We start from the raw sequence: 57,671 nt of genomic DNA, 5'->3' as shown, positions 1-57,671 counted from the left end.
GGCGAAGGTGAAACTGAGTTCATGCCTCAGCAGGTCAAGAGCTGGGAAGATACGCGCGCCAGTGCGAATTCGCCCTGGGGTGCCTACTTCAAGCCACCAGCCGTACCGGAAGATGGTGTCTATGAGTCATCTGTGACATTTAAAGAGCCAGGCCGTTATGTGCTTTGGGCTCGAGCTGATGACGGTGGTCTGTTCGCAGACCAGTATCTTGAGGTAAATGTTACACCGTAATCGACAATAAGTTCGGGACGAAAAACCCTGTGTTAATGCAGAGAAGTGGTCGCATTAGCGCAGGGTTTTTTTATTTGTTAATTGACTTGCTTGCCCCAAGCGGTTGAAATAAGAATCAATAATAATCATGAGATTCTGAGGTCATCAGACCCTATGCAATGGATTCACACGGCAAGTAGCTTTCTTGCCATTTCTCAGTTGGTATTTCTTGCCTGCCTGTATCTGATTAATTTTCCCAGGCAACGTCTATCCAGGCTGATTGCCGTATTTTGCGTCTGTATCGTTTCCTATATTCTGTCCAGAGGACTGTGGCCCTGGCCTGATATTGTTCGGACGCCACTGCAGGTACTGGCTACTTTTACCCCGGCTGTACTTTGGCTGATGGCTCGCAACCTGTTTGATGATCGCCGTGCCATACCGCAATGGATCTGGCTGGTGATTACCTTTTACATTTCTGCACGTTGTGTCGGGCTGTTCTTTTTTGAAGGCCGCCCGCCTGAAATCAGTCTGTTTTTCTTCACTTACTTCTATATCCCGCAGTTCATCATGTTCTTGCTGGCGTGCCATGTGATATTTATGGCCTATCGTGGCCGTGATGAAGACCTGGTGGAACCCCGGCGTCAGATTCGTGTGCCCTTTGCAATTGGTATGGGCAGTATTGTCGGTCTGATTGTCGGCTCCGGCTTTTTCTGGCTTGGCAGCCCCCAACTCGACAGTGTCTATTTTTCAGGCGTCTTTATTCTGCTGATGTTTGTGAATCTGGTGATGTTTCGTCTCAAAGCCGATGCATCGCACCTGATCCACACGGCAGCAGATCAGCCGATGCCAAAGCCCCCTGAACAGGTCAGTGAAACTGATAATGTTTCCCAGCAGGAGCAACGTTACATTGACCGCATACTCAAAGCGATGCGCGAAGAGCGACTTTATGCCGAGTCTGGGCTGACAATCGGGGATCTGGCAGCCAAGGTATCATTACAGGAATACCGGTTACGGCGCCTGATCAACCAGACACTGCACTTTCGTAATTTCAATCAGTTCCTTAATCAGTATCGTATTGAAGAGGCGGCAAGCCGATTACGTGATCCGGATGAGGCTCATATACCGATCTCCAGCATTGCGCTTGATGTCGGGTACCTCTCTTTATCGTCTTTTAACAAGGCATTTAAAGAAAAATTAGGCCAGACACCATCAGCCTGGCGACAGCAGGATGATCAGACTGGAAAGAGCTGAAACGGGTCAGCAAACCTTGTTCTGGATCAGCAGGATTCAAGGTAATCAGGTCAAGCCATGCGCCAATGGTGGTCAGCGGCGGCTGGGAGGAGTAAAATTACTGTTGCCGCAATAATGACAACTCAATATCTGGCGCATTAGTCTACTCTGCTGACCTGAACTAGAGCCTAAACTACCCATGACGCAAGAAATGCAATCTGCAGGCACATCGTCTGCGCTAGTTTCCTACCGGCGTATCGCCCTTATCACACTGATCGCTGTCTATTTTCTGATTCTGGTGGGTGCCACCGTTCGTGCCTCCGGGGCAGGGATGGGGTGTCCGGACTGGCCAACCTGTTTTGGCCGCTGGGTTCCGCCTGTAAGCGAGGCTCAGTTGCCTGCGAATTACCAGGAAATCTATGCTGATCGTGGCTATGCGGAAACCCGCTTCAACCCGGTTAAAACCTGGACAGAATATGTCAATCGGCTGGTTGGCGTCAGCATTGGGCTGTTCATACTGATTACTGCCTGGAAATCGCTGCGCCTGAGGTCATATGACCGCTGGATTCCGGTTGCATCAGTGGCAGCTTTGTTGATGGTGATCTTTCAGGGCTGGCTGGGCGCGCGCGTAGTTGCATCGAATTTGCAACCCGGCATGATTACCCTGCATATGGTCATGGCCCTGGCCATCGTGGGTGTGCTGCTTTTTGCCCTGGCGCGTTCACGCCGCGATATTGCCGGTCAGCACGCCATTTCAGGCCTGCCGTCAAAGTTTGCCCCTTTGCTGTATACAGTCATTGGAATGACTGTATTGCAGGTTACGATGGGGACTCAGGTTCGTGAAATGACCGATTTCCTGAATCATTTTCAGGGTGTAGAGCGGTCCAGCTGGATTGCCATGCAGCCCTGGTTCTTCTATGTTCACCGTTCTTTTTCGGCGGTTGTCCTGTTTGCCAATCTTTGGCTCGTATGGATGCTCTACCATTCACTGGGGCTGGGGCATTACCTGACCAGGCTGATGCTGGGTATCCTTACTGTGGTGGGACTGGCCATTCTGTCAGGTGCTACCCTGGGCCACCTGGGAATGCCCGCGATTGTCCAGCCTGTCCATTTGCTGGCGGCCACGCTGATATTCGGATTACAGTTTCTGTTGTGGATGGAATACCGTCACCTTAAGAAAATTCAGCAGACGGTTTAACCTGGATTGCAGGGTCTGGTTACAGACCCTGACCCAGCCATAGGAGGCTTAGGTTAGCGATCAGGGTGCCAAGCAGCATGCCAGCCAGCACGTCAGAAACAAAGTGCACGCGGAGCATGACACGAGACAACCCGATTAATGCCGCCCAGCTAAAAAGAACCAGTGTCAGTGCAGGAAAGCAGTGACTGGCTGCGGTGGCAAACAGGAAGGCCGCCGTGGTGTGGCCAGAAGGAAAGCTGAATTCATCGGATGGTTTCAGGAAAGGAGCCATCGCTGCTACTACGTGAAAGGGGCGACGACGCTTGCAGGTGTTTTTTAACACCCAGTACAGTGGCAGTTCAATCAGAAATGCAGCACACCCCACCAACAGCAATGTACTTCCTGCCTGCCTGTCCACCAGAATCAGGATGAAAGCGAGCAGGGCATAAAGATACCCATCTCCACTGGCTGATACCAGTCGAACCGCTGATCTCAGATTAAACCGCTGATGCGCCTGGTTAATACCCAGGAACAATCGTGCATCCAGTGCTGCAAGTTTTTGCAATGTCGGGTTGAATGATTGGCGCAAGACGAGTTTAATCATATCCGTCTACCTGTCAGTATGTCAGCTCAGCTGATCTGTATTATTAATCTGTATGTGTAACGGAACTGGCCCGAAGTTTGACCCGTTTTTGTGACAGACTGACGTAGGTAAATTGACGATTTGATGACGATTATCTGTGAGAGAGTGAGATGGCTGAGACGCGTGTTGCAAAATCTATGTCCCCATTAATTTCCGTATCTGAGTTGAAAGTTCAGTCAGGCAAACAGGTGGATGACAGAAAGATTGACGGTCAGAGTGATCGCAAGGTCATCATATTTGACTGTCGTTTTCAGCTGGGAGAACCGCATTGGGGGCGAGAGAGTTTTGTCGACTCACACATCCCGGGTGCTCAGTTCCTGGATCTGGACGAGGACCTGTCGGCGGCTGTGATACCCGGTAAGACGGGTCGACACCCCCTGCCGAACCCAGACGCTTTGGCAGAGACCCTGGCACAAAAAGGGATGAGCAATACCACTCAGGTTATTGTTTACGATGATGGTCCGGGGTTCTTTGCTGCCAGAGCCTGGTGGCTGCTGCGTTGGCTGGGACACGAAGATGTTTATGTTCTCAATGGTGGCATCGCGGCCTGGCTCGCTGAAGGTGGTGAAACTGAATCCGGAATAGAGAAGAAAGGAGTAGCGGGGGACTTTGCAGCAACGGTTGAGGACAGCATGACAGTCAGTGCGCAGGAGGTGATGGCATCTCTTAACACCGGAGAGTTCGTCATGATTGATGCCAGGGCCGAGGCCCGGTTCCGGGGAGAAGTGGAACCGATTGACCCGGTCGCCGGCCACATTCCCGGTGCTGTCTGCTTGCCCTGCAATGCAAATGTCGATCACCAGGGTAAGTTTCTGGACAGTCGTCAGTTGACCAGCCGCTTACAGTCTGCAGGTAACGATCATAATCGTGTCTGCTACTGTGGTTCCGGTGTCACTGCATGCCACAACATTCTGGCTGCAGCCGTGGCCGGTATGCCATTGCCCAGGCTGTATGCCGGCTCCTGGAGCGAGTGGATCACCCAGCCGGATCGACCGGTTGCGACCGGTGACTGAGCTGGCGTAAAACCCGGTTGACGTACAGGGAACTGGCGATAATGCTGCCTCCGATAATCAGAGGCACAATGGCCTCATCGCGTCCCCAGATAGTCAGGTTAACCACTAGGCCGGCCGGTACCAGCGCATTGTTCATGACTGCCAGGGTGCCGGCATCCACCTGGCAACCTCCCCGGTTCCACCAGTACATGCCCATGCCTGACGCGACAACGCCAAGCCAGACCAGGATTCCCCACTGCAAAGCACTGGCTGGCAGCATATCCTGATTGCCAAACAGCAGGTAAGAAGGCAGGGCGACCAGCAGAGCGCCGAAGAAGAAGTAGCCAAAACTGCGCCACGCCGGTATTTCCAACGGGTAGGCGGCCATCAGGTGTTTATAGCCAACCTGGCCTGCTGCGAATGTGATGTTGGCCACCTGCAGCATCAGAAAGCCGGTCAAGTAGTCCTGGCTCAGTCCGTCATAACGAATGATACCGGCACCCAGGGTAGCAATAGCTGCTGCGATCAGTGCACTTGCCGAGAACCTGCGGTTCAGCGCGTCATCTATCAATGTCACGTATAGCGGTGTAAATACGGTGAACAGCAGAACTTCTGGCACTGTCAAAATACTGAAAGAACGATAAAGCAGCAAGTAGGTGACACCAAACTGCAGCGCACCACAGAGCATGATGCCACTTTTCAGTGGCAGGGGAATGTTCCGCCAGACGGTGACCGGTGCAAACAGCAGAGCCGCAAGCAGAACACGAGTCAGAACAGCAAAGTCATTATCTACCTGGCCACTGAGGAACTCGCCAATCAGACTGAATGAAAACGCCCATAGAACCGTGACGAAGACCAGAAGGATCATGAAATTTCACCTGTACATACAAAAAATAAAAACTGTGCAACAGAAAAGCCGGACAACCTGGGAAGTTGTAAACCTTGTTGATGCTATTTAAGGTGACAAGGATAGCACAAATGCCCCAGACATGGCTTCAGCCCCCTTAGACGGAAAGGAGGCAGAGAGGACTGAAGCGAGGGCAGTACAATGAAGAACAGTACCGGGAAGAACTGTACGGTTATAGAAGGTTAGTGCCTTGATTTTCGTGCCAGAAAATGAACTGTACTGATATTCTGCTCGCTGAAAGCGCCTTCGCAATAGCAAAGATAGTACAGCCACAGCCGTTTGAAGTGATCATCATAGCCCTGGGTCGACAGCGCTGGCCATGCTGCCATAAACCGGTCCCGCCAATGCTGCAATGTCAACGCATAGTCCTGGCCGATGTCTGAGAGGCTTTCCGCTACCATCTTTGTGTTACTGGTCAGTTTGTCGGTGAGTAAAGACACCGAAGGCAGAAAACCGCCTGGAAAAATATAGTGTTGGATAAAATCAACATGCTTGCGATAAAACTCCATGTGCTGATCTTTCATCGTAATCGCCTGGAGCAGCATTTTGCCACCGGGTTTCAGGCGTGCATCACACTGCCGGAAGAACGTGTCCAGGTACTGGTGGCCGACAGCTTCGATCATTTCAATGGAGACGATTTTGTCGTAACGACCGCTTAGTTCCCGGTAGTCTTTTTTCAGCAGGGTGATTTTTGATGTCAGCCCTGCGTCTTCGATTTGTTGCCTGGCATATTCGTATTGAGCATCAGAGATTGTGGTGGTTGTCACCTGGCATCCATAATGCGAAGCGGCGTAGATCGCCATGCCTCCCCAACCGCTGCCAATCTCCAGCAGGTGGTCTTCCGGCTGGAGTTCCAGCTGTTCGCAGATAGTTGCCAGCTTATGTTGCTGAGCATCTTCCAGTGATTGCCGGGGATGCTGGAAAACTGCCGAAGAATACATCATTGACGTATCCAGGAACTGGGTGAAGAGGTTATTGCCAAGATCGTAATGGGACAGGATGTTCTTTTTTGAGCCATTAATACTGTTACGTTGCAGGGCATAGCGTAAACGCTGCAAGCCCCGAGAAAGCAGTCCTGATTGTTTTTGCAGGTTCTCGACTTTCTGCTTGGATCTGGCAAAAACCCGTATCACGTCAGTCAGGTTGTCACTGTCCCATTTGCGATTAATAAAGGCATCCGCAGCACCAATATCACCATGTCTGACAAAATCACTGTAGGCACTGATATCCTTGACCTGGATGCGGGCTGTGAGTGCACTGTCAGGGTCTGTAGACTGCGTGCCGAAAATAAAGGTGCCACCCGGCTCATGCAATTCAATCTGGCAGCCTGTCAGCTTGTCCAGCGTGTTGTGGACCAGACGGCGGCACTTGCGTTGTAACCAGGTTGGTTGCGTGGATTTGATTAACTCAATTCGCTCTTCCATTGCTTTTCTCTCCACTAATGCTGAGCTTCGCGCTTCGCCTTGCGCGTTTGATAGGGGACAAAACGGACTCGCTTTAACATCAAGCGTAGTGCTTCAAAGTAGATACTGCTGACAATCTTCAGTGTCATAAAGGGGTGCTGCCAGAAAGTTTGGCGAGCATTCTTCGGTGTCAGTGCAAGCTGTTTTAACATCAGTGTGGCATCAAACACTTTGCCTTTGTCCGATGCATGATTTTCGATATGGACATGGATATCATTACCCTGTTCATCCGGCGGGGTGATGCGCCAGTGGTAATTCATTGCCATTTGCATGAACGGTGAAACATGAAAGGATTTTTCAATAATGTGATTGCCATGCAAGTCCACGAGATAATAATGGCGTTCGTTCCATGGGGTATTGCTGACTTCCGCCAATAGGTAACGGCATTGCTGTTCATTATCTGTGTAGCAAAAGTAAAAATTAACCGGGCTGAAATAGAGCCCCAGGCACCGTCCCTGTGTCAGCAAACGGATATTGCTTACCGTTTCTGAGGCACCAAGCTCCAGTAACTTGGCCCGTGCCCGCTCTTCCAGCGAGCCCGGTTCACCAGGTATGTAATCGCTTTGGCGAAACTGGATCGGACTGAACCAGCGAGTGCTGATAAACGGGCTCTGGCACTGTGTTATTGCCGGATCTTTCAGGTCAATTAACAGCATGTAAAGCGCATAGCTGAAGCTATGTGTGGCCTGCTCCATGCGCCGGTGGTATACACGGCCTGTGCAAATAGCATGACTCATGAGCTGCCTGCCCCTGTCGAATCGAGCCTGATGGATGAATCAAATCGCTCGGCGATATCACAAGCACTGTGAACACCGTCCTCATGGAATCCATTGTACCAATAGGCGCCCACATAATGGGTATGATTCTGGCCACATATTTCAGCGCGACGTTGCTGTGCAGCCAGTGATGAGGTATTGAATACCGGATGGTGGTAGACAAATTTCTGAATGATTTTGGAATCGTCGATAGAATCATCCTGGTTCAGCGTCACGCAATAGGTGTGCTTGCTGTCGATGCCCTGAAGTATGTTCATGTTATAAGTGACGCTGGAAGGACGTTGCCGGTCAGACAGTAATTGATAATTCCAGGCTGCCCACGCTTTACGTTTTTTGGGTAGCAGAGATATGTCTGTATGCAGAACCACGCTGTTAGCACTGTAAGGAATAGCGCCCAGGATATCTCGTTCAGCCTCAGTTGCATTGTCGCCTAATAACATCAGTGCCTGATCCGAGTGACAGGCGAAAACCAGTTCATCAAATTGTTCCTGTTGACCATCAGTCATGGTTAATGTGACCCCATCGCTGCCGCGTTCTACTTTCTTGATACAGCTGTTGAGCTTTATGTTTTGCTTAAAGGCGGCTGTCAAAGGTTCAATATAAGCACGCGACCCACCGGGGATAACATACCACTGAGGACGGTTTTTTATGTCGAGTAAACCATGGTTTTCAAAAAAGCGAATGAAGAAGGGCAGCCCGAACTCTTCTGTCTCTGCTAAAGAGGATGACCAGATGGCGGCTCCCATTGGCAGAATATAGTGTTCACAGAAATTACGACTGAAACCTTCCTGTCGCAGAAACTGACCGAGTGTGATGTCAGCAATATTGTCACTGGCATAAAGCTGTTTACAGCGTTTGTTAAACCTGAGAATGTCCCGAATCAGTTGCCAAAAGCCTGGTGATAGCAAATTCCGGCGCTGGGCGAAGAGCGTGTTCAGGTTGTGGCCGTTGTATTCCAGCCCGGTTTGTTTGTTTTGCACAGAAAAACTCATCTCTGTCGGCTGGCGACCCATACCAATTTTATTGAGTAGTGCAAGAAAGCGGGGGTAGGTGCGATTGTTGAAAACAATGAAACCGGTATCTACAGCCAGTTGATCACCATCAAAATTGACATCCATGGTTGCCGTGTGACCCCCCAGCCGGCTGTCTTTTTCGAAAACAGTAACTTCATGATCGGTTGATAACAGGTATGCAGCACTGAGTCCTGATATGCCGCTGCCAATAATGGCAATCTTTTTCATGCTTTATCCTTGTTAAAAAATGACTGCCATAACTTTTCCGGTAGCAGTTTGAGTAACCGGATGATAAAAATAAAGCGCCGGGGAAAGGCAATCAATGATTGCCCCCGGCAAAGCCCCTCGCGGATTCTTTTGGCAGCGTCATCACTGTTGATAATCATTGGCATTTTAAAGGAGTTGCTGGCAGTCAGCGGGGTTTCCACGAAGCCTGGATGAATAAGGCTGACTCCGATATTGTGAGGTTTCAGATCAATTGCCAATGATTTTGCAAAATAGTCCAGTCCCGCCTTCGAAGCACCATAGGCTTCAGCCTGTGGAAACGGTAAATTGGTGACACTGGAACTGACAAATGCCAGTCTGCCACCGGTATTGATTTTCGGGATCAAGGCTTCTGCTAAATAGGCAGGTGCCAGTAGGTTGACTTTAATGACGCGCTCAAACAAGGCGGTGTCGAAGTTCATTACATCCTTGACATATTCACAGTCGCCCGCATTTAAAATAGCCCAGTCAATGGTCAGTTCATTGGGTATAGCTTTGGCGATAGCTGTTTTATCGGTGATGTCAAAACAGAGGGTCATCACGCCAGGTAGTTCCTTTGCCAACTGATCCAGCTTATCCTGCGAGCGTCCACAGGCAATCACCTGTTCACCTTTGGACATGCACTCGATTACGAGAGACTTGCCAATACCGGATGTGCCTCCGGTAATGAGAATGGTTTTATCGTTGTCTCTGTTGTTGTCTGACATATTGAGCCTTCAGCTACTGGTGAAGTTTCTTAACACTTAATACGCTACCGCCAAAGTTATGGATCAATCGTATAGGCTGAAAAATCACCCTGAAATGATGACTGAGTCTTGCCAGCTATATTAATAACTGTGACAACAACCATCACAAAAAAAGCGGATCAGTAATGACTGACCCGCCCGCGAGGAAGAGGCTGATGTCGCCGGGTTTAAGGAGTATTAACCGGGGTTAATAAATAAAGTATCCCAGTGGGTTTACCAGCCGGTTGAATCCTTTGGTGAAGTGCTGGGCATCGTTGGACACGGTATAGCACAGACAGCCGGTATCCGTTTGCGGATTATGGGTATGGTTGCTGTCAAGCATGAGGAAGTCACCGGGGCCATAGTCGTCAAATTCATCTTTAAAATGCCCCTCAAGAATGAGAGTCAATTCAAAGCCTTTGTGTGTATGTTCCGGAACGCCTCCATCGGCTTCCATCAGGAGCAAGCTGGCGCGAATATCACCATCATTCATGCCGAGACGGCTGCGTGAGAGCCTGCCAAGGCTACTCCATTTACCCAAAGGAATATTGACCAGTGCCCTGGGTAATTCGAACTGCTTGCCTTGAACCTGAATGGTTTTGCTTTGATTTTCTGATGCCATATCCTGCTCTTCATCTTTGGTGATCTGTTCGATCATGGCATCCATGCTGCTCATACTGCGATAGCTGCAGGCTTCTGCATTCTCAGTTCGGCTGTCAAGTGCGCTGAACCCGTCAGTCGCTGCTTGTTTTGTGTAGGATTGAACGGTCTGGGCGCAGGAGCTGCACATTTCACAGTGGATAGAAGCAGCAGCGGCCAATGAGGCCGGAAGATCGCCCGTCGCGAAGGACTGCAAAAATGCATTGTCGGGGTGATACTTAATCATGCTTTTCTCCAATGTGATGCTTCAATTTTGTCATTGCCAGCCTTAACCTGGACTTTACGGTGCCAAGGGGGATACCCAGTTTCTCTGCGATTTGTGATTGACTGAGATCCTGGTAGAACATGCTTTCAACTACCTGCTTTTGATCATCTGGCAAATTATCAATGCCATTTTGAAGCTCCCGATCAGCCAGGTGGTCACGAAAGGGCTCCAATGATGAGTCCTCTTCCGCGTTGTCAATATGCCCCCACAGGTCGTCACTGAGGTTATCTTCTTTGTTGGCGCTGATTCTGCGTAGCATGTCGAAAGACACGTTACGCATGATGGTATACACCCAGGTGGTTGCCTGGCCTTTGGCCGAGTCAAACAAGTGGGCTTTACGCCAGATGTTGGTCATGGTTTCCTGAACCACATCATTGGCAAGGGTCTCGCTGCCAAATTTACTCAGTGAAATGTGGTAGATGCGAGGTGCGAAGTAGCGAAACAGGTCAGTGAACGCTGATTTATCGCGTTCAATGCCGACCAGCTCGAGCCAGGAAGCAAGTTCCGTTTTGCAGGGATCATCACTCATCCTGTTGAATTTAATGGGATGACCCGCTTTTGGCAATCGAATTGCGCGTTCAGCGTGCATTTTTCATAGTCCCGCCTACCTGTTAACTGACATCTGCGTTCTGATTTGTAGGGTAATACGCACAAGTGCGGTAGATGGATCATTTTTGGACGATGAAATTCTTTGTACTCGCTTTAGATCACTAATTATAACAGGCACAATGTATGACATGTGGCGGAGTGCGTCAGCTAGTGTGATTTAAAAATAATAAATACAATGAGATAGGGTGTTTTAGTAGGATTTTATGAGCTGGTCAGGAGTTCATCAAAGCCATACGCGTGAACTGCAAATTGCAGCCGTTACTGCTGCTGTTGCAATAGCTCTTGCCTTTCTGATGTATCGCCTTGAGCCTGGGATAGGCAGATTCATTACCGAAAGTACTTACCTGGTGCTTCATACCGTATTTGAACTGATCACCATCAGTATTGCGTTCATGATCTTCACAGTGTCATGGCAGGCCCAGCGCAGTCATGGCAGTAAAGCTGTGAAATGGGTCGGGGCCATGTTCCTGGCAGTGGCTACCCTGGATCTGGCTCACCTGGTTTCATTCCCGGGCTTGCCATTCATGCAGGGAGCTGAGCAAGCCAATATTAGTCAAGACTTCCGAACTGCTGCCAGGTTATTTGCTGCTGCCGGTTTGCTGGGACTGGCAGTACTGCCGGCTTCGCAAAAAAGAGGGGCGCCGTGGTTTTATTACCTGGCCCCAACCCTGGCTCTGGTATTTATTACTTTTGCCCTTGTTATTGTTCGCCCCTCCCGCGAAGCTTCTGTCCTGGCCGCTGATCAACGTCAATCTCTTCTGACGCTAGCCGAATTCATCATGTTAACCGTTTATCTGGTGGCGGCTGCCTATTTTATTCGTGGTACACGGTCCGCTCGCAGGTATAACTACTCCGCCCTGGCACTGGCTGTAGTTCTGACCACAGTCAGCGAAGTTTTTTTCATGATTTACAACCAGATGGATAGCTACTTTGCGCTAACCGCACATGTGTATAAAGTACTGGCTTACCTGGTGCTGTATCGGGTGCTTTTCGTTGAAACGATTCAGAAGCCCTGGGCATTATTACGCCGATCCGAGCAGCGCCTGGAGGCGACATTAAATGCCCTGCCCGATGTCTTGTTTGAACTGAATCACGAAGGATACGTTCTGGACGTGCGTGCCGAGAGGCAGACTGGACTCGTTGACGCCTTGGCGCGTTTTCTCAATAAAAGCCTTGCTGAGGCGCTGCCTGAACAGGCCGCTAAAGTCTGTGCGCAGGCCATGCAAGCCGCTATGGAATCAGGCTATGCCAGAGGATACATGATTCAATTGAACACATGGCAGGGCGAACGGTACTTCTCTCTTTCTGTCTCCTATCTTCAGGCCGGGCAACTTGATGAAGGCCGGTATTTGATACTCGCTCGTGACATTAATGAGTCGATTAGTCACCAGCGACAATTACAGCACGAAGCCCGGCTTAATGAGGGGTTGCTGCAACTGGCGCGTAAAGTATCTACTCAGACTGAGCTCGATATACTGAGTTTCGCTGTTGAGCATGCACGTTATCTCACAGAGAGCCAACAGGCATGTCTCTTCGTACTGGGCGAAAACAGCGGTTTCAGGGATGTTGTGTTTAGTGGGGGCAGCATTGATGTGCCCGAATCTTTTTTGGAGAGCGCTCTATCTGCAGTTGACCCCTTGATTCTCAATGAGCCGGGTACGGAGCTGTCAGATAGCCATGCGAGTGGTATTGACCGTGTGATTTGCCTGACGGCAAGGGAAGACGGGATAGCCAGATTATTATTTTGTGTTGTTAACAAGCCTGATCAGTATGGAAAAAGAGATTTGGAGACGCTTGAAATTCTTGCTGAGGCTGTTTGGCAGTCCATACGTCGTAAACGTCAGGACTCTGCCCTGGGGAACTTATCACTGGCTTTGGAGCAGAGTCCAAACTCGGTGATGATCACGGGACTTAACGGCGCCATAGAATATGTCAATGATGCTTTTCTGCGTAACACCGGGTTTGCCAAAGACGAAGTGATTGGTGCCCAGCCCAACATCGTCAAATCAAACAGGAATCCTCCTGAAGTCTATCATCAGATGTGGGACCTGCTGATGCAAGGCAAGCCCTGGCAGGGAGACCTCATTAACCGGCGCAAGGATGGCAGTGAAATACCTGAGCGGGTCCTGATTTACCCGGTTAGGGATAATGATGGCAATATTATTAATTACATCTCTCACAAGGAAGATTTAAGTGCGCTGCGAGCCGCTGACGAGAAGATAGAACAACTGGCAAATTATGATCACCTGACTCAGTTACCCAACCGGGACATCCTCGATCAACAATACAGGCACGCTCTGAATATTGCTCGCGAGTACCAGGAATCGATCGCTGTCTTCTGCCTGAACCTGGATAATTTCAGGGCGATTAATGATGCGCTGGGTCAAAGTGCTGGCGATGAAGTACTACGACTGGTTGCCAGCCGGTTGCAGCTGGCACTGGCGGTGCGTGATATTGTCACCAGACAGTCCGCAGATACCTTTGTTGCGATGTTGCCCGGTGTCGGTCGCGAGCGAGCGGCTACTATTGCCTCCGGGTTGCTGAATGTCATTGAGTCGCCGCTCTGGGTTCATGACAGGGAGCTTAATCTGACGGCCTCCGTTGGCGTTGCGCTTTATCCGGGAGATGGTGAAGCGCTGGAAATACTGTTGATGAGAGCTGAAGCGGCCATGTTTGAGGTTAAAGCATCGGGGCGTAACAGTATCAGGTTTTTTGAGCCGAAAATGCGATCGCAAACGAGCCGCTTTCTGGAGATAAGTAATCACCTCAAGCACGCGATTGATAACAATGAACTCGAGCTGGTTTATCAACCCCAGTACAGTTTTGCGGAGCAACGGGTTGTGGCGGCAGAGGCCCTGTTGAGGTGGAATGATGCCGAGCTCGGCCGGATTTCGCCCGCTGATTTTATCCCGGTTGCAGAAAGTAATGGGTTTATTATTCCGATTAGTGACTGGGTGGTGAATACAGCCAGTCGACAGTTGGCTGAGTGGCGTTCGCAAGGCTTAAGTGATCTGGTATTGGCTATCAACCTGTCAGCAGTGCAGTTCCGTCAATCCGAGTTGTCCAAGCACCTGGCAGCTATCGTCTCTCGTCACGGGGTTGACCCTGGCTCGATCGAGTTTGAATTGACGGAAGCCGTTGCACTTCAGGATCCCGTATTGGCCAGTTTGACGATGCAGAGGCTTAAGAAACAGGGGTTTCATCTTTCCATTGATGACTTTGGCACCGGTTATTCATCAATGAGCTACCTGAAGCGCTTTTCCGTCGAGAAACTGAAAATTGACCAATCCTTTGTAAAAGACCTGAAGGATAGTGAGAGTGACAGGGCTATCGTAAAAGCCATTATTGAGATGGCACACAGCCTGGGCATGAAAACCATCGCAGAAGGGGTGGAAACACAGCAGCAACTCGTGATTCTTGAGGGCTACGGTTGTGATGAAATCCAGGGGTATCTATACAGCAAGCCTTTGTCAGCTAAAGATTTTCTTGAGTTTTTAGCAACTAACAGCAAAATAAGCCTGGATGGTTTAAGGCATTGATGCATAGCCGGTTTTTAGTCCTGGCCCAGCAGATCGCGTCGAATCCTTGGTGCACTGGTATCGGGTGAAAGCCAGATATCGGTAAACAGCTTGCCGAACCTGGCATCTTCAATGGCACCAATGACCGTTTCGTTGTGATAGAACTGACTGCTGTCAGGTGAAACCTTAATGGTCAGACTGTCACCCTTTTCTATATCCGGCCACATATCCTGCAGTACAGGCGCATATTGCGTTATCGTGGATTCGGGCACTTCCAGGTGCTGCCACTGATCCTGGGTCAGATCAAGCAGGCGTGTTGCGCTGACATTGCGGTGATACTCGATAGTCAGCGCGTACTGTTCGGTGCCCTGGTGATAGGTCCCTGTGTCGCTGTACAGAGCAATGTCGTAGATATCGAGAAACATGACCGAAAATTCGGCTTCTCCCACTTTATTCAGATTGTTTAATGGACTCGCAAGGGCAAAAAAGACAATTAACGGCAACATAATGACCTCAGCTTATGATTCTGGACAGAGTTCAGGGGGTGTTGCATTCTGGATAGGGATACGTGAAAAAATTTCCAGCAAAATGAACCAGGTAACTGCAAAGACAGCGAAAGTCGCAGGTAAGCCGAGCCCTAGCTCCACATTACCGAGCTGGCTGCCCAGCAGATAGCTTGATGGCGCCCCCGTGAAGGCAACCAGGGTTCTCAGCAACCGTGAGCGGCGCAGGATAGCCAGGCTGTGATTCAGGGTAGTTGAAAAACTGAACCAGAGCGTGATCATCCACAGTGGCAGCCAAAATGCGGCTCCCTCAAACGTCAGCACGCCACTGGCGATCAGTAATGAGTCGGAAGCCGCACCGACGGCAACAACGCTGGCCATATAGCGCAACTCCTGCAGGGACTCTCTTTGCAGAGCAATATGTATCACTACCCAGGCCAGGGCAAAGGGTACGGCGGTATTGCCCAGCAATACCAGCCCGAACCAGCAGGCATTAAAGGCCATTGCATTTACGATGAGTTTTACCATTATGTTTGATATCCATGCCGGGCGTTGATAACGGGTTATAGGCTTTACGTTGTTAAGCCTCATCTGGATTGTTTATCGGCGCCAGATCAGCGAAAATAGTGCCCTTTCCTGTTTCATCCGATTTTCTGCCTACAAGACGAAAAGACATGTCCAACGCAATCAGCCAAGAGGTGGCCACGCGCCGCACTTTTGCCATTATTTCTCACCCGGACGCCGGTAAGACCACGATTACTGAAAAGCTGTTGCTATTCGGGCGCCTGATTCAGACGGCGGGGTCGGTGAAGGGCAAGCGCAATGACAAGCATGCCACATCAGACTGGATGGCCATGGAGCAGCAGCGTGGCATCTCGGTCACGTCTTCTGTGATGCAGTTTCCTTACCGTGATGCCGTGGTGAACCTGCTGGATACACCGGGACACGAAGATTTCTCCGAAGATACCTACCGGGTACTGACTGCAGTTGACTCGGCACTGATGGTGGTAGATGGCGCCAAAGGTGTTGAGGAGCGGACCATCAAACTGATGGAAGTCTGCCGCTTGCGGGATACACCCATTTTTACCTTCGTCAACAAGCTGGACCGGGATACGCGAGACCCGATTGAGGTGCTCGACGAGATTGAAACCGTGCTGAATATTCGCTGTGCACCGATTTACTGGCCGCTGGGTAACGGAAAAGGTTTTCAGGGCGTTTATAACCTGTACACGGATACCATCCATGTCTATGAGCATGGTCAGGGCAGCAAGATTCCGGAAGATAAGCGTATCCAGGGGTTGCGTAGCGATGAAGCCAAAGCACTGCTCGGGGCTTATGCAGACGACTATGCGGATGAGATTGAACTGGTTAAAGGGGCCAGTAACGAATTTGACCTGGAGGCCTACCAGGCCGGTGAGCTGACGCCGGTCTTTTTTGGTACTGCACTGGGTAATTTTGGTGTGCGTGAGTTGCTGGATGACTTTGTCCAGTGGGCGCCAGCGCCACGGGCACGAGCGACTGAGACGCGGGTTGTCCAGCCGGAAGAAGCACCATTCTCAGCCTTCGTTTTTAAAATTCAGGCGAACATGGACCCTAAACACCGCGACCGTATTGCTTTCCTGCGCGTGTGTTCGGGGCGTTACAGCAAGGGCATGAAGCTGCATCACAGTCGCCTGGGCAAAGATATCCGCATCAGTGATGCTGTGACATTCAAGGCCGGCGAACGTGAGCAGGCTGATATTGTGGTCTCTGGTGATATTGTTGGCTTCCACAACCACGGCACAATCCAGATTGGCGACACCTTTACTGAAGGTGAAGATCTGCAGTTCACCGGCATTCCGCACTTTGCGCCGGAACTGTTTCAGCGCATCCGCCTGAAAGATCCGATGAAGACCAAGCAACTGCAAAAAGGCCTGCGACAATTGTCTGAAGAAGGCTCTGTGCAGGTCTTTATGCCAATGCGCAACAATGATCTGATCGTTGGGGCCGTCGGTGTGCTGCAGTTTGAAGTGGTGGCCTATCGACTGAAAGATGAGTACAAAGTCGACTGTATCTATGAGCCGGTCAACATATTTTCCGCTCGCTGGGTGACAGCGGATGATCCGGCAAAGCTGGAAGAGTTCAAGAAAAAGGCATACGACAACCTGTCAGTTGATGGTGGGGACCACCTGACCTATCTGCCGCCAACGCGCGTTAACCTCAGCCTGATGGAAGAGCGCTGGCCCGATATTAAATTCCGTGCGACGCGAGAACACTAATGAAGTTCAAGGTTCATCAGACTGAAGGCAAGGCGCGCCGAGCGACTCTGTCATTTCCACGCGGTGATGTACAAACACCTGCTTTCATGCCGGTTGGCACCTATGGCACAGTCAAAGGTGTGACGCCTCAACAGGTGCTCGATACTGGCGCCGAGATTATTCTGGGTAACACCTTTCACCTGATGCTGCGCCCCGGCACGGATATTATTCGTGAGCATGGCGATCTGCATGACTTTACCGGCTGGGAAAAGCCTATCCTGACCGATTCCGGCGGATTCCAGGTATTCAGTCTGGGAGAGATGCGCAAAATCAGCGAAGAGGGCGTAGAGTTCCGTTCTCCGGTAGATGGCGCCAAGGTATTCCTGGGGCCGGAGTCCGCAATTGCCGTTCAGCATGCTCTGGGTTCGGACATCATTATGATATTTGATGAGTGCACCCCGTACCCGGCGAGTGAACAGCAGGCCGAGGAATCCATGCAGCTCTCGTTGCGTTGGGCCAAGCGCTGTAAAGCGGCGCATGGAGATCACGCTGGCGCGCTGTTTGGCATCGTGCAGGGAGGGATGTATGAAAACCTGCGGCTGCAGTCGCTGGATGCCCTGAAACAAATGGACTTTGACGGCTATGCCATTGGCGGACTCTCTGTCGGTGAGCCCAAGGAAGACATGATCCGGGTGCTGGATACGGTCGCCTGGAAAATGCCGGAAGACAAACCCCGTTACCTGATGGGCGTGGGGACGCCGTCCGATATTGTGGCAGCAGTCAGTCGCGGTATCGATATGTTTGATTGTGTCATGCCGACCCGCAACGCTCGCAATGGCTACCTGTTTACCAGTCAGGGGCTGCTGAAACTTCGCAATGCCCGCTACAAACGTGATACACGACCGCTGGATCCGGCCTGCGACTGTTACACCTGTCAGAACTTCAGCCGCGCCTATTTACATCACCTGGACAAGTGCAAGGAAATGCTGGGTGCTCAGCTAAATACCATTCATAATCTGCACTACTACCAGGCGCTTATGCTGGGTTTGCGTCAGGCCCTGGAACAGGGTAGATTTACGGCCTTCACTGAAGCGTTTTATCGGCAGCAACGCGTGCTTGCCGAGTCACCGGACGCCTGATAGAAGGCGATAACTCGGTAAAAAGGCAAAATAGCGACAGGAATCAGTTACGAGCCATTGAAATCAGCAATCAGTGGCCATACTTAATAAACAAGAACGCAATCGAGCCAGACCATCAAGAACAGTAAATATAAGAGATAAACAGAGAGAGTATTATGGATTTTTTAATCAGCACAGCACATGCACAGCAAGCCGGGGGCGGTGCCCAGGGTAGTGCCATTTTTAATCTGCTATTTATCGGCGGCATGTTCGTGCTGTTTTATCTGATGTTGTGGCGTCCGCAGTCCAAGCGCGCTAAAGAGCATCGTGAACTGGTTGCCGGCCTTGGCAAAGGTGATGAGGTGCTCACCAGTGGCGGGATCCTGGGTAAAGTGACTAATGTGACTGAAGAGTATGTCACCGTTGAAGTGGCTGAGGGTGTTCAGCTGAACATGCAAAAGTCAGCGGTTGCCGCCGCTCTGCCCAAAGGAACGATCAAGTCGATCTGACGAAGTCGGCAGGCTGTTAGGTCTGCTGTTGTTGAAAACGACCGGCTCAGCCTGCCTGGCAGTGACCGGTCGTGAGCTACAGGTTTAAAGTCAAATGCTGAATAAGTTCCCGCTCTGGAAGAATATCCTGGTAGTCACCGTGCTGCTGCTCGGATTGCTATATGCACTTCCCAACCTTTATCCCGATGACCCGGCCATTCAGATTTCCCACGAAAATGACCCTGTCACCCAGATCGATGTAGGCATGGCCACTGATGCACTGCGTGCGCAGGGCATCGATTATTTTGGTGATGAACTCAATGACCTGGGCGGCCTGATTCGTTTTTCCTCACTGGAGGATCAGCTCAGTGCCAAAGCGGTCATCGAAGACACGCTGGGTGAAGGCTACATTGTCGCTCTGAACCTGGCGCCAACCACACCTGATTTTCTGCAAGGTATTGGTGCCAGCAGGATGAACCTGGGGCTGGACCTGCAGGGCGGTGTGCACTTTCTGATGGAAGTGGACATGGACACGGCGCAGCGCCGCCGAATGGAGAATATCCTCAGTAATATTCGCCAGGAACTGCGTAATGAGCGCATTCGTGCCCGGAACATGGAAGTGCTCGAAGACTACAGCATTGAATTAAGTTTTGCGGATGAAGAAAGCCGTAGCCAGGCGCGCAGCATTGTTCGAGAGGGTTTTGCTGACCTGCAGGTGATCGGCCGTGAAAGTGGTGGTGAATACCTGCTGGATCTGGCGATGACACCTGAAAGCGTCGAACAGATGCGCAGCGATACCATTACCGCTAACCAGACCAGTATCCGTAACCGGGTGGACTCACTGGGTGTATCCGAGCCTGTCATTCAGCAGCAAGGGCCAAACCGCATTGTGGTCGAATTGCCAGGTGTACAGGACACGGCCCAGGCAAAACGTATTCTGCAACGTATTGCCACATTGCAATTTCACCTCTCTGCTGAAGTGGGTGCTCCCTCGGCAAGTTATGAAACCTATGAATATCAGGGAACGCCGGTCAATGTGAATAACGACGTTATTCTGCAGGGTGACCGGGTCTCAAATGTACGCTCCTCACTAGACCAATATGGTCAGCCACAGGTTGTCATCAATCTGGATGCACAGGGTGGGCAGCAGTTTAACCGGGTCACGCGAGAGAATATCGGTCAGCCGATGGATATTCTGCTGATTGAAACCCGCACTCGCACGGTTATGACAACGGATGAGAACGGCAATCAGGTGGAGGAGCAGGAGAGCTATGAAGAGCGTAGCCTGATCAGCCATGCCGTGATTCGTGCCGCCCTGGGACGTGAGTTTGTGATTACCGGTCTGAGTTCACGTGAAGCTAACGATCTGTCGTTATTGATACGATCCGGTGCCCTGGCTGCTCCAATGTATTTCGTGGAAGAGCGCACGGTTGGTCCGAGCCTGGGTCAGGAAAATATTATTCAAGGCGCTGAAGCTGTTGCGCTGGGTTACTTCCTGGTGCTGTCCTTCATGCTGTATTACTACCGCCTGTTTGGCCTGGCTGCCAACATAGCATTGATCAGTAACGTCATGTTGCTGGTGGCGATCATGTCGATTATCCAGGCGACACTGACCTTGCCAGGTATTTTCGGTATTGTATTGACCATCGGTATGGCGGTAGATGCCAACGTACTGATCTTTACCCGGATACGTGAAGAGATTGTCGCCGGGATGTCGCCACAGAACGCTATCTCTGCTGGTTTTGATCGGGCATTCAGTACGATTCTGGATGCCAATATCACTACCTTCCTGGTGGCAATGGTGCTGTTCACGGTTGGTACCGGACCGGTAAAAGGATTCTCGGTTACGCTGATGGTGGGCATTATCACGTCGATGTTCTCGGCGATCATGGTGACGCGCGCAGTCGTTAACCTCATGTACGGTGGGCGGCGGGTGACATCCCTGTCCATTGGACCTTTTATTAAATCCTGAAAACGGCTAGTCGTCACCGAGTAAGGTTAGAGTAACGTTATGGCATTATTAAAATCAGATTTAGACTTCATGAGCGCCAAACGTCGGCGTATCACCAGCATGATTTCAGGTACTATGCTGATCATCGCGCTGCTGTCTTTGGCGATTAACCGCTTTGAGTTCGGCCTGGATTTCACCAGCGGTACGCTGATTGAAGTGGGATACGAACAGGCAGTTGATCCAGCCGACGTTCGCCAGCAACTGGTAAATTCCGGTTATGAAGAAGCTGTCGTGGTGACCTTCGGGTCAGATCGCGACCTGCTGGTTCGCCTGCCGGTGGAAGCCGGTGAGGATGATCTGGCTGCAGCCAGTGCCGCCTCCACGCTGGGGGTGGAAGTGCTGGAGGCACTGCGCTCTGCCAGTGATCAGAATATTGAGATGCGCCGCTCTGAGTATGTTGGACCTAAAGTTGGTGCTGAACTTGCTGAGAAAGGGGCATTGGCGCTGCTGGTGGCACTGGGTATTGTCATGATGTACGTGGCGATGCGCTTCCAGTACAAGTTTGGTGTGGCGGCTGTGCTGGCATTGATGCATGACGTGATTGTCGTGCTGGGCGTGATATCCCTGTTCCACCTGACCTTTGATCTGACGGTGATGGCAGCCCTGCTGGCGGTCATCGGCTACTCGTTGAATGATACGATTGTGGTATTTGACCGAGCCCGTGAAAATTTCCGCACCATGCGTACCAATGATCCTGAAGTCGTTCTGAATACAACGTTGAATCAGGTCATCAGCCGAACCTTTGTGACGTCATTAACCACCATGCTGGCCTTGTTCTCAATGCTGATCATTGGTGGTGAGTCGATACGAGGTTTTGCGATTGCACTGATTGTCGGTGTTGGTGTCGGTACTTACACATCATTGAATATCAGTTGTAATTTCCTGATGCGCCTGAAAATCCAGAAGGAAGACCTGGCGGTACCCGTCAAGGAAGGCGAAGAAGTCGACTCGATGCCTTAATGCCTGGCAAGAGTCAGGGAGAGCCGGTCTGGCGCAAAGCCTGGCTTTGTGCCAGACCAGGACCGCGACACAGGTCACGTGTATAGATTGTATAGGTGGCATTGCTGGTAGCGGTTAACAGGACCGAAAACAGGCTCTTGCCAGCCCCAGTATTGTTTTAACATCATCACGGGTCGCCGCAATCTGGCGCTGCTCTTCCAGCAGGTCGCTGAGAATTTCTGTATTGGTTAGCGGGTTGGCTAGCACGGCCCGGAAGACAATAATGTCGTCCCCATCATAAAGCGCCGGATTCAGGCGGGTGCGGGACACAAAGGATTTACCCAGGCCTCGCTGGATTTTCTGGATGCGCTTGGTGGCCTTGTTCAGTTCTTCATTTACTGCTCTTTGCAGGCTCTCTGGAGCCTGTGCCAACGCTTGTGCGATATCGGCCGGGACATACCGGTAGGTCAGGATATTGAGTTCAGGCTCACTGACTAGCTCAAAGTCATCACTTTCCCTGATCATTTGCGCGAAGGCACGGGCCTTCTCTATGCCCTGATCAATTAGCAGCTCATATCCCTGACGGCCAATAATATGCAACCCGGAGTGAACCAGGATCGCCATGCCGGGCCTGGAGCCTTCTACTGTATGACTCCCCAGATCTTTGGAACCCTTACGGATAATATACTCCGCGTGGTGTTCCACACTGGTCAGGGTTTTGGGATCACGGAATACCGCGATACCCGCGCCCATTGGGACATATAGCTGTTTATGAGCATCCAGGGTGACTGAGTCCGCCCTTTCAATTCCTTTGAGCAAGTGGCGGTGGGTCGAAGAGAAGAGTGTGGGACCACCCCAGGCAGAGTCGACATGAAAATGTATACCCCGTTCCGCAGCAATGTCGGCCATGGTGTCCAGCGGGTCGACACTGCCCGTTTCAGAGGCGCCGGCAATACCGACAATGGCCATGACACGAATATTCTGGCGTTTCAGCTCGTCGCACTTGCTGGCCAGGAGGTCAGTACGTACCTTATTTCTGTTATCTGTGGGTATGGCAATCAGAGATCGTCTGCCAATACCTAAAATGTCAGCGGCTTTCCCCAGCGAATAATGTCCACGTTCCGAGACCAGGATTGCCAGGCCCTGGTAGCCATGATGTTGCATGCCTGCTAACAGACCATCCTGACCCAGGCCGCGAAAATCACCACCGGGAGGCAGGGCATTGTTGCGAGCCGCCCACAGAGCGGTCAGGTTAGCGATGGTTCCACCGGAACAAAAGCTGCCCAGCGCATGTGCCCGGTCATGCATCCAGTGCTCATAGAAAGCTTCGTCGTTGTCATAGACCAGTTTGTGAATCATGCCTACAACCTGGCGCTCCATGGGAGTAAAAGCCTTTGAGGTTTCGACTTTTACCAGATTCTGGTTGAGCGCCATCATGATACGAGACAGTGGCAGCATGAAATAGGGCAGGGCCGAGGCCATGTGTCCAACAAAGCTGGGTGCAGAAATATGCACAGACTGGGCAACCAGTTTGTCCATGACGAACTGTATTTGTTCAGAAACAAAAGTCGGGTGCTCTGGGATTGCAGCAGAATCAAAGTCACTTTCAATATCTGCCAGGTCGCGTTCTGAAGCGACAATATGCTGCTGGAGAAACCCCGCCAGGTCCTGCGATAACGACTGGTCAATGCGCCCTAACGTGGAGTCAGGTGCTTCCGGTACAGTAAAAATACGGTATAAGGAATCCAGGCTAGCCCTGGCCAGTTTTTTGTCATCACTCATTCTGGGGCCTGCTAACTCTCATGCAATTATTACAGTTGGAGGTCATTTTTGGGGTCAGCAATGCCGCAGGACCTCACTGTCCAACAGGGTGCGCAGTATAGAGTAAATGTTCGGATAGTAAAATGCTCACAGGACGGGCAGTGTTAGCAGCAGGTTGACAGGTGAGGCTCTCAAGGGCAACATCAGCGAATTAATGGTGAATCGTTCATACGCATATGAGTGAATATCAAGGCTTAGGCTGTCTTTGCAATACAACTCGACGCAGTATTCGCAGCCATGTGATTAAAGCAGGTCACTTAAACCTTCTGGTTTTACTGGCTATGCTGCTGTGGCTGACTGCCTCTCCGGTTCATGCCCAAAACGCCGGTTTTAGCGGCACCGATCAATTACCCAGGCCTGCAGCCCTGGAACCTGCCATTCGTTTCTGGACACGGGTTTATACCGAAGCTGATACCAACAGCGGCTTTTTGCATGACGCGGTCAACCTGGCTGTTATATATCGCAAAGTCGACTATAACCGAAGGGAAATTGAAGCGTACCGCAACCAGATTCGCCAGGATCTTCAGGTATTGGCCAGCGGCAAGCGCGATGGCCTGACGCTGAATCAGCAACAGGTGCTCGATGCCTGGCCGGACGGGGTCGACAATGCGACCCTGGCGGAAGCGGCCGGCAATGTTCGTTTCCAGCTAGGACAGTCTGACCGGTTTATTGCCGGATTGATCCGCTCTGGCGCTTACCGTGAGCATATTGAAGAGGTCGCTGCTGAGCGTGGCCTGCCGATAGAGCTGGCAGCATTGCCTCATGTTGAATCCTCTTTTCATCCCGGCGCTTGGTCGCATGCTGCGGCCGCTGGTATGTGGCAATTTATCCGAACAACCGGTCAGCGCTTTATGCGCATCGACAATGTGGTTGATGAACGCATGGACCCTTATACTGCCACTTATGCGGCAATGAGCCTGTTAGAGTACAACTATAACCTGCTGGGTAGCTGGCCTTTGGCTCTGACTGCCTACAATCATGGTGCCGGAGGGTTGGCTCGCGCAGTGCGGGCAACAGGGACTGATGATATCGCAACCATTATTTCGCAGTACAAAGGCCCATCATTCGGTTTTGCTTCGCGTAACTTCTATCCGCAGTTTCTGGCGGTGCTGGATGTAGAGCGGCGTGCCCGGGCTCTGTTCGGGGTGCTGCATCTGGATGTGGCACCAGAGTATCTTTCGTTTGAACTGGATACCTACGTTGAAGCCAATGTGCTGGCCGATGCGCTTGGCGTCAGCATGGATCAGCTCAAATTTGACAACCCGGCATTGCTGGCTGTGGTCTGGGAGGGCGGAAAACGGATCCCCAAAGGGTACTCCGTTAAAATTCAACGCAACTCGGTACGTGGCAACTTGCAGGCTAGACTGAGCGAAATCCCTGATTCGCAGCGTTACACATTCCAGACGCCGGATATAAATTACGTCGTCCGCAGTGGGGATAGCCTGTCACTCATCGCCAGCCGTTTTGATACCTCCGTAGATCAACTGGTGTCACTTAACCGGTTACGGGACCGGCACACCATCCGCGTCGGACAAACGCTGTTGCTCCCGCATGATACAGATATGCTCACGCATACACTGGCCAGTAATGATGAAGCGGTTATCGGTGATGAACAGGTTGCTGCCAATGTCAGTAATTCATCAACGGCATCACTGTCTGGCGAAAATGAATACATAGTCCGTTCCGGTGATACTGTTTCTGGCATTGCCCGTCGATATGGCATAGATTCAGCGGCGATCATTGCTCATAATGGACTCGACAGCCGGGGCCGGATTGCTGTCGGACAGGCCTTGCAGTTACCGCTGAACCGACCTGATACTCCTGAGCCTCAGTTCTCTAGCGTCTTTCCGGATGAAGAAGCCCGTCAGCCGTTATTGATGCCAGCCAGTTATCGCCAGCAAAGCGATACAGTACCGGCCGCCGAAAACGAAGTGCTGGCAATAGAGTCGGATACGGTGAACGTAGAGGAGAGCAATGAGTTGGCTGAGGTTGCGCTGACGGCGGACCCCAGTGATTATTCTATTGCTGGCGATGGCAGTATCGAGGTGCAGGCATCTGAGACACTGGGACACTACGCTGAATGGCTCAATGTCAGCGCTCAGGAACTGCGACAGCTCAACGGCATGCGCTTTACTGACCCGGTCATCATTGGTCAGCGACTCAACGTAGATGTGGCCAGTCTGGACCAGGATGCGTTTGAGCTGCGACGTCGTGAATATCATTTGCAGCAACAGCAAACATTTTTCAAACAGTATCGTATTCGCGACATCAGTCGCCATGAACTGTCGGCGAATGAATCCATTTCCCGGCTGGCTCGCCAGCGTTACTCGGTGCCTCTCTGGTTATTACGACAATACAACCCTGACCTTGATTTCAGTCGTGTCAGGGTTGGTCAGACCATCGTGTTCCCCGTTGTTGACCGTATTGATGGTGCTTGATTAATTATTGATACCCGCAATGGCATCGGATAACAGCCCCACTGTCAGCGCATAACGAAACGCAGGGTTGTATCGCATAATGGAGCAGAAGTTGCGATAGACCAGATACCCTTGATCATCCCCTTCGTCCGCTATTAATAATGCAGCGGGAAGATTGCGTGCGGGCAATGGTGAACCATCGGAACGGCGGACGCCCAGTTGCTGCCAGTCTTCAAGTGGGCGCCAGGCCCCCATCGTACGATAGGAACGGCAAGTGCTCTCTGGTGTCATGCCCGCACTTTGCGGTGCCGGCAATGATTGCTCTCCTCCTGATGGCAGGCTGACCGGTCGCCCCCAGGTCTGATCATCACGCCACCCCGTGGACTTGAGGTAGTTGGCTACCGTTGCAATAACATCCGGGCCCATGCTCCAGAGGTCAATTTTACCGTCTTCATCATGATCGACTGCGAGATTCAGATAACTGCTGGGCATGAATTGAGCGATACCAAGCGCTCCGGCCCAGGAGCTTTTCATCATTTCCGGTGTGGCAAAACCCTTGTCGACAATTTCCAGTGCAGCCAGCAGTTCACGTCGGAACATGTCGCCGCGCCGGCCATCAAAGGCCAGTGTTGCGATAACACTGAACAGTGGTTCCGTAATGGGGAAGGTGCCGTAGTTACTCTCCAGGCCCAGTATGGCGACAATAAAGCGCGGCTGGACGCCATACTCAGCAGCGACCTCCCGGATCATGCTGCCCTGGGTCTGCATTAAGTGCCTGCCAGCTTCTATCCGGTTGGTATTAACCCGCTGCAGGTAGCGATCGTAGCTGTTATCGAATTCTGCCTGGCTACGGTCCGCAGCTACGACCCGGCGTTGCTGTTGAATGGTGGGTATTACCTGTTCCAGCGTGTTCTCGCTAATACCCGCAGAGAGGGCTTCTTCCCGAAACTCTGTCAACCATGCCTGGAAAGCAGCTTCTTGCTCAGCACTGTCAGGTTCTGCCCCTGTGTCCTGAGCAAGGACAGCAAGCGGGGCAGTGAAGGTGGCCATGATCAGGCAGAATGAGCAGGTAAAAGTAAGCAGAATGGAAAGTGGACGGGGCGTTTGCGATGAGAACATGAAGTTTTCTGGTCCTTGATTCGGGTGATAGGGGCTGATTATAGCAGTTTGTTCAGGTGATCCAGCCAATCAGCTCGGCAGTGACTTGCCCGAACAGCAGTCAGGTCAACAGCGGGCAGGGCTGATGATGATGCCTGCCGGGCTGCCACAATGCCAAGAATCCGCTCAGTGGCCGATGCCGCCTGTTGTTCAATAACTCCGCTATTATCATAACGGTAGTCGGGGGGGATAAATTCCGGGTAGGCCAACGCATCAGGCACAACAGGCAGGCAGCCCATGATGCAAGCCTCTTGAACTGAAAGTCCCTGGAAGTCATGCAATGCGGTGGAGAGCACAATGTCCGCTTCGCTGAGCTGCTGCAGATAATCATTCCGGTTTTCCAGCCAGCGGTTAATGCCTGGCGTTATCTGTTGCGACTGGTAGTGACTTTCCAGCAAGGAGTCGAGCTCGGCAAACTCATCAGGGCGCTGCCTGAAGCGCTGGCCCAGCAGGTGCAAACGAAAAGGCAGATTACTTTGTACCAAACGTTGCACGATGGCCAGCAGCAGGGCAGGACCTTTGTCGAATTCATGGCGATGATTCCAGACAATTTCCAGCGGACTGGTATCAGTCGGGTGGGAACTCTGTACATGAGGGGTAAGGGTGGTAGGGGGCATCAGGGGTGAGCTCTGGGCGTCCGGTGCGCGAGCAGATAAAGCGGCTTCAAACAATGAGTCGGGTAGCGGCACTGGCTGGACTTCCGACTTGCGAGCCATTAATTGACAGATACCCGCTGGCACATGGTCCGGTAATTTCCGTAACAACTGTTCGCAACCACTGAGGAAACTTTGGAAGTTCCATTGGCTGTTAAACAGCACCTGGTCTGCACATAACGCGCTGTAAATGCTCAGCATGGCAGCCTCAACGGATTCGGACGGAATGCCTTGCGCGGATGTTGGCTCGCCTCGCTTGCCTTTCCTGCTCGGTTTGTCGTTCGGTCCGGTTTTCATGCCGTTTGCGGGATAGGCAAACTGGTTCTCATGAAAGTACACTAGAGCAGGGACGGCCGTGAGTGCAGGGACGAGTCCGCGTAAGCCACTCAAATCAGTCAGTGATGTACAGACCAGCAAATCAAAGTGACGGCTGAGTATATCCTGTTGCTCAAAGGCCCAGCTAAGGCTGTTGCCCCGCACTCGCCATGAAAAATAACGGGGTGGCAAAGTCAACACTGTCCAGTCAAACTCTGGAAACATGGCGACAAGGGTCAACCGCCACTGCTGGTGGCTATAGGCATCGTAAGGGCTGAGGAGCAGTATCTGGCGCCGGACCGTGCGTGCGCGCGCAGCGGGTTTTTTGGCAGGATGGGGGATAGTCATGCGATTTTCACAAGTAATGAATCAGGGAATGATGTAATGCAATCTAATGATGAACAGTATCTGGGTCAATCGGTAGAGCAGATTCTGCAAACACTGCCGGCAAAAGTGAGCTCAGCGGTGAGTTACTGGGCTGAACATGCGCCAGATGCACCGGCAATCAGCGATCACCTGGGGCGTGACTTTAGCTATCGGGAGCTGGCCGGAGAAATCAGTGAAAGTAAGGCTTTTCTTGCTCAACAAGGTATTGAGGCCGGTCATCGTGTCATGCTGGTAAATGAAAATTGCGTACCATTGCTGGTGGCGATTCTGGCACTTAGCGAACTGGGTGCCTGGCCCGTCATCGTCAATGCCCGTATGGCCGAGGATGAAATTGCGCGAATCGCTGGACATTGTCAGCCTGTGGCTGAGCTGTTTTTTCTCGATTCCGAAGCTGCCAGTCGTCACTGGAAACGACTGGATACCTCAGGCGTGACCGATACGATTTCCCTGGGTGGCGGCCAGGCAGGCATGGTGATGCATGACGCCAGTGACTCCGGTATTGAGCCAGAGCCAGGGATGGAAGACGTGTTTTGTCTTATCTACACCACAGGCACTACGGGGGCGCCAAAAGGGGTGATGCTCACGCATCGCAATATCATGTTTATTGCCGCGATCAGCGGTGCGTTGCGTGGTCTGAGTCAACAGGATCGTATTTATCTGGTGTTGCCGGTCTCGCATGTCTTTGGCCTGTCTGCCGTCTTTCTCTCGGCACTGCATTATGGGGCTCACTTTGTGGTGGCGGATCGTTTTGATCCTGAGATTATGACCCGGACGATTCGTGAACAGTCGGTGACCGGCATCTTCGGCGTCCCGGCCATGTATGCCAAGCTGACGGATTATATTGCCAGTGCCGGTCTGTCAAAACCGGTCGCTCCCGACCTGCGCTTTATGTATAGCGGAGGCGCACCTCTGGACCCGGCCATAAAGCAAAATGCGGAGTCGACTTTCGGTCTGCCGTTACTCAATGGTTACGGCATGACTGAAAGTGGCCCTACCATCTGTCAGGTGCGTCGCTTTGACAGGCTGGCTTCCAGCAGTGTGGGGCAGCCCTTGCCCGGGCTGGTAACGCGAGTGCTGGGAGCCGACGGCAAGGAGGTCAGGCGAGGCGAAATTGGTGAATTGCATGTGCGCGGCCCCAGTATCATGCCCGGTTATTTCCGTAATCCCGAGGCAACCCGGGCGACACTGGATGAAGCGGGTTTTCTCAATACCGGTGATATGGTCTGGGAGGATGAGGCAGGCAATCTCACTATAGCTGGCCGCAGCAAGGAACTGATTATTCATTCCGGGTTCAATGTATACCCGCCTGAAGTGGAGGCTGCGATCCTGGATCATCCTGATGTGCTGCTGTGTGCGGTTGTGGGTGAGACCGTGCCAGGGAATGAAGACGTGGTTGCCTGGGTACAACCCCGGCCGGGTTGCCAACTGAGTGAGGCGGGCCTGCTTGCTTTTTTAAAGCCCAGGTTAACGGCTTATAAACGACCGTCACGCGTTCATCTGGTATCGCAATTACCAACAGCCCCTTCGGGTAAAGTTCTTAAGCATAAACTGGGTAAAGCAGATTAATGTCATGGGGAATTTGGTTACTGAGTGAGTTTTTCTGAAAATTGTAAAGATTCGTCAAGAATCGTTTACTGCCGTTGCTTGCTTCATCGTGTGTAATTGTTTAGAAACAGGTAGGCAGATATAACAATAATGAGATTCGGGCACTATGAATCGAGCTCCGGCGAATCCAGCTTCGACGAACCCGGCACCGGCAAGCACGGTGATATTGGTCAGGCAATCACCCGCAGGCTCTGGTCATCTGGAAACCTTGCTTCTTCTGCGTAACAAGCAGATTGCGTTTGGGGGGACCTGGGTGTTTCCGGGCGGTTGTGTTGAGCCTGATGATTATCCGCAGACCCGTGATAGCCAGGAGCTTGTTGATACTGACAGGGCGTTCCTGGCCGCTATCCACGCAGCAACCCGGGAAACGTACGAGGAAGCCGGGTTAACCCTGTCACCAGACGCGTTATTCAGTATTGCGCACTGGACCACTCCCGCTGGATTCGCCAGACGATTTGCGACCTGGTTCTTTTTGTGTCCCGTTCATGAGCAGACTGAGGTTCGCGTCGATCAACAAGAGATACTGGATCATAAATGGGTAAGACCAACCCTGGCCCTGGCTGAACATGACGCCGGGAAACTGGCTCTAACACAACCCACTCGTCACACCCTGGAAACACTGCAGCACTACTGGAGCCTGGATACATTATGTACAGACCTGCAAGCGCGTAAAATCCATGTCTATCCGGAAAATTGTGATCACTATCGCGCGGTGAAACTCCGCAGACTTTAATTGGCCTGCTTCGCTCAAATGAGTCCGGCTGCCGTCAGATTCCCTTGCGTCACAGTGCCTGATGATGGGATAGTTGAAGAGTCGGCATTACAATAACGATGAGCTGCCTATGGGAATTTCCACTGACACAGACGTTGAAAGCGGACATCAGGTTGGCCAGATGCGGGTGACCCTGGCCGGGTTGCGTCGTCGTCAATGGTTATTGGCTCTGTTCGTTCATATTGCGGTGGCTGCCGGCGTTCTGTTGCTGGGGTTGACGGCACTCGCCGTGCTTGCTTCGGCATTACCTTCCGGCCCGCTCTGGACCGCATTGCTTATCTCCCTGTGGATTATTCTGCTGCTCGGCACGGTGACGATTGTCACTGCCAGACTGATACGCACGCGTGCTGATGACCAGGCAATCGTGCGCCAGATTGAGAAAGAATTGCCGGATTTCGAGCAACGCATTCTGACTTCCATGGAGTTTTCCAGTACGGATGACCTTGCCTCACGTGGTGTTTCGCGCCGCTTTGTGGAAAAGCTCTGGGAAGATGCAGAAGATCATCTCAAACAGCGTCATGAATTGATTCAACGCCAGGTCAGTGACAGTAGAGCACCACTATTGATTGTGGGCCTGGCCGCAGCCGGGTCTTTAACACTGGTGATGTCTTTGCTTAGTGTTGAATTCCTCCGTCTGGGGGCGGGGCGTATCGTGTGGCCTTTTGCCGGGCCAGCAACGCCTGACCTGGTCACAGATGCCACTCCGGCCCTGCCGGTTAATCTGGCAGTAGAGCCAGGGGCCATGCGGTTACAGCGTGGAGACCCTGCCAATATTTCGGTTCGTATCGAGAATGCCATCCCCACGCAAGTGACCCTCTGGGTGCAGGGCGACCAGGTTAACTGGCGCGAATTACCCATGCAGGAGCAGGGAGCCGGCAGTGATAGCGCTGTTTATGGCTATGAGCTGGCGTCAGTCGAAGATGATATGCGCTATTACGTGACCGCCAGCTTCAGTGCCGGTGTCGCGGATCCGGCGCAAAGCCAGGAGTTCGATATCAGCGTGTTTGATTTGCCGCGCGCTGAACAGATTGACCTGGCGTTCGACTACCCTGATTACACCGGACAAGAGGATGACAGCAGCGAGGATACCGGTGATGCGTTGGTACCGGAAGGCACGGAAGTGGCCATGCAGTTGCAGTTCAATAAACCGGTCGCCAGTGCATTTTTACGCCTCGAAGATGGTAGTGAACTCCCTGTTAATGTGGATGGCGACACCGGCGAGGTTACGCTGACAGCCGAGACAGATATGTCTTACCAGGTGTTTGCCAGCGATTTCGAGCAATTGCAAAGCGAAGATCCGGAGCCCTGGTATATCCGGGTGATTCCGGATATGCCGCCCGAGCTGGCCTTGATCAGTCCCGGTCGAGACCAGGATGTGATGCCCTTGGAAGAAGTGGTTCTGGCGATAGATGCCAGTGATGATTACGGATTGACGGCTTTCGACCTGCACTACAGTGTAATAGGCAGCGAAGAGCAACGGGTAAACTTCCTTCCCGAACCAGGGTTGCAGAATGTCAGCGGCAATCAATTGGTCTATCTGGAAGATCTACAGGTTCAGCCAGGCGATTTTGTCAGCTATTACCTGACACTCTCTGACAATAATGGCCTTGATGGCCCACAGGAAGTGGTGTCGGACATCTACTTCCTGCAGGTCATTCCAACAGACCAGGTGTTTCGAGAGTCGGCTGGTGGTCAACAGGGCGGCGGAGGCATGGGCGGGAACGACAGCTCGAGCGCTCTCGTGACGCTGCAGAAAGACATCATTGCGGCGACATGGAGGCTCAGGCAGCAGCAGGCCGAGTTGAGTGCTGAGCAGTTCAGTGATGATGTGGCGGTAGTGGCAACATCCCAGCGAGAGGCGATGGAACGGGCATCGATGTCGATTGATCGCCTGTCTGAGCGATTGAACTTTGCTGATGACAGTTATGGTAACGCGGTGACCTATTTGCAGCAGGCGATCGAGCAGATGGAGCTGGCGGCAACAGACCTCGATGGCGAAGCCCTGACCAGCGCCATGGCACCTGAGCAGCAGGCCTTGCAATATGTATTGCGTGCCGAAGCAGAAATTAATGAAACGGATGTTAATTTTCAGCGCACTGCTGGCGGGGGCGGTGGTGGCGGACAGCAACAGGAACGCGAAGATTTGCGTGAGTTGTTCGATATGGAAATGGGGCAGAACGAGAATCGTTACGAAAACCCGCGCCAGGCAGGTCAATCCCAGCAAGCCAGCGAAGAAGCGAGTCGCCTGGAGCAACTGGCTCGTCGCCAGGAAGGCTTGAGTCAGGCACAGCGAAACCTGTCGCGCCGCCTCGACCAGATGTCTGAAGAAGAACAGCGACGCGAACTGGAGCGGTTGCGTCGGGAGCAGGAGCAGCTGACTCAGGAGCTGGCGCAACTGGAACAGCAAATGAGCCGGCGACGCCAGGCGCAAGGTAATCAGTCCGGGCAGCAGCCATCTTCGCCAGCCAACAGCCAGGGTGGTCAACAGGGCGGTCAGAATGATGGTCTGGCTCAGGTCAGGCAGGCATTGCAGCAAATGCAGGATGCCTCAGAAGCAGCAACACCTTCACAGGCGGCGGCACGCAGTCAGCGTGCTGCGGAAAGTCTGCGACAACAACAACAGCAGTTGGCCAGTGAGGGGGAACAAGCGGGTAATCAACTGGTCCAGTCTCTGGCGCAACGTGCTGAAGCATTACGACAGCAGCAACAAAGCCTGCAAAGTGAGTTGCAGGATCTGAACCGCCAACAGGGTGTGGGGCAGTCTCGTCAGTCCAGTATGAATAACGAAGATGTGCAACGGTTGCTTAGTGAACGCCAACGCCAGCAACAGGAACTGGAATCCCTGGAAGAAATGTTACGTGCGGTGATTGCCCGTGCCGGTAATGATGAACAGGCATTGATTCGCCAGGCTCAGGAAGCCAATCGTGCCATTCGCTCGCTGGAGGAGAGAATGGAAGCCAGTGGTCGGGTGTTGCGCAACGGCATGGTTAATCTGGCTGTTGATATTGAGGAAGAAGTGGATGAGTCCATGCAGTCCCTGAGTCAGCAGTTACAGGCCTTGCAGCCAGGTGCGCCGGGTGCAGGGCAGCAGGGTCAGTCAGCCCTGCAACAGGTAGCCGGTGATGCCAGTGAGTTGCGCAACCAGCTTGAAGCATTGCGCGAAGCGTTACAGAACAACGGCCAGCAGGGCCAGCAAGGGCAACCCGGTACACAGAATGGAGAGTCTGTCGCAGACATGCGTGAGCGTCTGGCCCGGTCTCAGCAACTGGCCCAGCAGGTACGTGAGCAACTCGATCCGCAGGCACAGCAGCAAGGTGCTGGCACGCAACGGGGGCAGCGTGCCAGTCAGTCGCGTCAGCCTGGCTCTCAAACAGGTGAGCAGCCAGGTGGTCAGCGAGGTGAGGCAGCTGCACAGGCAGGCACACAGGCTGATAGTGGGAATGCCGGACAAACAGCTCGCGGAGGCCAGCAAGGTGAAGGTATGCCGCAACAGCCCTGGCAGGGCCCTCAGTTTGGTGACGCGGCGTTATGGGGTAATGCCCGGTCGGTCAGTGACGAAATCAGCCAGCAAAGTATTGAGGATTTTCTCAGCCAGCCAGAGCTGCTGGAGTCGATTCTGACCCCACTGGTGGAACTGGAGTCACAACTGAGAGCGGCCGCGGAGCTCTCGGCAGTCAGCCAGCGTTTGTTTAACGTCTCCGAGGAAGATATACCAGAGCGGTACCGGGATCAGATAGAGGATTACTATCGGGCCCTGTCAGAAAACGGAGGCAGTGCGCAGTAAAACATGAACGGGGTTAGTGGTATTCAAGGGTTTTGGCAGGCAATAGCAGAAGGGCGGCTGGTCTTCGCCAGTGGTGTACCCGTTTTCATGGTGTTATTACTTGTTGTACTTGTTCCCCTGCTGGTCTGGTATCTGTATGGGCGGACCACCCGGCCACTGACACAGAATGACCGGATTGCCCTGACCGCCATGCGCTCAATGGCGCTGGTGATGTTACTGCTGATGCTGTTGCGACCGATTATTCAGGAATGGGAAACCAATCCCCAGGAAACCTATCTCGCGATTCTGGTTGATGACTCTCAGAGCATGCAGATCAATGATGGTTCCACTTCACAACAAAGCCGTATTCAGGCGGTTCAGAACGCCTTGTCACCCTCCGTTTTATCCGCTTTGCGCGAGCAGTATCAGCTCCGGACATTTGCTTTCGGCCGGGATGTCAGGCGACTGAATTCGCCGAATGATCTGACGGCTGCAGATAACCGCTCAGATATTTCCACGGCTATCAGCCATGTTGGCGAACAGTTAGGCAGTTTGCCCCTGAATGCGGTGGTCGTCATCAGTGATGGTGGCGACAACAGCAACCTGGACCCGGCAACAACTGCTGAAGTACTGGGCGGCAGGGAGGTGCCGGTGTTCACGGTTGGTGTCGGGCAGCCGGAAGTGACCCCGGATATTGCCATCAGAAATGTACGCTCGGATGCCACACTGCTGGATAGTGAACAGGTGGATGTTGAATTGTCGGTTTCACAAACCGGTTTTGCGGCCGATGCGGTTCAGATTTCTATCTGGGATGGTGATACTCAGGTAGCATCCCGACAGGTTGCATTGGGTAATGATGGGGAGACGCGGCGTTATACCCTCCCGGTAGTGCCCGACAGAAATGCCGCGATTCGTTATGAGGCCCGCATCGAAACGTTAACCGGTGAGCGCCTGGTTGAGAACAACCGTTACCAGTTCCTGGTTGATAATAGCCTGCCGGAAACCAGAAACATTCTTTACGTCGACGGACACCCCAGAAATGAATTCAAGTTTATTCGCCGTGCACTTGATGCGGATGATGATCTGCGGCTGGCCTCTTACCTGCAGACCGGGCCAGGTCGATTCTATCGTCAGGGTATTGAAAATGCGCTGGAATTGAGCACAGGTTTTCCCGAAGACAAGGAAGCGCTCTACGCTTATGAAGGCTTGCTGATCGGTGATGTAGAGCTGGATTTTTTCTCTGAAGGTCAGTTGGGATTGATTCGGGATTTTGTGGCCGAACGCGGTGGCGGGCTGCTGGTCAGCGGCATGGTGGATGATGCCTTTATCGATACCCCGTTGTCTGATGTGCTGCCGCTTGAACTGGTGCGCAGCAACAGCCTGCCAGGACAGCTCCAGGGAGGGATTCGCCGGGGTGCCCATGCGACCGGTACTATGTTTACGCCGGTACTGACCACGGAAGGTGAATTTGCTAACGCGCTGAGGCTGGGCAGTAGTGACAGTGAGAATCGAACGCGCTGGCAGGATCTGCCAGAGCTGCAGGGCATTTATGTCACAGGCCAGGCCAAAGCCGGTGCTACCGTATTATTGGAGCACCCCGATCTACAGTATCAGCGCCAGCCTTTACCGGTGCTGGCAACTCAGCGTTATGGCAGTGGTCGCAGTGTTGCGTTGACAACGGCCAGTACCTGGCGCTGGCAAATGCTGATGCCCTCAGAAGATGACAGCCATGAACGTCTCTGGCGACAAATGGCCAGATGGCTGACAGATGAAGCACTGGCCCGGGTTGAAATTGAACTGAACCAGGAAAGCTACCATGCCGGTGATGAGGTGGATGTTTCAGTCCGTGTGCGCGACAACGTGTTCGAACTGGATAATAACGCTTCTGTCTGGTTACAGGTCACAATGCCCAATGGCGAGATTGCCGAGCAGGCCATGAGCTGGGACATTAATGACGATGGTACCTATCGCGCCACTTTGCCAGCGACAGATGAGGGAGTCTATCAGTTGCTGGTGGACGTCACATCCACTTCCGGTGATGGGGCGACACTCGAGCAACAAGGCTCATTTGCAGTCACCCCGTCCCTGCGCGAATACAACGATGCCGGGTTGGACAGACGACTGTTGCAACGCGTGGCCGGTTCGTCAGGGGGACGATATTACGAACTGTCAGAGCTGGATAGCATGTTAACGGATCTGGCCTCTGCGCCAACGCCTTATGCCCGCCAGGTTGACAGAGATATCTGGCATCATGCTTTCTGGCTGGGGTTGCTGCTGTTGATGTTGTTTGCTGAGTGGGCTTATCGACGTTATCGGGGGCTGTCATGAGCATATCAGCAGAATTCATAAGCCAGTGCCGAGTGCTCGGGATGCACAGTAAAGCATCTGTTTTCAGTGTTGTGCTGTTTCTTGCCGCCATTGCATTGCCTGCTCAAGCACAGAATGAGTTGCAAACCAGTACAAATTCACCTGACTCTTTTTCTGTCTCCGGCAGCGAACGGTTTTTACAAACTGCAGACACGGGCAAGTTTGCCCTGATCATTACCGGTGCTGCCGCCTCGCCGGAAATTCGTCAACGCTTTCGGGGCTGGACCTCGCAGTTAGATGAAATTTTACAGCGCGATTACGACTACAGTGCCGATCACGTACGCATACTGCTGGATGATGGCGATAATGTCGGGGGGCTGGGAGCCCGTGTCGCTGGCGCATCGACTGCGGATGCGATAGAAGAACATCTTCGGGACTGGCAGTCTGATATGACAGCTGGTGATTTGCTAAGTGTGTTCATGATAGGTCACGGTGCGGCTACTTTTGGTGATGCCAAATTTAATAATGTTGGCCCGGACATGACTGGCGATGAACTGGCACTGTGGCTTGAACCTTATCAGGAGCAGGACATTGTCCTGTTCAACATGACCAATGCCGGGTTTGAATTTGCCCGGGCATTGTCTGCGCCGGGGAGGATTGTTATTTCTGCCACCCGCTCTTCTGCCGAGCGATTTGATCCGATTTTTCCCCGTTATCTACTGGCCGGGCTGGAAGGGAGGCAGGCAGACCTGGATCGCAATGAGCAGGTCTCCATACTGGAGTTGTTCAATTTCGCAAGCTCACAGGTTGCTGCCTGGTATGACGAACAGGGGCGACTGCCAACCGAGCATGCCGTTCTGGATGACACGGGAGACGGCTTGTTTAGTTTGAATCCTGGGATTGAAGAATCCGATGGCCTGCTGGCCGAGGTGGCGTACCTGAATATTCTCACGCCAGATCCGGACAAACAGTCCCCGCAAGCGCCAGCAATGCTGGCTGAAGTGCAGGCGCTTGAGCGCCAGGTCATCCTGCTGAGAAATCAGAAAGCGAATTATCTTGAAGCTGAATACTGGCGCCAGATGGAAGATTTACTGATTGCACTGGCCAGAACAACGGAAGCCTATCATGACTTACCCTGATAACGCTCACAGCACCGGCTCCAGCCGCAACTGGCAGGGCTTGAAAGTCCGGCATAGCTCGCGTTCGCTGATAACCGGCATCGTGTTCGCCTGCGCTGCTGCCAATCCGTTTGCTACCTCTCTGGCACAGCCAGGCGGCAGTGACCTGGATTCACTGGAGCGGGGTCAGCAATTACTGGAAAGCGGATCGTACCTGGCTGCTGTGGAGGCGCTGGGCTCCGTGAGATCTGACCCCTGGCTACAAGATGCCACCCTGGGTCTGGCGCGTGCGCACCGTGAAGTGGGACAGTACGAGCGGGCTGAACGAGTTCTCAGTATAGCAATTGAGGAGTCAGGCGGCGCAACACTGGCTGCTCCGATAGCCACGCGCCTGGCAGAACTTTATATAGAGACTGGACGTTCCGCAGAAGCGCTGGAATTGCTTCAGGAACTGAATGATAACAGCATGCCTTCTGTCCGCGCACTGGTACGTCTGGGTGAAGTGCTGGCACTGAGGGGTAACCCGGTTGCAGCCAGGGAGCAATTTCAGCAGGCGCTGGGTCGCTATGATGCTGGGTCTGTCTATACCTCGGACGAGGTTGCCATGGTGGCACTGGCTGCCTGGGAGCTGGGGCTGTTTCATGATGCCAATGCCCTGTTTGATGAAGCAGTACGGCTGGATGATCAAAACCTGGAAGCGCTGGTACTCTGGGGTGAACTCTTCCAGCAGAAGTTCAATGATGAGGATGCGCAGCGTAACTTCAATGAAGCGCTTGAGGTTAATCGACGTTATGGGCCTGCTTTGCGCGGTCTGGCCGAGATTTCCGCGGGCGAACGCTACCTGACGCGTGCACTGGATATCAATCCGCAGGATACCATGGCGCTGACCCGCTTCGGGGCACTTCTGATTCGAAACGAGCAAGAAGCCGAAGGTCGGCGTATGCTGGAACGCGCCTTGGAGATCAACCCAGAACTGATACCTGCTTTGGCGACGCAGGCCGTGCTGGCGGTTCTGCAGGATGATGGTCAGGCTTTTCAGCAAGCTGAGCAGCAAGTTACATCTTTCAGTCCAAATAACAGCGAATTCTATACTTTGGTCGCCGAACAATTGGGTAACCGTTACCGCTTTACCGAAGCTGTGTCGCTGGCTAGACAGGCTCTCGATAACGATCCGCGCAACTGGCATGCGCACACGGTCCTGGGTGGTAACCTGATCCGCTTGGGAGAGGAAGAAGAAGGTCGGCAGCACCTTGAACTGGCTTTTGAAAATGATCCTTTCAATGTGCTGACTTCCAACATGCTGCAAGTCTTCGATGTCATGGATGAATATGCCACGCTGGAAACAGAACATTTCCGTGTTCGCATGAGTCAGCATGATGCCACGGTCTTGTGGCCCTTGATGAGCACGATGCTGGAGGACAGCTGGGATCGCCTGGTAGACAAATACGGGTTTGAACCTGAGGTTCCCGTTACCATTCAAGTGTTTGAGCGAACAGAAGATTTTGCTGTGCGTTCGGTGGGCTTGCCGGATATCGGTCCGCTGGTCGGTATCTGCTTTGGCAAGGTGATTACGCTGATCTCCCCCGATACCCTGTCCGCCAACTGGCAGGAAATTTTGTGGCACGAACTGGTCCATGTCTGGACCTTGCAAATGACCGACAACCGGATGCCACGCTGGTTGTCGGAAGGCATTTCCACCTGGGAGGAAGGCCAGGGGCAACCCGAATGGGGACGACGCCAGGGGCTGGACCTGGTTCGTGCCTATGAACAGGGACAACTGCTACCTGTCGGCGATCTGGATGCCGGATTCCTGGGTGCCAACAGTAATGCGGACCTGAGTTTTGCCTATTTTGAATCCTATATGGTGGTTGACTACATCGTTGAACGGTTCGGGTTTGAAACGTTACGCGAGCTTATTCTGGCTTATCAGGATGAACATGATGAGAACCGGATTTTCTCTTCGGTATTTGACCAGGACCTGGAAGCATTCGACGCTGACTTTCAGCAGTGGGTGACAGGTCGGGTAGAGTCAATCAATGTTTATGTGCATATGGAAGACAGTCCGGATGAAGGTACCGGGCACGGTCATGGTGTACGTGAGAACAGCAGTGCAGTCCTGGCTGAGCTCTACAATAATGAAGCGCTTCGTGATTATATGCAGTCCCGGGTCGAGGAGCAGCCGCGCGACTTTCAGGCGCATTTGCAGCTTGGTATTGTGCTGTTCCGTGAGCAGCAGTATGAACAGGCACTGGAGCACTTGCAGCAGGCACAGTCCATTCTGCCAACCTATTCTGGTTATCCCAGTCCGTCGCTGGTGATGGCGCAGGTTTATGAGGCGATGGGCAACGAAGAAGCCAGGCTGGCTCAGTTGCGTATCATGCTGGAAAACCAGCAGCACGATGCCAATACACCATTGATTCTCGCCAACCATGCTTTGGAAACCAATCAGTTGGACCAAGCGAAATATTATATTGATCGTGCACTCGCCGTGGACCCTTATCAGCCTGAAGTCCAGCGGCGACTGGCAGATTTTGCCAGTGCATCGGATGACAGCGCACTGGCTGTGCAGGCGTTTGAAGTACTGATGGCCCTGGAAGTGAGCGACCCGGTCGGCGCCAGAACAGATCTGGCGGCAGCCTATCTGGCCAATTCGCAGCGAGACGATGCAAAAAACACCGTGTTACGCGCATTGGAACAGGCGCCGAGCTATGAACGTGCCCAGCAGATTCTGTTGCAGTCAGTTGAAGCAACACCGACAGAAACAATGGGGGATGCTCAGGAGGAAACACCCTGATGAGCCGGGTAGAGCGACAGCAGGTATGGCAGGCAGGCGTGCTGACAGCACTGATCTGTTGCAGCCCGATGTTGCACGCGCAGTCCCAGGATCCCTTACAGTCCTCTCGTGAAGCGCTGAGTTTTCCACGGGATTTTGATATCACCCGTATTATGTCTGATGAGGAAGAGAGTGTGAGTCGCCGTCCCGGGCTCGGGGAACAGCCGGAATTTGTCTGGCAGCGTGGCCGGTACGAGAATTATCCGGCCGGGCGTGGCCGGCGTGGGGGGTGGTGGGATACTGATTACCCCGATGCAGAACAAAACTTTCTCAGAGGCGTGCAGCGTTACAGTCTGGTAGATACTGCCACTGACGCGACGCGAGCCATTGATCTGACAGATCCGGCTTTGTTCGAGCAGATTTTTCTGTACATGACGATGAAACGTGTACCCATTGGCAGTATTCGCAGCGGCCCGAATTTTACTGAAGCTGAGCTGCAGGCACTCAGGGAGTTTATGCTCAGAGGCGGCTTTGTGCTGTTGGACGATTTTTGGGGCGAGGCTCATCTGCAGGACTTTCAGATGGAAATGGCAAGATTATTCCCCGAACGGGAAGTTGTCGAATTGGGCGTGGATCATGAGATTTTTCATACCTTCTATGATATCACTGCCTTTCCGCAAGTCCCGGGCCGGGCGGTCACCTGGAACTACGGTCAGTTCAATCTGGACGACCCTCAGTTTCCACCGGCAGTTTATGCCATTCTCGATGATGAAGGTCGCGTAATGCTGGTTGCCAACCTGAACTCCGATATGGGTGACGGCTGGGAGCATACGTTCCATGAATACTATCCGACCTTTTACAGTAATGAAGCCTACCGGCTGGGAATTAATTATCTGATTTATGCCTTTACACATTAAAAAAGCCATCAAGAAATATTGGCCGACAGACAAGGAAACCACTATGAGCGAAAGCGACGTACAGGAAATTGATCAGGAGCAGGATCTGGCAGGTCTTGAAAATGAGGATGATCTGGCGCTGGTTGCAAGAATGCGTGAAGGACGCGAACAGCTCGTTGAGGAAATCCGTAAAGTCATTGTTGGCCAGGACAGTGTGGTCGAAGAGTTGCTGATTGCCCTGTTCAGTGGTGGCCACTGCCTGGTCACTGGTGTGCCCGGGCTGGCCAAAACACTCCTGATCAAAACAGTTGCTGATATTCTGCAACTGAATTTCAGCCGCATTCAGTTCACGCCGGACCTGATGCCATCAGATGTAGTGGGTGCGGAAATTGTCGAGGAGGATGCCGGTCACCGTAGACTGGTTTTTGTCAAAGGCCCGATCTTTACCAATATTCTGTTGGCCGATGAGATTAACCGGACGCCTCCGAAGACACAATCATCCTTGCTCGAAGCCATGGAAGAGAGGCAGGTGACAGCAGCAGGTGTTACTCACCAGATGTCGGATCCGTTCTTTGTGCTGGCAACACAAAACCCGATTGAGCAGGATGGTACTTATCCGCTGCCGGAAGCCCAGCTTGACCGCTTTATGTTCAAGATTGAGCTGGGTTATCTCAGTGAAGCGGAAGAAGTGGAGGTGGTATCGAGCACCACGCGTGTTATCGACAGAACGGTAGCGCATCCTTTGAGCGGTGAGGATATCCTGGCGTTCCAGCGAGTCGCCCGGCAGGTGCCGGCGGCCAAATCCGTTGTCGAGTACGCAGTCAGGCTGGTACATGCGACACGCCCACAAAGTGACAGAGCGCCCGAGTATGTTAATGACTGGGTTTCCTGGGGGGCAGGTATCCGGGCCTCACAGAACCTGATTCTGGCTGGTAAGGTCAGGGCACTGCTGCACGGCCGTTTTAATGTCGCCTACAGTGACATAAAGGCACTTGCGCCGTCGGTGCTGAGACACCGGATTATTCTGAATTTCCATGCCGAAGCGGAACGTATCACTCCGGACGAACTGGTGCGACGGTTGTTGAATGACGTGCCCCAGGAAATAGCCAGTTAACTGATTCTGATTCCGGGGTCCGCGGAACACCGAAACGCAAAGTAGACCGTTGCTGACTGAGAAACTTATGAAAACAGAACGCGCCGATCGTAACACTGACCGTAGCAGTAGCTCCAATACTGGTCGCAGCACTTTTATCGATCCGGCTATCCTGGCATCTCTGGACAATCTGGAGCTGCGTGCCAGGGTTGTTGTGGAGGGCTTCCTGGCTGGTTTGCACAAAAGCCCCAAGCGGGGTTTCAGTGTCGAATTTACTGACTACCGCCATTATGTGCGCGGCGATGATTTGCGGCATGTGGACTGGAAGCTCTATGGCCGTACGGACAAGCTCTATATTCGCCAGTATGAAGACGAAACCAACGTCCGCAGTTTCGTGGTGATAGACAGTTCGGCATCCATGGCCTGTGGTGAGCAGGCGATGACGAAAATGGACTATGCCAAAACCCTGGCCTCCGCACTGGCTTACTTTATGATTCAGCAACGCGATGCGGTAGGGCTGATCGCCTATGATGAAGTGGTCAACGATTATGTGCCAGCCAAAGCCCGCAAGCAGCATTTGCTGACATTGCTGCGCTCCATTCACCGCTTACAGGCGGCACGCCATACCAATAGTGTAAAACCGCTTCAGGAACTGGCTGCGTCATTGCGGCAACGCAGCCAGATTGTTTTGATCAGTGACATGCTCAGTGATGAGGTTGAAACCATCCGCACACTTAGACAGTTGCGAGCCATGGGTAATGAAGTCATTGTCTTTCATGTACTTGATGAACAGGAGCTTGGTTTTGCGTTTAATGAGTCGTCAGCCTTTGTGGACCTGGAAACGGGAGAGCGTTACCTGACAACACCGGGTGCTATCCGCGATTCCTATCTGGAGAACCTGCAGCTTTACCTGGATTATTGCCGCTCACAATGTCAACGTGGCGGCGTGGATTATTGTTTGTTGAATACGGCGCAGCCACTTGACCGGGCTTTGGCTGCCTATCTGAGCAGTCGCTCACGGTTGAGTTAGAACCTTGCCACTAGGAGTCGAGTCACGATGAGTTTTCTGGCACCACTGTTTCTACTGGGTTTGCTCGCAGCAGCCATACCGGTGGCCATCCACTTTATTCGCCGTGATAACCCGCCAACGGTCATGTTCGGTACATTACGCTTTATCAAACAGACGCGCCGACGATTACTGATGTTCCAGAAAGTGCAACAGTGGCTACTGCTGCTGTTGCGTACTTTGCTGGTGGTACTGCTGGTGCTGGTATTTGCCCGGCCACTGATTTATCAAAGTGGTGTCTCCCAATTGCTGGCTGGTAATCCGGAGTCGCTGGTCATCATTGCTGATCGTTCAGTTACCATGCAGTTTTCGGATCGTGACGAGCGCCTTATAGAAGCCGTTGAGGATCGCATCAACAGGCTGTCAGAAGGGGACGAAGCCGCGCTGATTACCTTTGGTCAGGAAGCCCGTCTGGCGGCGCCACTGTCTCAGGATATTAATGCCCTGCGCAACCAGGCTGCCACAATGGCGCCGCCAGGTTACCATCAGGCCAGTCTGACGGGTGCCTTGCAACTGGCTGATGATTTGCTGGCCAGTTCGCTGCATGAAAACCGGCGCATCGTGGTGTTTTCTGCCTTTCCGGCCCAGACATTGCCGAACGAAAACTCACAGTTACAACTGGCACCGGGAACGGCCCTTGAACTGGTTAGCCTGGGTGGAGAACAAAGCGAAAACCTGACATTGACCGATGTGCGTGTCCCGGAACTTCGTCCCGGCGGTGAAGATTTGCCAGAAATTCTGGCGCGCGTGCGAAGTACCGGCACCATGGGCCTGCAGTCGGGTGAGATTGAACTGCTGACAGAACAAGGTGCTTCTGCCGCGCTGCCAGTCGATCTGGCGACACAATCAGAGCGGGTCGTGAGTATGGACCTGCCCGCCTCAGTGGCAGAATTGCTATCCAGCGACACACCGGTTAACCGTGTGGCAGGGCGTATTGAATTGAGCGATGACGATTTCAATATTGATAACACCTGGTATTTTGCTGCCCAGGTCAATCAGCCGATGCAGGTTCTGGTTGTCAACGGATCGCCCGCGGAGCAATGGTTTGATGATGAAGCTCACTGGTTTAATCTGGCTGTCAGAGGTGTCGATACTTCGCCCTTTGAGCTGCTTTCGGTATCCGAGGCAGACTTTAGCGCCGGCGATTTGCAGAGCCAGGATGTATTGGTGCTACTGAATGCTGGTGGGCTGAACAGTGCCCAGATGACAGCAGTCAGGAACTTTGTTAATGGGGGGGGCGCTTTGTGGCTGGTACCTGGCGATCGCGTCGAAGCATCATGGTTTAATACAGCGTTTGGTTCGATGACAGGAGTACAGCTTCAACGACGAACCAGAATGCCAGGCAATGATTATCGCCTGATGGCCGATATTAACTGGCGGCACCCGGCATTGCAGTACCTGGATGTGGATTGGGGAACACAATTCAATGAGTATTGGCAGATTGCACCGGGTGGCGGTAACGATGTACTGATGCGACTGGATTCTGGTGAGCCATTATTAATTGAGGCAACCCGAGCATCGCAAGCAGAGCAGCCTGGTGAGAGTTTCAGCAGCGCGCCAGATGGCGGCCGGGTGATGTTATTTGCGTCTTCACTGGACCAGGGCTGGAATAATTTTCCGCTGCAGGCACTTTACGTACCTTTCGTTCACGAGATACTGACCTACCTGAGCAATCCTGCTGATGTTCCGTCCTACCATTATGTCGGTGACAGCGTTGACCTTGCTTCCTGGTTTGATATGTCTGCTGCCGAGCGAATGACACTGCGATGGTCTGATGGGGAAGAGCTGGTTGTAAATCGCGAGGCTTCGCGTCTGGCGCTGGATCGGCCAGGGTTATTGTCGGGGCCGGCTCAGTTACAGCTGGCGGTAAATTTACGGCCGGGTTCGACCGATCTGAGCTCCGTCGCAACAGACCGCATTTATGATCGTTATATAAACCCGGAAACCGATCCGGTCATCAGCGAAGATGTGCGGGTCGCCAGTCTTCAATCTGCTTTGGAATCTCCCCAGCGTCTCTGGTGGTGGATAGCACTGCTGGCGTTTTTCCTCTTGCTGGCTGAATCCTTTATTGCCAATCGTACTTATCGATAACAGACAGCTGCGGCTGTTGAGTCGCGCAAACCGGTGTGTGCTTGAGTTAATCAGATTGTGTAACAGAGATTGCTTAGGCAGGCGTGGCGGTAAAGCAGCAGGACCGATCCTGAGTTGACTAAGGGGGGAACAGAGAATGCCGTCCCACCGCCTGACCAGCCACAACCCTGATACTAGCATAGGGGTTATGACTGGATAGGGTGGGTGACAAATTGTTGCAATGCGCTTGCAGAACTGTCACGAAATCATGCAATTGCTACATTTTATAACGCCAGATTCAATATATCCGGCGTTACAAAGGCGGTTACATGACAAATGCTCTGACATGAAAAACACAGTTACATGGAAGGTTGGGGCGTTTTCCTTCCTGGCAACATGCGGCGAATCCGGTCACGGTGCCTACGCATTTGTTCGGGCAATGCCAGCATGGCTGGCGTGACAATCAACGTCAGAATCGTTGCAAATGTCAGTCCGAATACAATCGCATTAGCCAACTGTACCCACTGTGACGTAATCGGCCCACCGACTTCAACTTCAGCGCCAATCAGGTCAACGGATACGTGCATCGCCAATGGCAAGAGGCCGCAACCGGTAGTAAAGGTCGTCAGGAACACGGGGCGTAAGCGCTGCACGCCGGTCTGTATAATGACATCCCGGATATCCCAGTCACGATGCCTGTTTCGCAGGTAGTTAAAGGTATCGATCAGAACAATGTTGTTGTTCACGATAATACCGGCCAACGAAACGATACCGACCCCAGTGAGAATGACACTGAAGGTCTGGTTGGTCAGCAACAGTCCCAGCAGCACGCCGGCTGTAGAGAGCAGCACGGAGGACAGAATCAGAATGGTCTGATAGTAGCTGTTGAACTGTGTAACCAGCAAAATAGCCATCAATGACATTGACAGTCCGAAAGCAACCAGCAGGAAGGCAAATGACTCTTCCTGTTCTTCATTGGCGCCGCGGAAACGGTATTCAACACCAGGAGGCATCGGGTTCTGATCTAACCACTGTTGCAGCTCTGCAACCTTATTGCTGGTCACTTCGCCTGGCGCCGGATTAGCCCGGACATATACCACACGGCTGCCATCAACGCGTTGGATGGAGCTGACACTGGGTCGTGGCTCACGTTGGATGAAGCTGCTGATAGGCACCAGGCCACCACCCTGAGTGTTGATGCGAATGTTGTCGATTTGCTCGATACCGCGGTATTCCCGAGGGTAGCGCGCACGAATTTCAACTTCCTCTTCGCTGTCATCAGGACGGTAATCTCCCATGAAGACACCTGTCGTCAGCAATTGCACAGCCGTACCGATCTCATTCATGTTAGCGCCTGACATGGCAGCTCTGGCCCGATCTACCGTGATTTCCCACTCGATACCGGGTACCGGTGTGGTGTCATCGATATCAATCAGACCGGTCATTTCATTCTCGATATGGTCCCGTATCTCACGGGCCGTACTGATCAGGCCGTCCAGGTTTTCCCCATACAGCTCTAACTGCAGTTCCTTACCGACGGGAGGACCCTGTTCCGGCGTCGCAATCTCGGCTCTGACACCAGGGATATCGCTGATGGCTTCCCGGTAGGCGTCTTCGACTTCAAAGCCATTCAGGTCCCGGGTGCGCCGATCCGTGAACTCCAGGAATATGGTACCCACCAGGTCTGGCGCCGCACCCTGGCCACCGCCAATACTTCGGCCGGCACCGGATTGCGTCACGATACTTTTGTAGTATCCGACTTCAGCAATACGATCCTGGACATCGAGCATGATGTCGCGGATTTCCTCTGGAGAATAGTTGCCGCGAGTGAAGATCTGTACTTGCGTCTGCGCAGGCTCAACGGCTGTGAAGAATTCAACACCACGACCAAACGTACCGTAAGCAGCTACGATAACGACCAGTGACAGTACACTGCCTAATGTCACCAGCGCTGGAGAATGCACCGCCGCTTTAAGAACGCGTGCATAAATGCCCACGATACCGCGTGCTTCTTCCGGGCGCTCATCTGAGCTGTCACTGGCAGCAGATTTGCTTTGGATGCGAGAGGTCGGTTTGCCCAGCATTGAGCCAATAGTGGGGGCAAATAGCAGGGCATATAACAATGAACCAACCAGCACCGCAAAGACGGTTGCTGGCAAGTAGCCCATGAACTCACCTGAAACTCCCGGCCAGAAGAGCATCGGCAGGAAAGCGGCCAGCGTTGTGCCGGTTGATGCCAGAATCGGCCAGAACATGCGGGAAACGGATTCCTGAAAGGCATCAACACGGGAGAAACCCTCTGCCATTTTCCGGTCGGCAAATTCCACCATCACGATGGCACCGTCAATCAGCATACCCAGCCCGAGCAGCAGACCGAAAATCACCATAAAGTTATAGGTAAAGCCCAGCAAAGAAATGATGATGAAGGCAAAGAAGAAGGAGAACGGCACTGCCATTGCCACCAGAATGCCTGATCGCATGCCAACAGCTGCGACAACCACCACCATGACCAGTGCCATTGCCGTGGCCATATTGCCCTGCAGGCCAGAGTTTTGTTCAATCACCAGCGGAATGGTGTTATTCAGGTAACTGATGGTAACGGCAGGGGGGATGCGCTGTCGCAGCTCCTGAACGATCACATCAATCTGATCCATGGCATCGATCAGATTGGCACCTTTGCGTTTTTGTACGTTCAGCGAGATGGCTGCCTGCTCATTGGCATAGGCGTAGCGCTCAGCGTCTTTGAACGTGCGCCTGACTTCTGCCAGGTCGCTTAGCACCAGGGTACCCTGGGCGGTTGCGGCAATCGGCAATTCATACAGATCATCGGCTGTTTCGATCAGGCCGGGGACTTTGACTGAGAAACTGCCTGAGCCGGTGTTCAGCGTACCCGCAGGGATCAACCGGTTATTATTGGTAACCGCCTGGATGACCTGCTGGTTGGAAACACCATAGGTTTCCAGCTTGGCAGGATCAACGATGATTTCCAGCAACTCTTCGCGCGCGCCGATCATGTCGGCAGAAAGTATCTCCGTGAGGTTTTCAATTTCCCGTTGTAACTCCTGGGCAATCTGTAAACGCACGCGTTCGGACACACCTTCGCCACCAATGGCAATCTGAACCACTGGCATGGTGGCCGCAGAGACCTCCTGCATGATGGGTTCTTCAGTATTAGCTGGATAGCGCGCCTGGGCTCGATCCACCGCCGTGCGTATGTCCTGCATGGCGATATCCGGGTCCATTTCGACATCAAACTCGGTGATTACCGTTGCCGCGCCTTCGTTGGCGAAAGCACGAGTTTGCGTGATGCCTTCAACATCTTTCAGTTCGATCTCTGTGGGACGAACCAGCAGCCGCTCAGCATCCTCCGGGGAAATACCGGGGTGGATGATGGTGGTGATAATCACAGGAACCGTCACATCAGGGTTCAGCTCCACAGGGATGGCCCGGTAGGAGGCGAATCCCACCAGTATGATCACCACAAAAATACTGAGCGTGGTTCTGGCACGTGATACAGCTGCCTTTAGATATGTCATAGCGTTGCCCAGTCAAAATTGACATTTACCTGCTGGCCAGCCACAACCAGCTCCTGCCCCAGTGTGATCACCACTGCCTCGTTATTCAGGCCAGTGACCCAGAATCCAGGGTTCGTCATATCAGTACTCTCACCCACGATAGTGACTCTGTTAAAGGACACCACATCTTCTTCCGAGAGTGTTTTAACACCAACCAGACCCTCATCATCCAGAGAAAGTGAAGAGGGCGGTACCAGGTAAGCTTCGATCTGGTTGGCATCGATACTGATGTCAGCACTGATACCCTGGCGTACTTCTGTATCTGAGGTGATTTCAGCCTCAATACGGTAGCTGCGAGTCACCGGGTCGGAGGCGCGCGCCACATAAGTCAGTGAGGCATCGACAACCGTGCCGGTGGTCAGGCTGGCCTGAACAGCGCTTCCCAGGGAAATGTTACCCACATCTTCTTCCGGGACCTCGGCAATCAGGATCATGGGGTCGTCGTCCAGCAGGGTGGCGCATTCACCGCCGACATTCATGTAATCGCCAACTTCAACCATGCGATCTTCCATGATGCCGCTGAAAGGAGCTCTGATTCGTGTTCGTTCCAGCGCCAGCTCGGCCCGGCTGACGGCCGCTGTTGCGGCGTCAAAACTGGCTTTAACCTGAGCGAGATCACCACGTGAGGCGAGGTTGCGATTTTGCAGATCAACAGCGCCCTTATACTCCAGGCGAGCCTGTTCCTGTCGGCTAACGGCTTCCTGAAGGTCGACTTCACGGTTATCAACGGCAAGTTCACAAAGCAGGTCACCCGCTTCAACACGACCGCCTCGTGGCACAGGGGTGCCAACAATCCTGCCCGCTGTCTCGGCCCGAATGCTGACCAGGCGGTCAGCTCGCGTCCTGCCCCGGACATCAACAGTCTGGGTATACAGGGCTGGTGTGATGCGCTTTGCTCTGACAGTAAAACCTGTCACATCCGCCATTTGCTCACCTTCGGCGATAACATTGACGGATGCGGGTTCACTGGTGTTAGCGTAGGTATCGACACTTTCCCGTTCCCCCCGGGGGATGATCATCCAGACAATGATCAAGGCCAGAATACTAACTGCTATCAAGTACTGTTTCTTCACGTCTGACTCCGTGTGATGCCCGTCTGTACAGGCATGATTGATGCCCTCAAGCGCGGGTTAGAAAGTAAACCTGTCGTGTATTTACTCGTTATATATGCAAAAAGATCAGTTGGCGGATACTGCCGGTTCACCAGATCGATTCACCAGGCTGGCCGCTAGGCCGAATTGATATTATTATTTTGAAGACGCTATAGTAAGGTGAGGCACGCGTTGGCGTGCCTTTACGATCTGGCGGTGAGCGTTATAGCATTTATAGGCCTGGTGAATGAGTGCCGAAAGTCATTATCCCCCGCGCGAAGGAATGCTACAAACGGCCAGGGGGTAGTGTACCTGATTTCATTCAGCCTGAAACCGGCTTTTTTTGCAGTTTCCGTTGCAGTGTCCGGCGGTGCATTTTCAACTGTCGGGCAGTCTCGGAAATATTACCGTGGTTTTCTTTCAGTACTTTCTGGATATGCTCCCATTCCAGGCGGCGGACTGACATCGGTTCCTGAATGGAGTTAGGTCTGTGTTCTGAATCTGCAAGCTCGGTACTGGTCTCTCTTGTTACACCTAACGCAGATAATATCTCACTGACATCAGCGGGTTTTGCCAGATAATTGTCAGCTCCCAGTTTGATGGCTTCAACAGCTGTGGCAATACTGGCGTAACCAGTCAGCATCAGGATGGATGCTTCCGGGTTGAGCTTGCGTAACGCGGGTATAAGCTCAAGCGAGGACTCTCCTGACAGGTTCAGGTCGACGATGGCGTTATCAAAGCGCTGTGACTCAATAATCATTCTGGCCTGGTCAAGTGAGCTGGCGTGATCTACCGCAAATTCACGGCGGGTCAGCGCCCTGGACAGTACGGAAGCAAATACCTCGTCGTCTTCCACCAAGAGCAGACTTCCTAATGGTTTGCTGGGCGTCATCGTCTGATTGTCCACGGTTTAATCCTCTTGATAGGAATCCGGAGAGGTAGCCGAACTGTCCGAGGTTGCTAGCGGCACCCTGATCAGGGTTCGCGCGCCACCGCCGGGTTTGTTATACATTTCAATAGTACCGTTGTGTCGCTGGATTGAGGCATTGGCCAGAAAAATCCCTAATCCCATGTTGCCCTGCTTGGTGGAGATGAAGGGGTCTCCCATGTTTTCCATGACCTGGGTTGGAATACCGGGGCCATCATCCTCAATGTCTATGAGTAGCATCTCTGGTTGTCGTTCATCGCGGGCAAAAGACACGCTGACTTCTTTCAAGGCGGCGCGAATCGCATTTTCAATGATATTGATAATGGCATGGCGAATTGTCAGGTCATGATTGACCGTTGCTTCCAGACAGTCGTTACTGATGTTGAACTCAACAGGAGCCTTGGGGTGGATGTTGGTAATATAGTCAGCAATTTCCGATTGCATCCGGGCAATCGTTTCCTGCTGATTCTGCTCACCGGATTTATGATAATAGCCGGTGAGCTGGTCAAGGGAGCGTCGGCAGCGTTTGACTTGCTCGCGCAGCAGTTGCGTATCTTCTGTTGATAAATCCTCTGCGTCGGAAAGCAAAACAGACATCGTTGACAGGGGTGTCCCCAGCGCATGAGCCGTCCCTGCAGCCAGCGTGCCTATTGCTACCAGTTGCTCGTTGCGCATCTCATTTTCCCGAAATGATGCCAGCGTCATTTCACGGGTTCTGATCGCGGAGGCCATCCGGCCGACAAACAGTGTAATCAGCAGCGCGCTGACCATAAATGTCACCCACATGCCGACCAGGTGGGTCTGGAAGCTTTGCATCATGTGGCTGCTGTGCACATCAGTGGTCATGCCGATAACCAGAAAAGTGGTGTAAACGGCCATGGCTATCAAGGCAAACAGGCTCGCCCAGACTGTGCTCAGCAGCGTAGCAGCGACGGCCAGTGTGACCAGCAAATAGGAAATAAGCGGGTTGGATGCGCCGCCGGTAAAGATCAGCAAGAAAACGATCAGTGCGACATCCAGGAACAGGTTGAGTATCAGCTCGTTCTGGGTGATCAGGCTGGCGTGACGCACTCGCCAGGCGCCAATCGCCAGAGAGATGGTAATAACCAGCAACAGCACTGCTACTGCCGGGAACGGTAATGCCAGAGGTGAGAAAGCATGAAAGACAAATGTGCCGATCAGACCTGCCAGTGTCACCAGGCCGCGTAATAGCAGCAGGCGCTGCAGGCCGACGCGTGTGGACCCTCGACGCTCCCCGGTTCTAAGCGCGAACAGACTGCGCTGATTGTAATCCTGTACTTTAGTCATTGTCTGAATTCTATCGTATAATTCCTGCCATGGAGACAGGTCTGCAACAATTGCTTTACCCGTTAAATATATATGCTACAGGCATGCTGCGGGATCAAGGAAGAATATCTTATCTTTCCTATGGTTGGGTAGGCGGCGAATTGTCGCAGGCAGTCACGCCACTGGAAGCGCAACAGGCACTGGCAGATCAGATTCTGGCGCTGGTCAATAAACCAGCCGGCTCCCGGGTGCTGGATATTGGCTGTGGTACCGGACAACTCATGCTGGCGTTATCGGGCAGCGGTTTTGAAGTCCATGGTATCGATAATAATGCGCAGGCTGTGGCTTTGGCCCGCGATACAGTTCGGTCATCTGGTCTTTCAGCAAACGTCATACACGATGATTTTTCGCGAGCCTGGCAATCGATGGAGGCCGGTGGCTTCGATGTTGTCATTTTGCAGAACAGTTTTCGATATTTCCCTTCCTCATTGATCTTTTCCGCGGCGCTTCATTTGTTAGCGCCAGGTGGGCGGCTGATTATCTCGGAAGAGTTTGACGTGGAGCACGCTGAACACCGGAAACAACGAGAATTACCCGCTCTGGATTACACATTGGCAGAAGCTGAACGCAACGGTTTGCAGCTCTCCCGACGCATGGATTTAAGTGCAGGTGTTATCGGTTTTATGCAAGATTTCAGTGCTCGCCTGGAACGTCAGGCCGCTGGCATGATTGCAGATCACCTGATGAGTGAGTCGACCTGGCAGCAAGTACAGCAGGGCATCGAGCATGACCTCACCGAGATGCAGCAGGGGAACAGGTCGCATCAGTTATTGCAGCTTGATATGTCGTCCTACGATCCGGACCGAGTCACGGAACGCCCTCTGATTATTCCTGCTGAACTTAAATCATCAACAGATTATGCCGCCTTGTTTGAAGCGTGCTTCGACAGCCCGTTTTCGGCAGACTTATGGCAATGGAAGTACGGTGAGGGGCGGGGTGCTTCGGTTGCAGCCCTAAAAGAAGGGCGGTTAGTTGCTCATTATGGCGGCATCGTCAGAGCAATAGTGTATTTTGGAACCCCCGAAAGCGCTGTTCAGATCGGTGATGTGATGGTGCTGCCCAAAGAACGCGGGTTTTTTAGTCGCAGTGGTTTGTTTTTCAGAACCGCTACCGCAATGCTGGAGCAGCATGCGGGGTATGCCGCCAGACATTTACTGGGGTTCGGTTTTCCCAATATCAAGGCCATGCATGTGGCACTGCGATTAAAACTTTATCAGAAGACTGATGACCTGGTTTCCCTGACCCTGAAACCGGAAATTGCCCGGGAGGCCACAGAAAGCGCTTTGCCAGTGCAGGCCAAAGACTGGTCAACGATTGAAGATAACTGTATTAACCATGTCTGGGAGCGAATGAAATCAAGCCTGACAGATGGCATCGTGGGGGTCAGGGATGCTGACTATGTGCGTTTTCGCTATCAGCAACGTCCTGGTCAGGATTATCAGTTATTGGTGGTCGATGAAGAAGGAAAGACACCTGGCTTGGTAGTGTATCGTCGCCATGGTGAGCAGGAAATGGTGATGGATGTGATAGCCGCGGCAGATGATGTCCAGGCTGTATTGCAGGCAGCGATGCGGTATGTGGAGGGTCAGGGTCGGGAGATGTTCTGCTGGATAACCCGAGGGCAGTTGCAACGGTTTGGCACAGAAAACTTCCTGGTCGCAGATACGGCCATTCAGATTCCCTGTAATGCCTGGAGTCGCGGACCGGACGTAGAATCTTTACAAGGGGCTTGGTGGCTGACGGCAGGCGATACTGATTTTCTGTAAAGGTTTGCTACCGGCTACAGCAAAGATCACCGGTGCAAGGGCAGGACGTTTTGTGGCGTCACTGTGCGACACACGGTTGTGCCGCACAGCGTTGGCCAAACTATCAGATATTATCCGGTAATGCTCTGGCAGATCAGAATTTGAGTTCCAGACTCAGTCTGACATTACGTGGTTCAGCCGGATGGAAATGGATATCTTCAACTTCTCCGGCTTCACCCGGCAGGCGCGAAGCGTAGTAGTAGCTGATATCGTAATCATCACTGTCGAGTATGTTTAAGACTTCCAGGCTGGCACTGATGTTCTCGCTGAAAGCATAACTGACCTGTCCATTGGTCAGGAACGTACCATCGGTTCGCACCGAATTATCTTCGTTCAATGGCGCCTCTCCCAGATATCGTAAACGCAGCCCGGCAGTCCAGGGGCCGAGATTTTCCAGCGTCAGTCCCATCGACGCGGTTTTCTCGACAGCATTTGGGATCCGGTCGTCACTGCCAACATCACGCATGTGAGCATTGGTATAAGTGAAATCAGCATCCATCAGCAACCAGTCGGTTGGTGTATAGAGTACGCTGACTTCCGCACCTTCACGGTCGCTGCCTGTCAGCGCTTCAGTACTGCCTGCATCGCCGACGTATATCAATTCGGAAGACATGCGCATTTTGAACGCAGTGACTGAGAGCTGGGTTTTAGGTATCAGCGCAGTTCGGAAACCTGCCTCTATGCTTCTGGCTTCGGCCAGCGGGTCAACCGGATCGACTGGCGTGCCGTCTGGTGCAAAACGGGCAGTAGCGCCGCGTGCATCATTACTGTGAAAGCCCTGGCCAGCGCTGATGAAAGTCTCAACACCGTCCATGGGTGCATAGATCAGGCTGAGTTTAGGGCTCACTAATGTGTCGTCGCCTTTGCCCGAATTACTCCCCAGCAGGTCATCAACTTCGTAGCGGTAGTGATCTGCGCGAACAGCCGCTACTGTCCGGATGGTATCGGACCAGCGACTCTCCAGGCTCAGATAGGCACTGCTGATGGACTGTTCAACTTCATCATCACGAACACTGGCGTAACGTTCGCGAGCTTCAGTCTGATGCAAGCCAACACGGATGTCATCATAACGATGTTGGACCCCTGCCGTCAGTGTGGAAGGGATGGCTGCATCGGCCAGCGCGAGTCGGTAAGCACTATCGAAACCGGCAACCTTGCGACTGTCTTTCTGCTGGAACTGATCGCCACGAACCGGATCAGCCGCGAAATAAGTGAAATTGGAATACAGGTCCAGTCCATAATCCATCAGGTAGCTGTTGAATTCCCAGCTACGGTTGCTATCCAGTTGCTGATCAAAATTCAGTGACAGGCTGTAGCGGTTGGATTTGCCTGCGTCACTGGGGTCGATGTTGCCCCATTCACTGATCTGTCCGGATTGCACGGCACGCATGGGAATCTGGTCACTGGCCTGCCACTCATTGTTGTAGGTCATCAGGGAAACACCCAGGTTATAGGTTTCATCGCCTTCGTGGTATTTCAGCAACAGATTCTGTTTATCCAGATCCTGGTCAAGGTCCCAGGGTCCGTTGTACCGGGTGACTGCACCGGCAATGGTAATAGCACCTGCACCAGCATCGACGCTTTGCCCGGCGAACAGACGCTGGTAATCATACTCACCCAGCGTCAGGTGAGCGCGTCCCTGGTTAAGACGGTCAGCGTATGCAATGTCGGCGCTGCCAGCAGTGGCGAAATCACCTTTATTACCGTAATAAGGCCCCTTGCGATAACGCATCGAGTTGACCAGCTCCGGAATAATGAAATTCATGTCGGCATACCCATGGCCATGTGCATGGGTCGACATGTTCACAGGCATGCTATCCAGTGAGATGGCAAAGTCAGTGCCGTGATCCAGATTAAAACCGCGTACAAAATACTGATTGGCTTTGCCTTCACCGCTATGCTGGGTGGCGATCATGCCAGGAACAAATTCGAGCAATTCAGCTGTACGGGAAATCGGGCGCTGCTCAAGCTGCTGGCTGAACACCATGCCTTCAGTCGCAGTTTGTGTATCTCCGGAAAGGCGGAAGTCATTGCCCAGTACCAGGACTTCCTGGATGTCATTTTCGCTGGCTGATGATTGCGCCAGTACATGAGCAGAGCTCAGCAGCAGTAATGCTGCTGGCAGTTGGTAAGTCAACTTCATTGTTGTTGTTCCCCTTGAGTAGGTTCGGGTATATTGTTGTTTTTAGAACCCGCTTGTATGGTGTACGTGAATTATACTGGCCGAGGGGCAGGGTTTTTTGTAAGATTCTGAAATATAATATAATTATATAAGTTTTGGTGGCCGATACTGAGTCGGTTTTTAACGCAATTGACGGAGTCGGCGCGGCCGGGTAGCTACAACTCATGATCAAAACACGCTCATCTTCCAACATCATGCCTACTAACCTGGGTGAGCTGGAATTGCAGGTTATGCAGGTTCTGTGGCAACAATCACACCTGGATGCCAAAAAATTCCGAGAAGGTTTGCAGGGCGTCAGAGTGCCGTCTTTAAGTACCGTGCAATCTGCATTGGAGCGTTTACACCGGAAAGATTATGTCGCCCGTCTCAAACAAGGCCATGCCTTTACCTACCACGCTACTGTGAGTCGTGGGAATCTACTGGGCAGGATGATGGGCGAGGTGATTCAACTTCTCCATGATGGGAAAATGGAAACCATACTCAGCAGTTTTGTCCAGGTAGCCTCCGATATGGATGAGGTCTCGCTGGATCGGCTTGAGCAACTCATTCAGCGCCATAAAAACCAGGATGGAGAGTAATGTCATGCTGAGCCTGGCGGGCAGCTTTTCCCTGGTTTGGCTACTTATCTGGCTGGTGCTGTCCTGCCTGTTTGGTCTGATTTATCCCTTATTACGTAATGGTTTTCGTCGCATTCATCCAGGTCAGGGGAGTGTGCTGTTACTTTATTTCTGGTCTGGCCCGGTCATTTTGAGTCTGGTGACAACCCTGTTGTTGTTTATAG

General features: G+C 52.6%; 42 protein-coding genes (2 of these 42 only partly in view). 24 read left to right on the top strand and 18 right to left on the bottom strand.

What is annotated here, in order from left to right:
- From PSCS_RS11435 to PSCS_RS11425, 3 genes are all read left to right on the top strand, one after another.
- Positions 1–231, top strand: partial view of a hypothetical protein gene (locus PSCS_RS11435; protein WP_157885702.1) — the final stretch only. It extends 732 nt beyond the left edge of the window; 231 of the gene's 963 nt are visible here — the last part of the coding sequence; its start codon lies beyond the left edge, outside the window; its stop codon occupies positions 229–231.
- A gap of 153 nt (positions 232–384) precedes the next feature.
- Complete coding sequence (locus tag PSCS_RS11430) at positions 385–1,461, top strand: helix-turn-helix domain-containing protein (protein ID WP_068812219.1); 1,077 nt, start codon at positions 385–387, stop codon at positions 1,459–1,461.
- A 178-nt stretch (positions 1,462–1,639) separates the two neighbouring features.
- Complete coding sequence (locus PSCS_RS11425; RefSeq protein ID WP_229694606.1) at positions 1,640–2,638, top strand: COX15/CtaA family protein; 999 nt, start codon at positions 1,640–1,642, stop codon at positions 2,636–2,638.
- Between the two features lie 19 nt (positions 2,639–2,657).
- Here PSCS_RS11425 and PSCS_RS11420 read toward each other — a convergent pair whose 3' ends face one another.
- Positions 2,658–3,221, bottom strand: coding sequence for a phosphatase PAP2 family protein (locus tag PSCS_RS11420; RefSeq protein ID WP_068812218.1), 564 nt, complete (start codon positions 3,219–3,221; stop codon positions 2,658–2,660).
- Positions 3,222–3,370: 149 nt separating this feature from the next.
- Here PSCS_RS11420 and PSCS_RS11415 point away from each other — a divergent pair, with 149 nt between their 5' ends.
- Complete coding sequence (locus tag PSCS_RS11415; RefSeq protein WP_082866324.1) at positions 3,371–4,273, top strand: sulfurtransferase; 903 nt, start codon at positions 3,371–3,373, stop codon at positions 4,271–4,273.
- Here the strand turns inward: PSCS_RS11415 and PSCS_RS11410 are convergent.
- From PSCS_RS11410 to PSCS_RS11380, 7 genes are all read right to left on the bottom strand, one after another.
- Positions 4,236–5,120: a DMT family transporter gene (locus tag PSCS_RS11410; protein ID WP_068812217.1), complete on the bottom strand. Its 885-nt coding sequence runs from the start codon at positions 5,118–5,120 to the stop codon at positions 4,236–4,238. The genes PSCS_RS11415 and PSCS_RS11410 overlap by 38 nt on opposite strands.
- Positions 5,121–5,341: 221 nt before the next feature.
- Complete coding sequence (locus PSCS_RS11405; RefSeq protein ID WP_068812216.1) at positions 5,342–6,583, bottom strand: SAM-dependent methyltransferase; 1,242 nt, start codon at positions 6,581–6,583, stop codon at positions 5,342–5,344.
- Positions 6,584–6,597: 14 nt separating this feature from the next.
- Complete coding sequence (locus PSCS_RS11400; protein ID WP_068812215.1) at positions 6,598–7,359, bottom strand: DUF1365 domain-containing protein; 762 nt, start codon at positions 7,357–7,359, stop codon at positions 6,598–6,600.
- The gene (locus PSCS_RS11395; RefSeq protein WP_068812214.1) at positions 7,356–8,639 is read right to left on the bottom strand and encodes an NAD(P)/FAD-dependent oxidoreductase; all 1,284 of its coding nucleotides are present in this window, start codon (positions 8,637–8,639) and stop codon (positions 7,356–7,358) included. Before PSCS_RS11395 ends, PSCS_RS11400 begins: the two co-directional genes overlap by 4 nt.
- A complete protein-coding gene (locus PSCS_RS11390; RefSeq protein ID WP_068812213.1) occupies positions 8,636–9,382 on the bottom strand; it encodes an SDR family NAD(P)-dependent oxidoreductase in 747 nt (248 codons plus the stop codon). Before PSCS_RS11390 ends, PSCS_RS11395 begins: the two co-directional genes overlap by 4 nt.
- A gap of 226 nt (positions 9,383–9,608) precedes the next feature.
- Positions 9,609–10,286 (bottom strand): ChrR family anti-sigma-E factor, encoded by a 678-nt coding sequence (locus PSCS_RS11385; protein ID WP_068812212.1) that lies wholly within the window; start codon positions 10,284–10,286, stop codon positions 9,609–9,611.
- Positions 10,279–10,914, bottom strand: coding sequence for a sigma-70 family RNA polymerase sigma factor (locus PSCS_RS11380; protein WP_229694607.1), 636 nt, complete (start codon positions 10,912–10,914; stop codon positions 10,279–10,281). Before PSCS_RS11380 ends, PSCS_RS11385 begins: the two co-directional genes overlap by 8 nt.
- Positions 10,915–11,137: 223 nt before the next feature.
- Between PSCS_RS11380 and PSCS_RS11375 the strand changes: the two genes are divergently transcribed.
- Positions 11,138–14,473, top strand: a complete 3,336-nt coding sequence (locus PSCS_RS11375) for a bifunctional diguanylate cyclase/phosphodiesterase (RefSeq protein ID WP_068812211.1) — start codon at positions 11,138–11,140, stop codon at positions 14,471–14,473.
- 14 nt (positions 14,474–14,487) lie between these two features.
- Here PSCS_RS11375 and PSCS_RS11370 read toward each other — a convergent pair whose 3' ends face one another.
- Together PSCS_RS11370 and PSCS_RS11365 are read right to left on the bottom strand one after the other, a co-directional pair.
- On the bottom strand, positions 14,488–14,958 hold the full coding sequence (locus PSCS_RS11370) for a chalcone isomerase family protein (RefSeq protein WP_068812210.1): 471 nt from the start codon (positions 14,956–14,958) through the stop codon (positions 14,488–14,490).
- A gap of 12 nt (positions 14,959–14,970) precedes the next feature.
- A complete protein-coding gene (locus PSCS_RS11365) occupies positions 14,971–15,483 on the bottom strand; it encodes a DUF2878 domain-containing protein (RefSeq protein WP_068812209.1) in 513 nt (170 codons plus the stop codon).
- Positions 15,484–15,629: 146 nt separating this feature from the next.
- Here PSCS_RS11365 and PSCS_RS11360 point away from each other — a divergent pair, with 146 nt between their 5' ends.
- From PSCS_RS11360 to secF, 5 genes are all read left to right on the top strand, one after another.
- Positions 15,630–17,213, top strand: coding sequence for a peptide chain release factor 3 (locus PSCS_RS11360; RefSeq protein WP_068812208.1), 1,584 nt, complete (start codon positions 15,630–15,632; stop codon positions 17,211–17,213).
- The gene (gene tgt / locus PSCS_RS11355; RefSeq protein WP_068812207.1) at positions 17,213–18,331 is read left to right on the top strand and encodes a tRNA guanosine(34) transglycosylase Tgt; all 1,119 of its coding nucleotides are present in this window, start codon (positions 17,213–17,215) and stop codon (positions 18,329–18,331) included. The genes PSCS_RS11360 and tgt overlap by 1 nt, the downstream gene beginning before the upstream one ends.
- Positions 18,332–18,486: 155 nt before the next feature.
- On the top strand, positions 18,487–18,819 hold the full coding sequence (yajC, locus tag PSCS_RS11350; RefSeq protein WP_068812206.1) for a preprotein translocase subunit YajC: 333 nt from the start codon (positions 18,487–18,489) through the stop codon (positions 18,817–18,819).
- A gap of 94 nt (positions 18,820–18,913) precedes the next feature.
- Positions 18,914–20,770, top strand: coding sequence for a protein translocase subunit SecD (gene secD / locus PSCS_RS11345; RefSeq protein WP_068812205.1), 1,857 nt, complete (start codon positions 18,914–18,916; stop codon positions 20,768–20,770).
- 69 nt (positions 20,771–20,839) lie between these two features.
- The gene (gene secF / locus PSCS_RS11340; protein WP_229694608.1) at positions 20,840–21,769 is read left to right on the top strand and encodes a protein translocase subunit SecF; all 930 of its coding nucleotides are present in this window, start codon (positions 20,840–20,842) and stop codon (positions 21,767–21,769) included.
- Positions 21,770–21,883: 114 nt separating this feature from the next.
- Here secF and panP read toward each other — a convergent pair whose 3' ends face one another.
- The gene (gene panP, locus PSCS_RS11335; protein ID WP_068812203.1) at positions 21,884–23,530 is read right to left on the bottom strand and encodes a pyridoxal-dependent aspartate 1-decarboxylase PanP; all 1,647 of its coding nucleotides are present in this window, start codon (positions 23,528–23,530) and stop codon (positions 21,884–21,886) included.
- Between the two features lie 320 nt (positions 23,531–23,850).
- Between panP and PSCS_RS11330 the strand changes: the two genes are divergently transcribed.
- Positions 23,851–26,007 (top strand): lytic transglycosylase domain-containing protein, encoded by a 2,157-nt coding sequence (locus PSCS_RS11330; protein ID WP_158662856.1) that lies wholly within the window; start codon positions 23,851–23,853, stop codon positions 26,005–26,007.
- Here the strand turns inward: PSCS_RS11330 and PSCS_RS11325 are convergent, their stop codons facing one another.
- On the bottom strand, positions 26,008–27,105 hold the full coding sequence (locus tag PSCS_RS11325) for a lytic murein transglycosylase (RefSeq protein ID WP_106387111.1): 1,098 nt from the start codon (positions 27,103–27,105) through the stop codon (positions 26,008–26,010). It lies immediately after the preceding gene.
- A gap of 38 nt (positions 27,106–27,143) precedes the next feature.
- Positions 27,144–28,460, bottom strand: a complete 1,317-nt coding sequence (locus tag PSCS_RS11320) for a tRNA-queuosine alpha-mannosyltransferase domain-containing protein (protein WP_068812201.1) — start codon at positions 28,458–28,460, stop codon at positions 27,144–27,146.
- Positions 28,461–28,496: 36 nt separating this feature from the next.
- On the opposite strand from PSCS_RS11320, the gene PSCS_RS11315 reads away from it, so the two are divergent.
- The 10 genes from PSCS_RS11315 to PSCS_RS11270 all read left to right on the top strand — a co-directional run bounded on the left by PSCS_RS11315 (position 28,497) and on the right by PSCS_RS11270 (position 45,983).
- Positions 28,497–30,065: a class I adenylate-forming enzyme family protein gene (locus PSCS_RS11315; protein ID WP_068812200.1), complete on the top strand. Its 1,569-nt coding sequence runs from the start codon at positions 28,497–28,499 to the stop codon at positions 30,063–30,065.
- Between the two features lie 145 nt (positions 30,066–30,210).
- A complete protein-coding gene (locus PSCS_RS11310; RefSeq protein ID WP_068812199.1) occupies positions 30,211–30,837 on the top strand; it encodes an NUDIX hydrolase in 627 nt (208 codons plus the stop codon).
- Positions 30,838–30,946: 109 nt separating this feature from the next.
- Positions 30,947–34,660, top strand: a complete 3,714-nt coding sequence (locus tag PSCS_RS11305) for a DUF4175 family protein (protein ID WP_157885701.1) — start codon at positions 30,947–30,949, stop codon at positions 34,658–34,660.
- 3 nt (positions 34,661–34,663) lie between these two features.
- Entirely contained in the window at positions 34,664–36,967 is a 2,304-nt protein-coding gene (locus PSCS_RS11300) for a hypothetical protein (protein ID WP_068812197.1), read from the top strand.
- Entirely contained in the window at positions 36,964–38,085 is a 1,122-nt protein-coding gene (locus tag PSCS_RS11295) for a hypothetical protein (RefSeq protein ID WP_157885700.1), read from the top strand. The genes PSCS_RS11300 and PSCS_RS11295 overlap by 4 nt, the downstream gene beginning before the upstream one ends.
- Positions 38,072–40,858, top strand: coding sequence for a tetratricopeptide repeat protein (locus tag PSCS_RS11290; protein WP_068812195.1), 2,787 nt, complete (start codon positions 38,072–38,074; stop codon positions 40,856–40,858). Before PSCS_RS11295 ends, PSCS_RS11290 begins: the two co-directional genes overlap by 14 nt.
- The gene (locus PSCS_RS11285; protein ID WP_068812194.1) at positions 40,858–41,754 is read left to right on the top strand and encodes a DUF4159 domain-containing protein; all 897 of its coding nucleotides are present in this window, start codon (positions 40,858–40,860) and stop codon (positions 41,752–41,754) included. Before PSCS_RS11290 ends, PSCS_RS11285 begins: the two co-directional genes overlap by 1 nt.
- 43 nt (positions 41,755–41,797) lie before the next feature.
- Positions 41,798–42,847 carry an AAA family ATPase gene (locus PSCS_RS11280; RefSeq protein WP_068812193.1) on the top strand — a complete coding sequence of 350 codons (1,050 nt, stop codon included), beginning with the start codon at positions 41,798–41,800 and terminating at the stop codon, positions 42,845–42,847.
- A 67-nt stretch (positions 42,848–42,914) separates the two neighbouring features.
- Entirely contained in the window at positions 42,915–43,856 is a 942-nt protein-coding gene (locus PSCS_RS11275; protein WP_082866327.1) for a DUF58 domain-containing protein, read from the top strand.
- Positions 43,857–43,883: 27 nt separating this feature from the next.
- The gene (locus PSCS_RS11270) at positions 43,884–45,983 is read left to right on the top strand and encodes a vWA domain-containing protein (protein WP_068812192.1); all 2,100 of its coding nucleotides are present in this window, start codon (positions 43,884–43,886) and stop codon (positions 45,981–45,983) included.
- Positions 45,984–46,321: 338 nt separating this feature from the next.
- On the opposite strand, the gene PSCS_RS11265 is transcribed toward PSCS_RS11270, so the two are convergent.
- The 4 genes from PSCS_RS11265 to PSCS_RS11250 form a co-directional block, all read right to left on the bottom strand.
- Complete coding sequence (locus PSCS_RS11265; RefSeq protein WP_068812191.1) at positions 46,322–49,498, bottom strand: efflux RND transporter permease subunit; 3,177 nt, start codon at positions 49,496–49,498, stop codon at positions 46,322–46,324.
- The gene (locus PSCS_RS11260) at positions 49,495–50,610 is read right to left on the bottom strand and encodes an efflux RND transporter periplasmic adaptor subunit (protein WP_068812190.1); all 1,116 of its coding nucleotides are present in this window, start codon (positions 50,608–50,610) and stop codon (positions 49,495–49,497) included. Before PSCS_RS11260 ends, PSCS_RS11265 begins: the two co-directional genes overlap by 4 nt.
- Before the next feature lie 340 nt (positions 50,611–50,950).
- Complete coding sequence (locus tag PSCS_RS11255) at positions 50,951–51,535, bottom strand: response regulator transcription factor (protein WP_397387373.1); 585 nt, start codon at positions 51,533–51,535, stop codon at positions 50,951–50,953.
- Positions 51,536–51,538: 3 nt separating this feature from the next.
- The gene (locus PSCS_RS11250; protein WP_068812189.1) at positions 51,539–52,864 is read right to left on the bottom strand and encodes an ATP-binding protein; all 1,326 of its coding nucleotides are present in this window, start codon (positions 52,862–52,864) and stop codon (positions 51,539–51,541) included.
- Positions 52,865–53,004: 140 nt separating this feature from the next.
- On the opposite strand from PSCS_RS11250, the gene PSCS_RS11245 reads away from it, so the two are divergent.
- On the top strand, positions 53,005–54,669 hold the full coding sequence (locus tag PSCS_RS11245) for a bifunctional class I SAM-dependent methyltransferase/GNAT family N-acetyltransferase (protein ID WP_158662857.1): 1,665 nt from the start codon (positions 53,005–53,007) through the stop codon (positions 54,667–54,669).
- Positions 54,670–54,802: 133 nt separating this feature from the next.
- Here PSCS_RS11245 and PSCS_RS11240 read toward each other — a convergent pair whose 3' ends face one another.
- Positions 54,803–56,851 (bottom strand): TonB-dependent receptor, encoded by a 2,049-nt coding sequence (locus PSCS_RS11240; protein WP_068812187.1) that lies wholly within the window; start codon positions 56,849–56,851, stop codon positions 54,803–54,805.
- Between the two features lie 203 nt (positions 56,852–57,054).
- On the opposite strand from PSCS_RS11240, the gene PSCS_RS11235 reads away from it, so the two are divergent.
- Positions 57,055–57,468 (top strand): BlaI/MecI/CopY family transcriptional regulator, encoded by a 414-nt coding sequence (locus tag PSCS_RS11235; RefSeq protein WP_068812186.1) that lies wholly within the window; start codon positions 57,055–57,057, stop codon positions 57,466–57,468.
- Between the two features lie 4 nt (positions 57,469–57,472).
- Positions 57,473–57,671, top strand: partial view of a M56 family metallopeptidase gene (locus tag PSCS_RS11230; protein ID WP_068812185.1) — the 5' portion only. It continues 761 nt past the right edge of the window; only the first 199 of its 960 coding nucleotides appear in the window; the start codon lies at positions 57,473–57,475; its stop codon lies beyond the right edge, outside the window.

This window comes from Pseudohongiella nitratireducens (genome assembly GCF_001642735.1).
Lineage (GTDB): Bacteria > Pseudomonadota > Gammaproteobacteria > Pseudomonadales > Pseudohongiellaceae > Pseudohongiella > Pseudohongiella nitratireducens.
The sequence above is the reverse complement of the archived record's forward strand: the minus strand, read 5'-3'. Positions and strand labels throughout refer to the sequence as shown.

Coding starts and splice junctions, on each gene's coding strand:
- PSCS_RS11365 (WP_068812209.1), bottom strand. CDS start 15,483: ATGGTAAAACTCATCGTAAATGCAATGGCCTTTAATGCCTGCTGGTTC.
- PSCS_RS11375 (WP_068812211.1), top strand. CDS start 11,138: ATGAGCTGGTCAGGAGTTCATCAAAGCCATACGCGTGAACTGCAAATT.
- tgt (WP_068812207.1), top strand. CDS start 17,213: ATGAAGTTCAAGGTTCATCAGACTGAAGGCAAGGCGCGCCGAGCGACT.
- secD (WP_068812205.1), top strand. CDS start 18,914: ATGCTGAATAAGTTCCCGCTCTGGAAGAATATCCTGGTAGTCACCGTG.
- PSCS_RS11325 (WP_106387111.1), bottom strand. CDS start 27,105: ATGTTCTCATCGCAAACGCCCCGTCCACTTTCCATTCTGCTTACTTTT.
- PSCS_RS11330 (WP_158662856.1), top strand. CDS start 23,851: ATGCTGCTGTGGCTGACTGCCTCTCCGGTTCATGCCCAAAACGCCGGT.
- PSCS_RS11320 (WP_068812201.1), bottom strand. CDS start 28,460: ATGACTATCCCCCATCCTGCCAAAAAACCCGCTGCGCGCGCACGCACG.
- PSCS_RS11385 (WP_068812212.1), bottom strand. CDS start 10,286: ATGATTAAGTATCACCCCGACAATGCATTTTTGCAGTCCTTCGCGACG.
- PSCS_RS11315 (WP_068812200.1), top strand. CDS start 28,497: ATGCAATCTAATGATGAACAGTATCTGGGTCAATCGGTAGAGCAGATT.
- PSCS_RS11420 (WP_068812218.1), bottom strand. CDS start 3,221: ATGATTAAACTCGTCTTGCGCCAATCATTCAACCCGACATTGCAAAAA.
- PSCS_RS11265 (WP_068812191.1), bottom strand. CDS start 49,498: ATGACATATCTAAAGGCAGCTGTATCACGTGCCAGAACCACGCTCAGT.
- PSCS_RS11425 (WP_229694606.1), top strand. CDS start 1,640: ATGACGCAAGAAATGCAATCTGCAGGCACATCGTCTGCGCTAGTTTCC.
- secF (WP_229694608.1), top strand. CDS start 20,840: ATGAGCGCCAAACGTCGGCGTATCACCAGCATGATTTCAGGTACTATG.
- PSCS_RS11250 (WP_068812189.1), bottom strand. CDS start 52,864: ATGACTAAAGTACAGGATTACAATCAGCGCAGTCTGTTCGCGCTTAGA.
- PSCS_RS11305 (WP_157885701.1), top strand. CDS start 30,947: ATGGGAATTTCCACTGACACAGACGTTGAAAGCGGACATCAGGTTGGC.
- PSCS_RS11410 (WP_068812217.1), bottom strand. CDS start 5,120: ATGATCCTTCTGGTCTTCGTCACGGTTCTATGGGCGTTTTCATTCAGT.
- PSCS_RS11310 (WP_068812199.1), top strand. CDS start 30,211: ATGAATCGAGCTCCGGCGAATCCAGCTTCGACGAACCCGGCACCGGCA.
- PSCS_RS11360 (WP_068812208.1), top strand. CDS start 15,630: ATGTCCAACGCAATCAGCCAAGAGGTGGCCACGCGCCGCACTTTTGCC.
- PSCS_RS11395 (WP_068812214.1), bottom strand. CDS start 8,639: ATGAAAAAGATTGCCATTATTGGCAGCGGCATATCAGGACTCAGTGCT.
- PSCS_RS11300 (WP_068812197.1), top strand. CDS start 34,664: ATGAACGGGGTTAGTGGTATTCAAGGGTTTTGGCAGGCAATAGCAGAA.
- PSCS_RS11290 (WP_068812195.1), top strand. CDS start 38,072: ATGACTTACCCTGATAACGCTCACAGCACCGGCTCCAGCCGCAACTGG.
- PSCS_RS11380 (WP_229694607.1), bottom strand. CDS start 10,914: ATGCACGCTGAACGCGCAATTCGATTGCCAAAAGCGGGTCATCCCATT.
- PSCS_RS11415 (WP_082866324.1), top strand. CDS start 3,371: ATGGCTGAGACGCGTGTTGCAAAATCTATGTCCCCATTAATTTCCGTA.
- PSCS_RS11240 (WP_068812187.1), bottom strand. CDS start 56,851: ATGAAGTTGACTTACCAACTGCCAGCAGCATTACTGCTGCTGAGCTCT.
- PSCS_RS11370 (WP_068812210.1), bottom strand. CDS start 14,958: ATGTTGCCGTTAATTGTCTTTTTTGCCCTTGCGAGTCCATTAAACAAT.
- PSCS_RS11405 (WP_068812216.1), bottom strand. CDS start 6,583: ATGGAAGAGCGAATTGAGTTAATCAAATCCACGCAACCAACCTGGTTA.
- PSCS_RS11430 (WP_068812219.1), top strand. CDS start 385: ATGCAATGGATTCACACGGCAAGTAGCTTTCTTGCCATTTCTCAGTTG.
- PSCS_RS11295 (WP_157885700.1), top strand. CDS start 36,964: ATGAGCATATCAGCAGAATTCATAAGCCAGTGCCGAGTGCTCGGGATG.
- PSCS_RS11270 (WP_068812192.1), top strand. CDS start 43,884: ATGAGTTTTCTGGCACCACTGTTTCTACTGGGTTTGCTCGCAGCAGCC.
- PSCS_RS11390 (WP_068812213.1), bottom strand. CDS start 9,382: ATGTCAGACAACAACAGAGACAACGATAAAACCATTCTCATTACCGGA.
- PSCS_RS11275 (WP_082866327.1), top strand. CDS start 42,915: ATGAAAACAGAACGCGCCGATCGTAACACTGACCGTAGCAGTAGCTCC.
- panP (WP_068812203.1), bottom strand. CDS start 23,530: ATGAGTGATGACAAAAAACTGGCCAGGGCTAGCCTGGATTCCTTATAC.
- PSCS_RS11235 (WP_068812186.1), top strand. CDS start 57,055: ATGATCAAAACACGCTCATCTTCCAACATCATGCCTACTAACCTGGGT.
- PSCS_RS11285 (WP_068812194.1), top strand. CDS start 40,858: ATGAGCCGGGTAGAGCGACAGCAGGTATGGCAGGCAGGCGTGCTGACA.
- yajC (WP_068812206.1), top strand. CDS start 18,487: ATGGATTTTTTAATCAGCACAGCACATGCACAGCAAGCCGGGGGCGGT.
- PSCS_RS11280 (WP_068812193.1), top strand. CDS start 41,798: ATGAGCGAAAGCGACGTACAGGAAATTGATCAGGAGCAGGATCTGGCA.
- PSCS_RS11400 (WP_068812215.1), bottom strand. CDS start 7,359: ATGAGTCATGCTATTTGCACAGGCCGTGTATACCACCGGCGCATGGAG.